This window comes from Amycolatopsis sp. NPDC114484, from assembly GCF_055633755.1.
On the sequence record NZ_JBVKDQ010000001.1, the window covers coordinates 55263 to 112118 of the forward strand.

The 56856-nt window shown below is 68.7% G+C and carries 51 protein-coding genes, 1 tRNA gene, 1 other RNA gene and 1 pseudogene (1 of these 54 cut by a window edge); 22 read left to right on the forward strand and 32 right to left on the reverse strand.

Annotated elements, in window-relative coordinates:
- A protein-coding gene (locus ACZ7SW_RS00285; RefSeq protein WP_470228268.1) for an EamA family transporter crosses the window boundary here: on the forward strand, nt 1–794 show its 3' portion. Its footprint begins 106 nt before the window's first position; only the last 794 of its 900 coding nucleotides appear in the window; its start codon lies beyond the left edge, outside the window; it ends in the stop codon at nt 792–794.
- An 18-nt stretch (nt 795–812) separates the two neighbouring features.
- On the opposite strand, the gene ACZ7SW_RS00290 is transcribed toward ACZ7SW_RS00285, so the two are convergent.
- The 4 genes from ACZ7SW_RS00290 to ACZ7SW_RS00305 all read right to left on the reverse strand — a co-directional run bounded on the left by ACZ7SW_RS00290 (nt 813) and on the right by ACZ7SW_RS00305 (nt 3944).
- A complete protein-coding gene (locus ACZ7SW_RS00290) occupies nt 813–1367 on the reverse strand; it encodes a hypothetical protein (RefSeq protein ID WP_470228269.1) in 555 nt (184 codons plus the stop codon).
- Between the two features lie 246 nt (nt 1368–1613).
- Nucleotides 1614–2264: a DedA family protein gene (locus ACZ7SW_RS00295; protein WP_470228270.1), complete on the reverse strand. Its 651-nt coding sequence runs from the start codon at nt 2262–2264 to the stop codon at nt 1614–1616.
- Between the two features lie 109 nt (nt 2265–2373).
- The gene (locus ACZ7SW_RS00300; RefSeq protein WP_470228271.1) at nt 2374–3567 is read right to left on the reverse strand and encodes an RNA polymerase sigma factor; all 1194 of its coding nucleotides are present in this window, start codon (nt 3565–3567) and stop codon (nt 2374–2376) included.
- The gene (locus ACZ7SW_RS00305) at nt 3564–3944 is read right to left on the reverse strand and encodes a YciI family protein (RefSeq protein ID WP_470228272.1); all 381 of its coding nucleotides are present in this window, start codon (nt 3942–3944) and stop codon (nt 3564–3566) included. Before ACZ7SW_RS00305 ends, ACZ7SW_RS00300 begins: the two co-directional genes overlap by 4 nt.
- Before the next feature lie 102 nt (nt 3945–4046).
- On the opposite strand from ACZ7SW_RS00305, the gene ACZ7SW_RS00310 reads away from it, so the two are divergent.
- A complete protein-coding gene (locus ACZ7SW_RS00310; RefSeq protein WP_470228273.1) occupies nt 4047–4469 on the forward strand; it encodes a YybH family protein in 423 nt (140 codons plus the stop codon).
- Between the two features lie 64 nt (nt 4470–4533).
- Here ACZ7SW_RS00310 and ACZ7SW_RS00315 read toward each other — a convergent pair whose 3' ends face one another.
- From ACZ7SW_RS00315 to ACZ7SW_RS00365, 11 genes are all read right to left on the reverse strand, one after another.
- Complete coding sequence (locus tag ACZ7SW_RS00315) at nt 4534–5646, reverse strand: ABC transporter ATP-binding protein (protein WP_470228274.1); 1113 nt, start codon at nt 5644–5646, stop codon at nt 4534–4536.
- The gene (locus tag ACZ7SW_RS00320; RefSeq protein WP_470228275.1) at nt 5643–6638 is read right to left on the reverse strand and encodes an ABC transporter ATP-binding protein; all 996 of its coding nucleotides are present in this window, start codon (nt 6636–6638) and stop codon (nt 5643–5645) included. The genes ACZ7SW_RS00315 and ACZ7SW_RS00320 overlap by 4 nt, the downstream gene beginning before the upstream one ends.
- 4 nt (nt 6639–6642) lie before the next feature.
- Nucleotides 6643–7578, reverse strand: coding sequence for an ABC transporter permease (locus ACZ7SW_RS00325; protein WP_470228276.1), 936 nt, complete (start codon nt 7576–7578; stop codon nt 6643–6645).
- Nucleotides 7575–8576, reverse strand: coding sequence for an ABC transporter permease (locus ACZ7SW_RS00330; protein ID WP_470228277.1), 1002 nt, complete (start codon nt 8574–8576; stop codon nt 7575–7577). Before ACZ7SW_RS00330 ends, ACZ7SW_RS00325 begins: the two co-directional genes overlap by 4 nt.
- A gap of 87 nt (nt 8577–8663) precedes the next feature.
- Nucleotides 8664–10355, reverse strand: a complete 1692-nt coding sequence (locus ACZ7SW_RS00335; RefSeq protein ID WP_470228278.1) for an ABC transporter substrate-binding protein — start codon at nt 10353–10355, stop codon at nt 8664–8666.
- Between the two features lie 428 nt (nt 10356–10783).
- The gene (locus tag ACZ7SW_RS00340) at nt 10784–11260 is read right to left on the reverse strand and encodes a uridine kinase family protein (RefSeq protein WP_470228279.1); all 477 of its coding nucleotides are present in this window, start codon (nt 11258–11260) and stop codon (nt 10784–10786) included.
- A gap of 44 nt (nt 11261–11304) precedes the next feature.
- The gene (locus ACZ7SW_RS00345; protein ID WP_470228280.1) at nt 11305–11742 is read right to left on the reverse strand and encodes a DUF2304 domain-containing protein; all 438 of its coding nucleotides are present in this window, start codon (nt 11740–11742) and stop codon (nt 11305–11307) included.
- A 9-nt stretch (nt 11743–11751) separates the two neighbouring features.
- Nucleotides 11752–12510 (reverse strand): glycosyltransferase family 2 protein, encoded by a 759-nt coding sequence (locus ACZ7SW_RS00350; RefSeq protein ID WP_470228281.1) that lies wholly within the window; start codon nt 12508–12510, stop codon nt 11752–11754.
- Between the two features lie 6 nt (nt 12511–12516).
- The gene (locus ACZ7SW_RS00355; RefSeq protein ID WP_470228282.1) at nt 12517–14463 is read right to left on the reverse strand and encodes a DUF6541 family protein; all 1947 of its coding nucleotides are present in this window, start codon (nt 14461–14463) and stop codon (nt 12517–12519) included.
- 83 nt (nt 14464–14546) lie between these two features.
- Nucleotides 14547–15851, reverse strand: coding sequence for a hypothetical protein (locus ACZ7SW_RS00360; RefSeq protein ID WP_470228283.1), 1305 nt, complete (start codon nt 15849–15851; stop codon nt 14547–14549).
- A complete protein-coding gene (locus ACZ7SW_RS00365) occupies nt 15848–16867 on the reverse strand; it encodes a glycosyltransferase family 2 protein (RefSeq protein ID WP_470228284.1) in 1020 nt (339 codons plus the stop codon). The genes ACZ7SW_RS00360 and ACZ7SW_RS00365 overlap by 4 nt, the downstream gene beginning before the upstream one ends.
- A gap of 111 nt (nt 16868–16978) precedes the next feature.
- On the opposite strand from ACZ7SW_RS00365, the gene ACZ7SW_RS00370 reads away from it, so the two are divergent.
- Entirely contained in the window at nt 16979–18076 is a 1098-nt protein-coding gene (locus ACZ7SW_RS00370) for a UDP-N-acetylglucosamine 2-epimerase (protein ID WP_470228285.1), read from the forward strand.
- 153 nt (nt 18077–18229) lie between these two features.
- On the opposite strand, the gene recR is transcribed toward ACZ7SW_RS00370, so the two are convergent.
- A complete protein-coding gene (gene recR, locus ACZ7SW_RS00375; protein WP_470228286.1) occupies nt 18230–18826 on the reverse strand; it encodes a recombination mediator RecR in 597 nt (198 codons plus the stop codon).
- A gap of 3 nt (nt 18827–18829) precedes the next feature.
- Nucleotides 18830–19186, reverse strand: coding sequence for a YbaB/EbfC family nucleoid-associated protein (locus ACZ7SW_RS00380; RefSeq protein WP_067577153.1), 357 nt, complete (start codon nt 19184–19186; stop codon nt 18830–18832).
- A gap of 139 nt (nt 19187–19325) precedes the next feature.
- Here ACZ7SW_RS00380 and ACZ7SW_RS00385 point away from each other — a divergent pair, with 139 nt between their 5' ends.
- Together ACZ7SW_RS00385 and ACZ7SW_RS00390 are read left to right on the forward strand one after the other, a co-directional pair.
- Nucleotides 19326–20147 carry an N-acetylmuramoyl-L-alanine amidase gene (locus ACZ7SW_RS00385; RefSeq protein WP_470229213.1) on the forward strand — a complete coding sequence of 274 codons (822 nt, stop codon included), beginning with the start codon at nt 19326–19328 and terminating at the stop codon, nt 20145–20147.
- A 105-nt stretch (nt 20148–20252) separates the two neighbouring features.
- Nucleotides 20253–23351, forward strand: a complete 3099-nt coding sequence (locus ACZ7SW_RS00390) for a TIM-barrel domain-containing protein (protein WP_470228287.1) — start codon at nt 20253–20255, stop codon at nt 23349–23351.
- Here the strand turns inward: ACZ7SW_RS00390 and ACZ7SW_RS00395 are convergent.
- Complete coding sequence (locus ACZ7SW_RS00395) at nt 23348–25429, reverse strand: DNA polymerase III subunit gamma and tau (RefSeq protein ID WP_470228288.1); 2082 nt, start codon at nt 25427–25429, stop codon at nt 23348–23350. The genes ACZ7SW_RS00390 and ACZ7SW_RS00395 overlap by 4 nt on opposite strands.
- Before the next feature lie 69 nt (nt 25430–25498).
- Here ACZ7SW_RS00395 and ACZ7SW_RS00400 point away from each other — a divergent pair, with 69 nt between their 5' ends.
- On the forward strand, nt 25499–26326 hold the full coding sequence (locus tag ACZ7SW_RS00400; RefSeq protein ID WP_470229214.1) for a spermidine synthase: 828 nt from the start codon (nt 25499–25501) through the stop codon (nt 26324–26326).
- Nucleotides 26327–26342: 16 nt separating this feature from the next.
- On the opposite strand, the gene ffs is transcribed toward ACZ7SW_RS00400, so the two are convergent.
- The 4 genes from ffs to ACZ7SW_RS00420 form a co-directional block, all read right to left on the reverse strand.
- An RNA gene (gene ffs, locus ACZ7SW_RS00405) (signal recognition particle sRNA small type) lies at nt 26343–26442 on the reverse strand.
- A 5-nt stretch (nt 26443–26447) separates the two neighbouring features.
- Nucleotides 26448–26942, reverse strand: coding sequence for a GTP-binding protein (locus ACZ7SW_RS00410; RefSeq protein WP_470228289.1), 495 nt, complete (start codon nt 26940–26942; stop codon nt 26448–26450).
- A 3-nt stretch (nt 26943–26945) separates the two neighbouring features.
- Complete coding sequence (locus ACZ7SW_RS00415; RefSeq protein ID WP_009084595.1) at nt 26946–27365, reverse strand: roadblock/LC7 domain-containing protein; 420 nt, start codon at nt 27363–27365, stop codon at nt 26946–26948.
- On the reverse strand, nt 27362–29728 hold the full coding sequence (locus tag ACZ7SW_RS00420; protein ID WP_470228290.1) for a sensor histidine kinase: 2367 nt from the start codon (nt 29726–29728) through the stop codon (nt 27362–27364). Before ACZ7SW_RS00420 ends, ACZ7SW_RS00415 begins: the two co-directional genes overlap by 4 nt.
- 261 nt (nt 29729–29989) lie before the next feature.
- Here ACZ7SW_RS00420 and ACZ7SW_RS00425 point away from each other — a divergent pair, with 261 nt between their 5' ends.
- On the forward strand, nt 29990–30895 hold the full coding sequence (locus ACZ7SW_RS00425) for a serine/threonine dehydratase (protein ID WP_470228291.1): 906 nt from the start codon (nt 29990–29992) through the stop codon (nt 30893–30895).
- Here the strand turns inward: ACZ7SW_RS00425 and ACZ7SW_RS00430 are convergent.
- From ACZ7SW_RS00430 to ACZ7SW_RS00440, 3 genes are read right to left on the reverse strand one after another with little or no spacing between them, the layout of a single operon-like run.
- Nucleotides 30882–32681: a glycosyltransferase family 39 protein gene (locus ACZ7SW_RS00430; RefSeq protein WP_470228292.1), complete on the reverse strand. Its 1800-nt coding sequence runs from the start codon at nt 32679–32681 to the stop codon at nt 30882–30884. The two genes, ACZ7SW_RS00425 and ACZ7SW_RS00430, sit on opposite strands and share 14 nt — an antisense overlap.
- A 45-nt stretch (nt 32682–32726) precedes the next feature.
- Nucleotides 32727–34214 carry a sensor histidine kinase gene (locus ACZ7SW_RS00435; protein ID WP_470228293.1) on the reverse strand — a complete coding sequence of 496 codons (1488 nt, stop codon included), beginning with the start codon at nt 34212–34214 and terminating at the stop codon, nt 32727–32729.
- Nucleotides 34189–34941, reverse strand: coding sequence for a response regulator transcription factor (locus ACZ7SW_RS00440; protein WP_043834561.1), 753 nt, complete (start codon nt 34939–34941; stop codon nt 34189–34191). The genes ACZ7SW_RS00435 and ACZ7SW_RS00440 overlap by 26 nt, the downstream gene beginning before the upstream one ends.
- Nucleotides 34942–35111: 170 nt before the next feature.
- On the opposite strand from ACZ7SW_RS00440, the gene ACZ7SW_RS00445 reads away from it, so the two are divergent.
- Together ACZ7SW_RS00445 and ACZ7SW_RS00450 are read left to right on the forward strand one after the other, a co-directional pair.
- A complete protein-coding gene (locus ACZ7SW_RS00445) occupies nt 35112–35678 on the forward strand; it encodes a hypothetical protein (RefSeq protein WP_470228294.1) in 567 nt (188 codons plus the stop codon).
- 69 nt (nt 35679–35747) lie between these two features.
- Nucleotides 35748–35942, forward strand: a complete 195-nt coding sequence (locus ACZ7SW_RS00450; RefSeq protein ID WP_344265998.1) for a hypothetical protein — start codon at nt 35748–35750, stop codon at nt 35940–35942.
- Between the two features lies 1 nt (nt 35943).
- On the opposite strand, the gene ACZ7SW_RS00455 is transcribed toward ACZ7SW_RS00450, so the two are convergent.
- The gene (locus ACZ7SW_RS00455; protein ID WP_470228295.1) at nt 35944–36390 is read right to left on the reverse strand and encodes a nitroreductase family deazaflavin-dependent oxidoreductase; all 447 of its coding nucleotides are present in this window, start codon (nt 36388–36390) and stop codon (nt 35944–35946) included.
- A 126-nt stretch (nt 36391–36516) separates the two neighbouring features.
- On the opposite strand from ACZ7SW_RS00455, the gene ACZ7SW_RS00460 reads away from it, so the two are divergent.
- The 3 genes and pseudogenes from ACZ7SW_RS00460 to ACZ7SW_RS00470 form a co-directional block, all read left to right on the forward strand.
- A complete protein-coding gene (locus ACZ7SW_RS00460; protein ID WP_470228296.1) occupies nt 36517–37197 on the forward strand; it encodes a TetR/AcrR family transcriptional regulator in 681 nt (226 codons plus the stop codon).
- A 46-nt stretch (nt 37198–37243) separates the two neighbouring features.
- A complete protein-coding gene (locus tag ACZ7SW_RS00465) occupies nt 37244–38761 on the forward strand; it encodes a 3-hydroxyacyl-CoA dehydrogenase (RefSeq protein WP_470228297.1) in 1518 nt (505 codons plus the stop codon).
- 132 nt (nt 38762–38893) lie between these two features.
- Nucleotides 38894–38998 (forward strand): annotated as a pseudogene (locus ACZ7SW_RS00470) (VOC family protein); the annotation flags it as partial.
- 260 nt (nt 38999–39258) lie between these two features.
- On the opposite strand, the gene ACZ7SW_RS00475 reads toward ACZ7SW_RS00470, so the two are convergent.
- Nucleotides 39259–42240 (reverse strand): PQQ-dependent sugar dehydrogenase, encoded by a 2982-nt coding sequence (locus ACZ7SW_RS00475; protein WP_470228298.1) that lies wholly within the window; start codon nt 42238–42240, stop codon nt 39259–39261.
- Nucleotides 42241–42334: 94 nt separating this feature from the next.
- Nucleotides 42335–42607, reverse strand: coding sequence for a L,D-transpeptidase family protein (locus ACZ7SW_RS00480; protein WP_470228299.1), 273 nt, complete (start codon nt 42605–42607; stop codon nt 42335–42337).
- Between the two features lie 37 nt (nt 42608–42644).
- Between ACZ7SW_RS00480 and ACZ7SW_RS00485 the strand changes: the two genes are divergently transcribed.
- Nucleotides 42645–43004, forward strand: coding sequence for a hypothetical protein (locus ACZ7SW_RS00485; protein ID WP_470228300.1), 360 nt, complete (start codon nt 42645–42647; stop codon nt 43002–43004).
- Nucleotides 43005–43226: 222 nt separating this feature from the next.
- Nucleotides 43227–43745, forward strand: a complete 519-nt coding sequence (locus tag ACZ7SW_RS00490) for a hypothetical protein (RefSeq protein ID WP_470228301.1) — start codon at nt 43227–43229, stop codon at nt 43743–43745.
- Here ACZ7SW_RS00490 and ACZ7SW_RS00495 read toward each other — a convergent pair.
- Together ACZ7SW_RS00495 and ACZ7SW_RS00500 are read right to left on the reverse strand one after the other, a co-directional pair.
- Nucleotides 43729–44622, reverse strand: a complete 894-nt coding sequence (locus tag ACZ7SW_RS00495; RefSeq protein WP_470228302.1) for a serine/threonine-protein kinase — start codon at nt 44620–44622, stop codon at nt 43729–43731. The genes ACZ7SW_RS00490 and ACZ7SW_RS00495 overlap by 17 nt on opposite strands.
- A gap of 17 nt (nt 44623–44639) precedes the next feature.
- Nucleotides 44640–46382: an HsdM family class I SAM-dependent methyltransferase gene (locus ACZ7SW_RS00500; protein WP_470228303.1), complete on the reverse strand. Its 1743-nt coding sequence runs from the start codon at nt 46380–46382 to the stop codon at nt 44640–44642.
- A 77-nt stretch (nt 46383–46459) separates the two neighbouring features.
- On the opposite strand from ACZ7SW_RS00500, the gene ACZ7SW_RS00505 reads away from it, so the two are divergent.
- Together ACZ7SW_RS00505 and ACZ7SW_RS00510 are read left to right on the forward strand one after the other, a co-directional pair.
- Nucleotides 46460–47209, forward strand: coding sequence for a PP2C family protein-serine/threonine phosphatase (locus tag ACZ7SW_RS00505; protein ID WP_470228304.1), 750 nt, complete (start codon nt 46460–46462; stop codon nt 47207–47209).
- A gap of 63 nt (nt 47210–47272) precedes the next feature.
- Nucleotides 47273–47357: transfer RNA gene (locus ACZ7SW_RS00510), tRNA-Ser, on the forward strand.
- A gap of 51 nt (nt 47358–47408) precedes the next feature.
- On the opposite strand, the gene ACZ7SW_RS00515 is transcribed toward ACZ7SW_RS00510, so the two are convergent.
- Nucleotides 47409–48851, reverse strand: a complete 1443-nt coding sequence (locus ACZ7SW_RS00515; protein WP_470228305.1) for an MFS transporter — start codon at nt 48849–48851, stop codon at nt 47409–47411.
- A 127-nt stretch (nt 48852–48978) separates the two neighbouring features.
- Here ACZ7SW_RS00515 and ACZ7SW_RS00520 point away from each other — a divergent pair, with 127 nt between their 5' ends.
- The 6 genes from ACZ7SW_RS00520 to ACZ7SW_RS00545 all read left to right on the forward strand — a co-directional run bounded on the left by ACZ7SW_RS00520 (nt 48979) and on the right by ACZ7SW_RS00545 (nt 54169).
- The gene (locus ACZ7SW_RS00520) at nt 48979–49737 is read left to right on the forward strand and encodes a TetR/AcrR family transcriptional regulator (protein ID WP_470228306.1); all 759 of its coding nucleotides are present in this window, start codon (nt 48979–48981) and stop codon (nt 49735–49737) included.
- Between the two features lie 42 nt (nt 49738–49779).
- Nucleotides 49780–50157: a nuclear transport factor 2 family protein gene (locus tag ACZ7SW_RS00525; protein WP_470228307.1), complete on the forward strand. Its 378-nt coding sequence runs from the start codon at nt 49780–49782 to the stop codon at nt 50155–50157.
- 371 nt (nt 50158–50528) lie between these two features.
- Nucleotides 50529–50789: a hypothetical protein gene (locus tag ACZ7SW_RS00530; protein WP_009084635.1), complete on the forward strand. Its 261-nt coding sequence runs from the start codon at nt 50529–50531 to the stop codon at nt 50787–50789.
- 5 nt (nt 50790–50794) lie between these two features.
- A complete protein-coding gene (locus tag ACZ7SW_RS00535; protein ID WP_470228308.1) occupies nt 50795–51043 on the forward strand; it encodes a hypothetical protein in 249 nt (82 codons plus the stop codon).
- Nucleotides 51044–51050: 7 nt separating this feature from the next.
- Nucleotides 51051–53801 (forward strand): FtsK/SpoIIIE domain-containing protein, encoded by a 2751-nt coding sequence (locus ACZ7SW_RS00540; RefSeq protein ID WP_470228309.1) that lies wholly within the window; start codon nt 51051–51053, stop codon nt 53799–53801.
- On the forward strand, nt 53798–54169 hold the full coding sequence (locus tag ACZ7SW_RS00545) for a hypothetical protein (RefSeq protein WP_470228310.1): 372 nt from the start codon (nt 53798–53800) through the stop codon (nt 54167–54169). Before ACZ7SW_RS00540 ends, ACZ7SW_RS00545 begins: the two co-directional genes overlap by 4 nt.
- Before the next feature lie 61 nt (nt 54170–54230).
- On the opposite strand, the gene ACZ7SW_RS00550 is transcribed toward ACZ7SW_RS00545, so the two are convergent.
- Nucleotides 54231–56642: an endonuclease/exonuclease/phosphatase family protein gene (locus ACZ7SW_RS00550; protein WP_470228311.1), complete on the reverse strand. Its 2412-nt coding sequence runs from the start codon at nt 56640–56642 to the stop codon at nt 54231–54233.
- Between the last annotated feature and the right edge of the window lie 214 nt (nt 56643–56856).

The following is a 56856-nucleotide window of genomic DNA, read 5'->3' on the forward strand; positions in this document are numbered from 1 at the left end:
GCGCGCTGCGGTTCCTGCTGATCGCCGTCCCGACGGTTTTCCTCGTGCCGTGGCCGCGGGTGAAGCTGCGGTACCTCCTCGGCTACGGGCTCGGGTTCGGCACCGGACAGTTCGCGTTCCTGTTCGTCGCGATGCACCTGGGCATGCCGACCGGGCTGGCGTCGCTGGTGCTGCAGGCGTCGGCGCCGTTCACCGTGCTGCTGGGCGCGGTGCTGCTGCGGGAACGCGTTTCCGGACGGCAGCTGGCCGGGATCCTGCTCGCGGTCGCGGGCATGACGGCGATCGCCTGGCAGCAGTCCGCCCACGCCGCGCTGGTGCCGGTGGTGCTGACCTTGCTGGCCGCGCTGAGCTGGGCGATCGGCAACCTGAGCATGCGCCGCGCGGAGCCGGACAACCCGCTGCACCTGACGCTGTGGATGTCGGTGGTTCCGCCGCTGCCGATGCTGGCGCTGTCGAGCATCTTCGAGGGCCCCGGAGCGGCGTGGCACTCGCTGGCGACGCTCGGCACCAAGACCGGCCTGATCGGCCTCGCGGGGCTGGCGTACGTGGTGATCTTCGGGACGGTCATCGGGTCCGGCATCTGGACCACCCTGATGCGCCGCAACCCGGCGGGCGTGGTCGCGCCGTTCTCACTGCTGGTGCCGGTGGTGGGGCTGACGGCGTCGTTCTTCATCCTCGGCGAGGTGCCGACGGTCCTGACCCTGGTCGCGGCGGCGGTGGTGATCGGCGGGGTTTTGCTGGGGTCGCTGCGGCGGAAGCCCTCGGTTACGCCGGAGGAATTGCTGCCGGTGTGAGGGTCACCGGCCGGGGCCTCAGCCGCCCGTCTCTTCCTGGCGGGCGCTATTTGTCGGGCCGTGTGGTCGCGACGCGAGTCGCCCCCGACGGGCCGCGCCTTTGGGCGTGAAGACGAACCTGTCGATGAACCTCGCCCCGCCATAGCGAGTCGCTAACAGCAGTGACTCCGGCTCGTCAGACGGCCAGGTGGCGTCTGCTCCTGGCTCGGTTCCGCTCCCGAGGTGGAAGAAGACAAGCGGGTCGTCGAGGTGCGCGGTGCCGTAAGCGAACGTCTTCGCGAAAACCGGGTCGGATCCGCCGAGGAGTACCGACGGTGGCCCGACCTCGGCGAGGACTTCGCTGTGGCTCCGGTCGTGGGCGCACCACGACCGCATCTGGTTTCGGATGCGGTCGTAGTCCACTCGGGACAGCGCATTGTCCAGGGTGAGCCAGCCGCGGCGGTGCGCGATCTCGGCGTAAACCGACGCCATGATGTGCGAGTCCCTCTCGCCCATGACGAGTTCGACCGCACCGCTCACCCCGGTGGAGACGAACGCTTCCCGCGCCCGGAGCTCGGTCAGGTCATCGGCCAAGAGCTGCTCACCTCCGTCGACGAACGCGACGGCATCGAGAAACAGAAGGAGCGCGCTTTCCCCGCCATACATGCCAGGCCGGCGAAGGGCGGAGTTCAACTGGTGAAGCAGATAGTCGCGGACATCGCCGATTGTGCGGCTCGTACCGTGGCCACTGGTCATCGTTCGCTCTCTGTTCGGTTGCCCGGGAACAGAAAACCCCCGGCGAGTCCGAAGACTCACCGGGGGATTTCAGGGGCGAAAACTTCAGGCCACCGCGTCGTTCTTCTCGTCCGACGACGAGGCCGACTCCGCGGCGTGGCGCGCCATGCGCTTCTTCAGCACCAGCGTCACCACCACGCCGATCACCAGCGCCGCTGCCAGGCCTGCCCACTGGAAGCCCTTCAGCCACTTGTCGGCGACCACGCCCAGGTAGTAGATGAGCGCCGTCGTGCCGCCCGCCCACACGATGCCGCCGAGGGCGTTCGCGATCAGGAAGCGCGGGTAGTGCATGTTGAGCGACCCCGCGAGCGGGCCGGCCAGGATGCGCAGCACCGCGACGAAGCGGCCGAAGAACACGGCCCACATACCGCGTTTGTGGAACATCCTTTCGGCACTCGCGATGTGATCGGGGCCGAAATGTTTGGGGAACTTCCGGCCCGCCCACGCGAACAGCCGTTTCCCGCCCTTGCGGCCGATCAGGTATCCGATGCTGTCGCCGATGATCGCGCCCGCGGTGGCCAGCGCGCCGATCCACACCGGGTTCAGCCCGCTGTGCGACGACGCCAGCAGCGCCGCGCTCACCAGCACGATCTCCCCCGGCAGCGGGATGCCCAGGCTTTCGACCATCACCACCAAGCCCACCAACAGGTAGACCGAGAGCGGAGGGATCGCCTCCAGCACGTGGTCGATGTTCACTGCCTACCCCCTTGTGATCCGTGCCTGGTCTCCGCAGGGTACCCAGCTCGCGGGGGTTCTCGCGTCCACCTGGAGTCGGGGGTGGGGTCCGTCTTCCGACAGGGGTTTTTCAGGATTTTTCCGACATAACACGCAAAGCGCGCGATTCGAAGTACTCCCGTTCCGGCAGGCTCAAGGTGCGTTGGGCGGCGCGGACGTAGCAATCGCGGGCGCCTCGCGGGTCGTCGGACAGCTCCAGAAGATGTGCACGGACCACGTCGGCGCGGTAGTGGTCTATCTCGGCGGCGTCCAGTTCGCTCAGCGCGAGCTCCGGGCCCTCGACGCGGGCGAGCGCGACCAGCCGGTTGAGGGTGACTATCGGGCCGGGGGCGATCTGCTGGAGAAGGTCGTACAGCACCAAGATCTGCGGCCAGTCGGTGGCGTCGGCGGTCGGGGCTTCGTCGTGCACGGCGGCGATCGCGGCCTGCAGTTGGTACGGGCCGACCGGGGTGGTCGCCAGCGCGTGTTCGATGAGCGCGCTGCCTTCGGCGATCGCGGACGCGTCCCAGAGCGAGCGGTCTTGTTCGGCCAGCGGCACCGGGATTCCGTCCCGGCCAGTGCGGGCCGGACGGCGGGCGTCGGTGAGCAGCATGAGGGCGAGCAGTCCGGCGACCTCGCCGTCGACAGGCAGCAGTGCGTGCAGTTGCCGGGTGAGCCGGATGGCCTCGGCGGTCAGTTCGACACGGTTCACCTCGCTGCCGGAGCTGGCGGTGTGGCCTTCGGTGAACACCAGATACAGCACTTGCAAAACCGCGGCGACGCGCTCCGGCAGTTCGTCCCGCGGCGGTAGGGCGAACTCCGCACCGCGCAGTTTGTGTTTCGCCCGGCTGATCCGCTGGCCGATCGTCGGCTCCGGGACGAGGTAGGCCCGCGCGATCTCCGCAGTGGTCAAGCCGCCGACGGCGCGCAAGGTGAGAGCCACTTGCGACGGGCGGGTCAACGCGGGATGGCAGCAGAGCAACAACAGGGTGAGAGTGTCGTCCTGCTGCTGCACGAGTTCGAAGGACGGCGGTTCCAGCGCGGCCACCGTTTCCTCACGACGGATGCGGGCGGCTTCGTTGCGCCACATCTCGATCCGCCGGCGCGAGGCAGTAGTGATGAGCCAGGCCTTCGGATTGTCCGGAACACCGTCCTTCGGCCACTGCACGGCGGCGGCGAGCAGGGCCTCCTGCACGGCGTCCTCGCATTTGCCGAAATCGCCGTAGCGGCGCACGAGCGCGGTCAGCACCTGCGGAATGGCCTCGCGCAGGACGCGGTCGATCACAGCTCGAAGTCCACGTCGCCGGTCAGCCCCATCACCGGCCGCACCTCGATCGTCGCGTACGGGGCCTCCGGGATCCGCGCGGCGATCTCCAGCGCGCGGGCCTCCGAATCGCATTCCAGCAGGTAGAACCCGGCGAGCTGTTCCTTGATCTCGGCGAACGGGCCGTCGGTGGTGCTCACGCCGCCGGTGCGGACGTGGACCTGCTTCGTCAGCTCCGGCGCGGCCAGCCGTTCGGACACGATCCGCTCGCCGGTTCCGGCCAGCTCCTCGTGGAACCGCTGGTAGGCACGCAGCCCCTCGGCCTTCTGCTCGTCGGACATCCCCGCCCAGGCCGCGCGCGACGCCGGGTTGCCGTAGATCAGGACCAGATACTTCATCGGAAGCCTCCTCGAAAAAGTTTTCTACCCCTGATGTCGAAGCCGCGCGGACGGCTTCGACGTCCCGGACGTAACAACCATCCGGGAAAAGGAGAACACAAAATGTCCGAGAACGAGATCCGCGACCTGCTGGCCGAGCGCACCGCCGCGATGCACGCCAAGGACGCGCAACGGGTCGTCGCGAGCTACGCCGAGAAGGCGGTCAAGTTCGATCTCGCCCCGCCGCTGCGCACGACCGGTGCTTCCGCGGAGTACGTCACGCAGTGGTTCAGCACCTTCGACGGGCCGATTTCCTACACCTACCACGACGAGGAGATCACCGTGTCCGGCGAGCTGGCGGTGGTGACGGCGCTGGCGAAGCTGACCGCGACGCCGCGGGGCCAGAGCGAATCGTTCACCCTCTGGTTCCGCGCCACGCTTGCCTTGCAGCGCAAGGAAAACAGCTGGCTGATCACGCACGAGCACGTTTCGACGCCGTTCCACATGGACGGTTCGTTCCGCGCCGCCGTCGATCTCCAGCCCTGAAAGCCGTGAGGGGAACCCCTGAGGGAATCTGATTCCCTCAGGGTTCCCCTCACGGACGGACGGTTCAGAGGATCTCGGCGGCCGAACCGACGTCCGGCGGGCCGAGGTCCGGGTTCAGCGCCCCGGCGTCGACCAGTTCCGCCTCGACCTTGTGCGGCTGGATCCGCCCGTCGCGGATGTCCTCCGCGTAGTGGCAGGCCACCCGGTGCCCGGCGCCGATCTCGCGCAGCTGCGGTCGATCGGTGGTGCAGAGGCTTTCCTGCTTCCACGGGCACCGCGTGTGGAACCGGCAGCCCGACGGCGGATTGGCCGGCGAGGGAAGGTCGCCGGCGAGCAGGATCTGCTCGCGGCTGTCCTCCACCACCGGGTCCGGCACCGGGATCGCCGACAGCAGCGCGCGCGTGTAGGGATGCAGCGGGTTCTGGTACAGCTCCTCCGACGTCGTTTCCTCGACCAGCGCGCCGAGGTACATCACGCCGATCCGGTCGGAGATGTGCCGGACCACGGCGAGGTCGTGCGCGATCACCACGTAGGTGAGACCGAGCTCTTCCTGCAGATCCTCCAGCAGGTTCACCACCTGCGCCTGCACCGAAACGTCCAGGGCGGACACCGGTTCGTCGGCGACGATCAGGTCCGGCTCCACCGACAGCGCCCGCGCGATGCCGATGCGCTGGCGCTGACCGCCGGAGAACTCGTGCGGGTACTTCCGCAGCGAGGTCTCCGGAAGGCCGACCGCGTTCAGCAGCTCGCGCAGCCGTTTCGCGGTGGACTCCTTGTCCTTGTCGAGCCCGTGCGCGCGCATGCCCTCGACGAGGATCGACTCGACCGACTGGCGCGGGTCCAGGCTCGACATCGGGTCCTGGAACACCATCTGCATCCGCCGCCGCGCCTTGCGCAGCTGCTCGCCCTTGAGCTGGGCGACGTCGGTGCCGTCGAAGACGACCTTGCCGTCGGTCGGCTCGTTGAGCCGCAGGATCGCGCGGCCGAGCGTCGACTTGCCGCAGCCGGATTCGCCGACCAGGCCGTAGGTTTCGCCGCGGCGGATCGACAGGTCGACCCCGTCCACCGCGAACACGTGGCCCACCGTGCGGTCCACGACGATGCCGCGCTTGATCGGGAAGTGCACCTTGAGGCCGGTGACCTCGAGCAGCACCTCGTCGGTGTTCGCCACCGTCATCGGGTTCCTCCTCCCGCCGCCACGGCGGGTTGCACCGGGTTGTGGCAGCGCAGCAAGCCGTTCCGGTCGGGAACGAGCTCCGGCGAATTCTCCAGGCAGGCCGCGACCGCGTTCGGGCAGCGCGGCGCGAACGCGCAACCGCCGTCCCACGGGATGTTGTCCGAGACCGAACCGCGGATCGGCACCAGCTTCTCGCCGCGGCCCTCGTCGAGCCGCGGGATCGAGGCCAGCAGGCCGTGCGTGTACGGGTGCCGCGGCTGCGCGAACAGCGAATGCCGTTCCTGGCGCTCCACGATCCGGCCGCCGTACAGCACGTTGACCTCGTCGCAGAGCCCGGCGACGACGCCGAGGTCGTGCGTGATCATCACCAGCGCGGTTCCGGTGTCCTGCACCAGTTCCCGCAGCAGGGCGAGGATCTGCGCCTGGATCGTCACGTCGAGCGCGGTGGTCGGCTCGTCCGCGATGAGCAGCCGCGGACGGCACGCCAGCGCGATCGCGATCAGCGCGCGCTGCCGCATCCCGCCGGAAAGCTGGTGCGGGTACTCGGAAAGCCGGCGCGTCGGGTCGGGAATGCCGACCTTGTCGAGCAGTTCCGCCGCTTCGATCCGCGCCTTCTTGCGCGGCATGTCGCGGTGGCGCTCCAGCACCTCGGTGATCTGCAGCCCGATCGGGATGACCGGGTTCAGCGAGGACAGCGGATCCTGGAACACCATGCCGAGATCGCGGCCGCGCCGGTCGCGCATTTCGCGGTCGGACAGGGTCAGCAGATCGGTGCCCTCGAAGCGCACCGAACCGCTGACGGTGTTGCCGCGCTTGGCCAGCAGCCGCATGATCGCGAGCGAGGTCACCGACTTGCCGCAGCCGGACTCGCCAACCAGCCCGACCGTCTGGCCGGGTTCGACGTCGAAACTCACGCCGTCGACCGCGGTGAACGGACGCTCGCCGCGCCGGGAGAACACGACCTTCAGGTCGCGGACTTCGAGAAGTGCCACGGGGTCACCGCCGGTTCTTCGGGTCGAGGGATTCGCGGAGGGACTCGCCGAGCAGGGTGAACCCGAGCGCCACGATGATGATCGCGATGGCCGGGTAGTACGCCAGCTCTGGCCGGATGTCGAGGTAGTGCTGGGACGCGCTGCCCAGCATCAAACCCCACTCCGCGCGGGTCGGGTCCGGATCGCCGAGACCGAGGAACGACAGCGCCGCGGCTTCCAGGATCGCGGTCGCCAGGGTCAGCGTCGCCTGCACGATCACCGGGCCGAGCGAGTTCGGCAGCATGTGCCGGAACACGATCGTCGTGCGCTTCACGCCGAGCGACGTCGCCGCCAGCACGTGGTCCGCCTCGCGCTGGGCGAGCATCGAACCGCGCAGCAGCCGGGCGAAAATCGGCACGCCGATGATCGACACCGCGATGATCACCGTCCACTGGCTCGGCTTCGCGAACAGCGCCGCGATCGAAATCGCCAGCAGCAGCGAGGGAAACGCCAGCAGCACGTCGACCAGTCGCATGAGGACAGTGTCGACCCAGCCGCCGAACGCGCCCGCGAGCCCGCCGATAAGCGCGCCGATGAGCACGCCGATCACCGTGGCGAGCACGCCGACCAGCAGCGTCTGCTGTGCGCCGATGAGCAGCCGGGACAGGAAGTCGCGGCCGAAATCGTCCACGCCGAGCGGAAAACCGGGCTGTGCGCCCGGGATGATGCCCCGGCCGAGGATGACCTTGTCCTGCAGATACCGGACCTGCGGGTCCTTCGGCGCGAGCAGCGGCGCGAAAATCGCCAGCAGCAGGAACAGCACGGTGATCACGCCGCCGACGATCGCCACCGGGCTGCGCAGCATCCGGCGCAGCGCTTCGGCGCCGAGGCTGCGCCCGCCCGCCGAAGCCGCGGCGAGCTTGTCGATCGGCTCTTTCTTCTTGTTCAGCAGAGTGTTCACCGCACACGCACCCTCGGGTCGATGAGCCCGTAGGAAATATCCACGAGCATGTTCACGAGCACGTAGACCAGTGCCCCGAGAAGCAGCAGCGCCTGCAGCCGCGGGTAGTCCCGCTTGTCGATCCCTTCGGCCAGAAGGAATCCGAGGCCGCGGAAGTTGAACACTCGCTCGGTCAGCACGGCGCCGCCGAGCAGCGCGCCGGTCTGCAGGCCGATCGTGGTGATCACCGGCAGCAGTGCGTTGCGCAGCACGTGCCGCTGGCGGACCACGGGCTGGGTGAGGCCCTTCGAGTTCGCAGTGCGGATGAAGTCCTCGTTGAACACGTCGAGCACCGACGCGCGGGTGATCCGGGTGATCACCGCGAGCGGAATGGTGGCGAGCGCGAGCGCGGGAAGAATGAGGTGCTTGATCGCGTCCCAGACCGCGTCCCATTCGCCGGTCATCATTCCGTCGAGAATGGCGAAATGCGTGACGACGGTGGCGTCGATGCCGGGAGCCTGCCTGCCTTGCGACGGCAGTCCGAGCGGCGTGGAAAGCAGGTCCTGCATCATGTAGCCGAGGAAGAAGATCGGCACCGCGACGCCGACCAGGGTCAGCACGATGATGACGTTGTCGACGATCTGGCCGCGGAACCGGGCGGCGAGGTAGCCGAACGAAATACCGGCCGCCACGGCGATGAGCATCGCCGTGATGCCCAGTTCAATGGTGGCCGGGAGGAACGTGCCGATCTCCGACATCACCGGCCGGGACGACACGAGCGAATTGCCGAAATCCCCGGTGATCGCGCGGCCGAGGAATTTGAAGTACTGCACGAAAATCGGCTGGTCTAGACCGAGGACGTGGTTGAGGTTCGCCAGTTTCTCCGGGGTCGCCTTGTCCCCGAGCAGAGCGGACGCGGGCCCGCCGGGGAGTGAGCGCAACCAGGCGAACACCAGGATGGACAGGATGAGCAGCGTCGGGATCGCTTGTAGCAGCCGACGCACGAGAAAACGGAGCACGAGTAGTCCTTTGTGTACAGCCCGGGAACGAGGCCAAGGGCAGGCGCGGTAGCACCTGCCCTTGGCCTGGCTGCTCAGTGGAGCACGTCAGCCGATCGTGACGGTGTCGAAGCGTTCGTCGGTGAGCGGGCTGGCCACCACGCCCTTGATCTTCGGGCCGACCACGATCGCCGGCGTCGGGTAGGCGATCGGGATGGCGGGCAGGTATTCCATGATCTTCTTGTTCGCGTCCTGGTACGCCTTGGTGTGCGCGTCGCCCGCGGCCGCGGCGTCCGCGTCGGCGAGCGCCTTGAAGATGCCCTGGTTGTTCTGGTCGGACAGGCCGAACTCCGGCTTCGGGCGACCGAAGAAGGTGCCGACGAAGTTGCCCGCGTCGTTGTAGTCACCGGTCCAGCCGAGCAGGTGGATGTCCTGCTTGCCGTTCTGCTGCACGTCGTCCTTGTACCCGCCGTTCCACGACTCGGCGACCGGCTGCACGTTGATGCCGATGGCCTTCAGGTCCTCGGAGATCGCGGTGTAGGTGTCGGCCGGGTTCGGCATGTAGGGCCGGGTGACCTCGGTCGGGTAGTAGAACTTCAGGGTCATGCCCTCGGCGCCGGCTTCCTTGAGAAGCTGCTTGGCGCGTTCCTTGTCGTACGGGTACTTGGTCACGTCGTCGGTGTAGCCGGAGATCGCCTTCGGCACGAACTCGGTCGCGACCTCGGAACCCTCGGCCAGCTTGGAGCGCACGAACTGCTCGCGGTTGATGCCGTAGGCCAGCGCCTGGCGGACCTTGGGGTTCTGCAGCTTCGCGCCGTTGGGGCCGGCCTGGTTGATGCCCAGGTAGAGCACGTTGAACGACGGGCGGATCAGCACCTTCTCGCCGTCGTTGCGCAGCAGCCCGTAGTCGGCGGGGGCCGGGAAGTCGTACCCGTTGATGTCGCCGGCCTTGAGCGCCTGCTTGCGGGCGTTCTCGTCCGGGATCACCTTGAACACGAGCTTGTCCAGCTTCGCCGGCTGCGGCATCGTGCTGGCGTCGTTGCGCACCAAGGTGATCTGGCCGTTGCCCTGGTCCCAGCTGTCGAACTTGAACGGGCCGGTGCCGGTCGGGTGCTTGTAGCCGTACTCCGGATACGTGATCGACGTGCCGGAGCCGGTGACCTTGTCCGCGTTGTACTTCTGCAGCGCGGTGGGGCTCTGGATCGCGAACGACGGCAGCGTGAACGCGGCGGGGAAGGCGCCCTTCGCGCGGTTCAGGTTCAGAACCGCGGTGTGGTCGTCCTTCGCCTCGCAGCTCTTGTAGATCGGCTGGCCCTTGGTGGTGCCCTCGTTGTTCGCGAAGCCCTCGAAGACGTCGCCGTAGTAGATCATCTGGCTCTGGGCGGTGGCGCCCTTCATGTTGTACCAGCGATCGAAGTTGAAGCAGACGGCCTTCGCGTCGAACGCGGTGCCGTCGCTGAACTTCACGCCCTGCTTGAGGTCGAACGTCCAGGTCTTGCCGTCGTTGCTCGGCGTCCACTTCGTGGCGAGCGACGGGGCCAGGTCAGCGGTGCCCGGCTTGTTCTGGATCAGCGTGTCCAGCATCTGCCGGGTGATCCGGAACGTCTCGCCCTCGTCGTTGAAGATCGGGTCGAACATCTTCGGGTTGCCGGTGTTGCCGAAGACCATGGTGCCCCCGGAACCACCGCCTCCGGACTCGTCGCGCTTCGATTCCGCGCACGCGGACAGCGAGACCGCGAGCGCGCCCGCGAGTCCGATCAGAGCTGCCCGGCGTGTTCGGGTCAGCCGCAATTGCTGCATCTGGCACCCCTTGGGAATGTTCGGTGTATCGAAATTCACCGTCGGCGGTCAGTTCGGGAAGACCAGTGCGATCGGTGTGTTCGGTGACACTAGCGGGAACTCGGCCCCCGCTTAAGCACGTGAGGTTACGATCGCGCTACGTAAGCCCCAAATTGACCGCAACGTGTCGGCAATTGTGCGCTCTGCGTAGCGAAAACCGCCGGTTTGGTACGTTGAGTGGCGGTTTGCTCACCCGGTTGGCCTAGCGAGACGGGTTGTCCGTTCCGGGTGCCGTGGATGTTCCGGAACCCTTGCGACGGGCCCGCGCAGTTGCCCGCGAAGCACGCTGAAACGGCCCAGTTTGTACTCGAGTTTCCAGCGCTCGCGCATTCCGCGCAATAGCCGTTTTCGCTGCCCGCAAACCGATGTCGAGCAGGCATTCCGGTTGTTCAGACCAGCTGGTCCGCCGCCTCGCGAGTGCCGTCGACAGCGAACCAGCCGCGTTCGAACGACTGCCAGCGCCGCAGCTCGCCGCGGGCCGCCTCGCCGTCCCGGGCGACTGCCCTGGACAACCGTTCGGCCTCGGTGCCGCCCTCGATCCAGCACAGCCGCGACAGCCGGGGCCGGAGCGCCCGGCGTCCGCTCGACACGCCTTCCAGCACCAGCACCTCGGGCACCTCGACGCGCACCAGCTCACCGGGCCGCGGCGCGCCGGAGGTCCAGTCCACCCGGCGGTACTCGCCGGGCCGACCCTGCGCCAGCGGCGTCAGCACGCCGTCTTCCAGCTGCGGCCACCACGCGACGGGATCGTCCCAGGTGGCGAAGGCGTCCGTGCTGACCAGCGCGGCACGCGAGCCGAGAGCGTCGACCGTCTCAGCGGCGAGAGTGGACTTCCCGGCCCCGGACGGACCGTCGATGGCCAGCACGCGGACGCCGCCGAGCCGGGGCGGAGCGGCGAGCAGCGCGGAGATCAGCGAACGCGTGCCGGGCTCGCTTCGGGCAGGCCGTCCACATTGTCGGGGGCGGACGTGCGCTTCTCCAGCTCCGCGATACGGGCTTCGAGAGCGCGCTGGGTGTCTTCGAGTTCGCAACGCAGCAACGCGGTCTCCTCGACCGCGGTCCGCACCTCTTCCTCCAGGTGCCCGACCTCGGTCGAAAGCTGCAACGACACCAGTGCGAGAACCACTCCGGCCAGGAAAAACACGAAGTTCGACGGGGTGGCGACCCCGGTGAGGTGCGCCAGGAACTCCGCGACCGGCGGGACCACCGCGAGCACCACTACGCCGAGCGCCACCACGAGCCAGATGCCGGCGTACTTCTCGCGCAGCTTGCGCCGCCGCATCATCTCGACGACGACGAGCAGCACCAGAGCCGCGATGACGATGCTCAGTACCTGCCAGCCTGCCATGAAGCCTCCCTACGCCGCGGCGGACGAGTCGACGGACGGACGACGACGCACGAGCGCGAGCAGCAGGGCGAGCCCCGCGCGGCCCAGGTACACCGCGGACTTCACCGGCGAATGGCTCGGCTTGCCGCCCGCCCGTTCGCGCATGACCACCGGAGTCTCCCGAATGGACAGTTTCGCCCGGATCGCCATCACCAGCGCCTCGACCGTGTCGCCGAGGTACTCGGCCGGGTAGTAGCCGGCGAACAGGCGGATCGCGCGCGGGCCCATCGCCTTGAACCCGGAGGTGACGTCGGTGAGCTTGCCGCCGGACAGCCGGCTGAACACCAGCGACAGCGCGACCATCGCGTACTTGCGCGGCCCGACCGCGCGGTAGGCGCCCTTGCCTGCGAACCGGGAGCCGATCGCGATGTCGGCGCCCTCGTCGAGGAGCCGCAACAAGGCGTCGACCTCGTCCGGGTCGTGCTGGCCGTCGGCGTCGACCTGGACGACGGCGTCGTAGCCGCGCGCGGCGGCGTAACGGAAACCGGTGCGCATCGCGCCGCCCACGCCGAGGTTCACCGACAGCCGGGCCACCCGGACGCCGCAGGCGCGGGCGAGTTCGGCGGTGCGGTCGGTCGAACCGTCGTCGACCACCAGCACGTCCGCGGCCGGCAGCGACTGCTTGACCTGAGCGAGCACCGAAACAACGCTGTCTTGCTCATTGAGCGCGGGCATCACGATGAGCACGCGTCGAGTGCTCACGGATGTGCTGGACACGGCAGCCACCATAACCGCTTACTGACCGTTCGCTGTGGTAGGGCCGGTCACGCCGGACTGTCCGGCGATTTCGTAGATCGTCGCGCCCTCGTTGCGGAACACCACGCGGAACTGCGGGCCGGGCCGGACCCGCGCCACGCCGACGGACTCGACCGCGTTTTCCGCGGCCTTCCCCTTGCCTTGGATCAGATAGCGCACCCGCAGGTCGGTGAGGTCCGCGCGGACCTGCTGGTACTTGTCGATGTCGTTGACCCACGCGCTCAAGTACGCGGCCTTGGTGTTCGCCTCGGCACCGTAGAAGGTCCACTCGACCGGCTGAACTCCGGCCAGCGCGTACATCCACGCGGAACCGTCGGACCGGTTGTTCATCACCCGCTCGCCCGGCACGGTGTGCTGGCCCAGCCAGGCGAAGGCGGCTTCCTCCGGCTTGGACACGGTCGGCCCGTCCTGGTAGGTGACGGCCAGCCGGCTCGCGTTGCGGCCGGCGTAACCGCCCTTGCTCAGGCCGCCGCACACCACCAGCAGCAGGACGACCCCGACCCCGCCGAGCGCGGCGGGTGCGAGCTTGACCCGCGGCTGTGCCTTCCGCGCGAACCAGGCGGCTCCGGTGTGCGCGAACTCTCCGAACGCGACCGCGCCCGCCAACGGCACCAGCGCGGCGATCCGCCAGTGGTCGTTGTAGAAGAGGCTGGTCAGCTTCTGCATGATCGGCGAGTTGACGGACACCGTCAGCATGAAGAGGCCGCCGAACACGACGTACGCGGCGACCAGCCACAGCATCCGCCGATGCCGCACGAGCAGGACGAGCCCGACGAACGCGGGCACGCCGACCCACCACTGCGGGAAGTCCGACATCGGAGAGAAAGTGATCGTCTGGCCCAAGCCGCCGGCGAGCGTGGTCTCCGGCGCCCAGTACGCGCTCGTGACCCCGCCGGCGTTGTACAGCGAGGGCAGCACCAGCGGCACGCCGAGCACGATCGCCAGCCCGCCGGTCGCGATCAGCGAGGGCAGACTGCGCCGCCATTCGATCTTCTCGAAACGGCAGAGAACGGCGACGAGAATAAGCAGGAAATAAACAACGACCACGAACACGACACTGGTGTGCAGACCGCACAACCCGGCCACGCCGACACCGATCGCGACCGGACCGGCGATGCCGTTCGGCTTCAGCAAATAGCGGCCGAGCGCCAGCATCGCCGGAATCAACGCGACCCCGGCGACGTAGGGCCACAACGGACCGCGCCACAACGAGTCGTACGGGAAGGCGCTGAACCACGTGCTGACCGCGGCGGCCGCGGCGGTGCCGAGCGCGGGCATGCCCCAGACCCGGCACAGTGCGGCGACCCCGAACGGCACGGTGAAAATCACCGCCAGCGCGGCCAGGTTCAGCGTGGGCATCATGGTCAGTCCGCCCTTGCCGAAAACCAGCGCGAGCAACGCGTGATACGTGTCGGGGTAGAAGTAGTTGCCCTGATTCGGCAGGTTCGCGATAGTGCCCACGGTGGACGGCCGGGCGTCGCCGTGTTCGGCGATCCAGCGGATCAAGTTCCCGTGGAAAGGCGCGTCCCAGCCCTGCTGAACGGTGTCGATCCCATTGGTGCCGCGCAAGAAGGTGACCGTGCCCACGCCCAGTGCGACGACGACGCCCGCCGCCATCACGAGGTGGTCGCGCAGCGGCAGCTTCTCCAGCTCCTCGCCTGCCCAGTCCGGGTGCCTGCGGGCACGCAGCCGCTGCGCCGCGAACGCCAACCCGAAGCCGACGACAGCGAGCACCAGTGTCCACAGGACGACGTTGAGCAGCGACCAGCGGATGCCAAGGCCGCCCAGCACCGGGACGCCGAGCGCGATGACCCCGAACGTCAGCAGCGGCGCCGCGGCGGCGAGTGTCCACCCGCGCAACCGGATGGCCGCTCCGAAGACGAGCCCAGGCACCCAGAATGCAAGCAGCACCAGAAGAACGTTCATCGAATTCGAATCCAAACCTGATCGGCTTTCGCCATCCGACGCGCGCCGGGAACCGACGGCTCGGAACTCACACTACTGCGACGCTAAGAACACGCTTCACCCGTGTCAGACGTTCCTTCCGCGGACGAATTAGCGAGTACGAATACCAACACGACGACGAGCCCGGCCATCGGCGCGACAGCGAGCGAAACAACGGCGCGCAGCACGGTGTCTCCCGGGACGGCGAGAAGCAACGCCGACGCGGTGACCGCAACCACTGCCCAGGTGATCAACACGCGGTTGGCCTGGGCGCGCGCCACCAGCACGGCGGTGAGCAACTGCATCGGCACCAGCAGCACCGAGGACCACACGAGCCCGGCGACCGCCCAGCCGTCCACCTGGTAGGCGGCTCCGTAGACGAGCTCGACCGCCCACGGGCCGATCAGCATGCCGACCAGCGCGCCGAGCGCGGCCAGCGCGAGCGCGGCGAAGGTGCCCAGCAGCAACACCCGGCGCAGCCGGCTCCGACCGTCCTCGGTGGCGGAGAGCCGCACCACGAACGGCACGGCGAGCGACTGCACCGGCGCGACCAGCGTCAGCGGCAGCCGTGCGATGACCAGCGCGGCGAACACCGCGCCGAGCCGGTCCCGGTCGCCGCCGGGGACGAGCAGGCCGACCAGCGCGGGGTAACCGGTGATGACAGTGGCGGTGAGAGCCGCTCCGAGCAGCAGCATGAGCATCCGGCGACTGGTGACCGCCCAGCCGTCGCCGTCCGCACGGACGTCCAGCAGCCGCCATGCCTTGCGGATGAACAGCAGCCAGGCGAACGATCCGGCCGCGACCGCCAGTGCCAGCGGCACCAGCCGGTACGCGGTGGCGATCACCAGCAGGCCCAGCACCAGCGCACGGACCGCGGGTTCGGCGACGATCAATCCGGCGAAGTGCTTGACCTGGTGCTGGCCGATCAGCAGGCCTCGCACGCCGAACTGGCAGGCGAACGCGACCCCGCCGGCCACCACCACCAGAGCGAGTTCCCCAGTGCCGTGGAACAGCCGGTCGTTGATCGGCGGGATGAGCAGCGCCAGCCCGAACGCCCCCGCGGCCGCCGCTGAGACGACCACCGCGCGCAGCGCTCCGCGGCCGGCGACGCCACCGGTCAGCGCCGCCGTCGCGGACTGTCGGGAGAGCTCCTGCTCCAGCGGGGACAACGCGCTGCCGAGGCCCATCAGGAGGCCCCAGAACGTGAGGAAGGTGGCGTACTGGTCCGGCGGCAGCAGCCGCGCGCAGGCGACGGTGAGGACGTAGCCGAGGATGATCGCCGCGATCAGCGACCCGCCGAGCTTGCCCGCGGTGCGATGGGTGTCCCGGACGACCCCGCTGGCCGCCGCGCCGGTGTCCGCCACGCTCATCGGCGCCGCAGCCGGGCGCGCGAGGCGAGGTACAAACCGCGGAACACGCCCGAACCGAACCCGGCCGCGAACACCGGCAGCAGGGTGCCGACCGCGCGCGCCTCTGCGGTGGTGGCCCCGCACTTCTTGACCGCGGCGGCCGCCGCCGCCGACCCGGCGATCCCGAGCGCGGCAGTCGTTTTCGGCTTCTTCACGGCCAGCCCGGCTCCGACCGCGCCGACCGCGAGCGCGCCGAACAGCGCGGTGCGCGCCGGACCGGGCGAACCGAGGTAGGAATCCACGTACGTGGTGCCCCGGAAGAATGACTGCGCCCAGAACTTCTTGAGCGAATCGCGGCCGTGGTAGGTCCCGGCGAACCGCGGGGCCAGGTGAATGCGCGCGCGTTCGGCGATCCAGCGCAGCATGCGGGTGTCGTCGCTGGCCAGCCGGACGTCGTCGAACAGCGATTCGAAAGCGGCGGCGGAGCCCTCGAGCAGATCGCGGCGGGCGCAGAAAAATCCGGTGCCCTTCGGGTACAGGTCGAATTCCTCGATGCCGAACGACGTCAGCTTCGGATCCGCGAAGTACTTGCGCCACGAGAATGCGACCAGCCCGGCCATGAAACCGGCGTAAGGATTGTGTTCGGACGCGACGTTGATGTGGCCGTTCCAGGCCGTGCGTTCGGGGTGGCCGGTCAGCTGGTCGCGCAGAAAACCGAGGCTGCCGGCGTCCACGATCACGCGACTGTCCAGCAGCAGCAGCCATTCGCCGGACGCCTTCGCCATTCCGGCCCGGCGGGCCTCGAACCGGCCGCTGTTGGACTGGCTCAGCACGGTGATGCCGTACTGGTCGCGCAACCGGGCGAGCCGGGCGGGCGTGCCATCGGTGCTCCCGTCGTCCACGACAAGGATTTCCACCGGCCACCGCGCCGCCTCGGCCGAGGCGATCAGCGCGCCGACGCTGCGGTCGATCCAGTCTTGTTCGTTGTAGACCGGAATCACGACGCTGAGCGACGGGAGGGGCGGATTCGCACTCACCCCGGCGAGGCTACCCTGTACCGGGCGGGACGGAGCGCACAGCATCCTGGCCCGCGGCGTTGACCTGCTGTTCACCCGGCTGTGGCCGGCCCGGAGATTGGGTAATCCACGGTGATTTCCTTCATTGTCGGCACCACCGCGGAACTGATCAAGATCGCGCCGGTCTTCCACCGGATCGCCGATCGCGGCGTGACTCCGAAGCTCTGGTTCACCGCGCAGCACGTGGACGAGGTCGCCGACGTCCTGTCCGATCTGCGGCTGCCGGAACCGGATCTGTGGTTCGTGCCGCGTCCGCAGGCGCGCAACCTCGAATCCCCGGCGCAGGTACCGGGCTGGGCGGCGCAGGTCATGCGCACCGCGTGGAGCCGCCGCGCCGAACTCCGCGCCCAGCTGACCTCGGACGGTCGCCCGCCGCTCGTTCTGGTGCACGGGGACACGTTCACCACGCCGTACGGGGCGTTGATCGGCAAGAAAGTGCTGAAGGCGCGCGTCGGCCACATCGAGGCGGGCACGCGGTCGGGCAGCATTCTGTCGCCGCTGCCGGAAGAACTGAACCGCAAAATCGCCGGGAAGCTCGTGGACATCCACTTCTCGCCGAGCGAGCGCGAGGTGCACAACCTGCGCAACGCCCGCGGCGTCGTGGTGAACACCGAAGCGAACACGGCGATCGACTCGATGCGCCAGGTCGTCGACCAGCCGCTGGACGTGCCGAACCTGCCGGAAAAGTTCGGCCTGGCGACGCTGCACCGATTCGAACTGGTGTCGCGCGCGGACAAGTACCGCGAGGTCTTGGGAATCCTGCGCGCGCAGAGCCGCGAGATGCCGATCCTGTACATGGCCGGCGCCCCGGAGCGCGAGAAGATCCGCGCGCTGGGCTTGGACAATCTGTTCGACGACAAGTTCATCGCACAGCCGAAGATGCGCTACCTGAAGTTCCTGCCCCTGGTCGCGCGCGCCGAGTACGTCGTCACCGACTCCGGCGGCCTGCAAGAAGAATGCGGCTACCTAGGCCTCCCCTGCGCAGTCCACCGCGCCCGCACCGAACGGCACGTAGGGATCGGCGAAAACGTCATCCTGACCGAAATGCGCGGGGACCGGCTGCAGGAATTCCTTGACACGTACCAGAACCGGCGCGGGGAGTCCTGGATGGACAAATACCACCCGTCGGACATAGTAGTGAACTCGTTGGCACAGCTAGGTTACTGCTGAATCTTTGGCGTCGGCTCCGCCGCCGCGTGCGGGATCGCCTTTAAGTCGGTGTCTGACGGGGCTGCGTACCCGGCCTGGGGCCGTGCACGCAGCCCCGTCAGACACCGACGCGATCCCGCGTTTGGGTCGCGTTGGCATTCAGGGGCAAAGAATCTACAACGCTCGCCGTCCAGACAAGGCGCGTCCCAGAGTCAACTCGTCCGCGAACTCCAGATCCCCGCCCATCGGCAACCCGGACGCCAGCCGCGTCACCGACAGCCCGGGGAAATCGCGCAGCATCCGCACCAGATACGTTGCCGTGGCCTCGCCCTCGGTGTTCGGGTCCGTCGCGATGATGATCTCCCGGACGTCCGCCTCGCCGATGCGTTTGAGCAACTCCCGCATCCGCAGCTGCTCCGGCCCGATCCCGGACAACGGGTCCAGCGCGCCGCCCAGTACGTGGTAGCGGCCCTTGAACTCGCGGGTCCGCTCGACCGCCAGTACGTCCTTCGGCTCCTCGACCACGCAGATCACCGTGAGGTCGCGGCGCTCGTCGCGGCAGATCCGGCACGTTTCCCGTTCGGAGACGTTGCCGCAGATCTCGCAGAACTGCACGCCTTCCTTGACCTTGCCCAGCACGTCCTGCAGCCGCGCGATGTCCGCCGGGTCGGCGGCCAGCAGGTGGAACGCGATGCGCTGGGCACTCTTCGGACCGACGCCGGGCAACCGGCCCAGTTCGTCGATCAGGTCCTGGACGACACCCTCGTACAAGTGTCAGCCGCCGAAGCCGAGGCTGCCGAGGTCCGGCATGCCGCCGCCGAGGCCGCCGGCCAGCGGGCCCAGTTTCTGCTCGGTGAGCTTCTGCGCGCTCGCCGACGCGTCGCGCACCGCGGCGACCACCAGGTCGGCCAGGGTTTCGACGTCGTCCGGGTCGACCACCTTCGGGTCGATGACGAGGCTCTTCAGCTGGCTGTCGCCGGACACCGTCGCGGTGACCAGACCGCCGCCCGCGGTGCCGGTGACCTCGGTGTTGGCGAGTTCCTCCTGGGCCTCCACCAGCTTCTGCTGCATCTGCTGGGCCTGCTGCATGATCTGCGACAGGTCGAAGCCGCCGCCGCCGGGTTGCACCATGATCGCACTCGGTCCTTCCGCGTTTGGGTGTTCTGCCCCAGCGTAGCCGCGCGCCCGGCGAGTCCGTCCTGGCGGCACGCGTGTGCTGTGGCACCGTGGTCGCGTGCGAGCGAAGACACTCCCGCTGCTGACCGGCCTGATGCTGCTCACAGCGTGTTCCGGCGGCGGCGAGACGCCTGCGTCCCCGGCCGCCGCGCCGACGTCCTCGGCCGGTTCGACGACCCCGACCCCGAGCCCGTCGTCGAGCGCGCCGCCGGTGTCGTCGTCTTCGAGCCCGCCCTCGACGTCCGCGGTGCCGCCGGTCGGCTCGGGGAAGGTCGTGGTCCTCGATCCCGGCCACAACGGCGGCAACGCCTCGCACCCCGGCGAGATCAACCGGAAGGTGCCCGCCGGGCGCGGGCAGACGAAGCCGTGCAACACCACCGGCACGTCGACCAACGCCGGGTACCCGGAGCACGCGTTCACCTTCGCCGTCGCGCAGGAGGTCGGGAACGCGTTGGCGGCCAAGGGAATCAAGGTCGTCTACACGCGCCAGAACGACTCCGGCGTCGGCCCGTGCGTCGACGAGCGCGCGCAGATCGGCAACGACGCGAACGCCGACGCGGTGGTCTCGATCCACGCCGACGGCTCCACTTCGCCGACCGCGCACGGCTTCCACGTCGCATACTCGGCGCCGCCGTTGAACGCGGCGCAGGGCGAACCGTCGCTGAAGCTGGCGCGCACCATGCGCGACGGAATCCGCGACGACGGCTTCGCCACGTCCACTTACATCGGTTCGGCTGGCCTTTCGCCACGAAACGATCTGAGCGGGCTCAACCTGTCGACCCGCCCGGCCGTGCTCGTGGAGTGCGGCAACATGCGCAACGCCGACGAGGCCGGGCAGATGTCGTCGGCGGCGGGCCGGGCGCACTACGCGCAGGCCATCGCTAAGGCGATCGAGGCGTACCTGGCCGGCTCCTGACGCAGGGAGCCGAAAGGGCTACTGAGCGGACAGAACACCGGACACCGTCTTCTCCCTTGATCGGTCCCGACTTACCGTCGCTGGGGACCTTTCGAGGAGGCGCCGGTGGCAACATCACTCCGAGGACGTCTGGTGCGGCTGCTGGCCGTGACAGCGATGGCGGGCACTCTCGTGTCGACGGGAGTCGCCGAGGCCGCTCCACAAGCGGTGACCGCCGGGCAAGCACGGTTCGAAGTCCTGTCGCCGACGCTCATCCGGACCGAGTACGCGGGTGACGCCAAGTTCGTCGACGCGGGCACGTTCAACGCGATCGGCCGCGGCAGCTTCCCCAAAACTCCTTATACCGCAACAAAACGCGACGGCTGGCTGACCATCCGGACCAGCGCCGTCCAGCTGCGCTACAAGCTCGACTCGGGCGCGTTCTCCGACGACAACCTCACCGTCCAGCTGCGGACCGGCGGCCAGGACGTCACCGCACGGCCCTGGACGGGCAAGCCGACCTGCACCTTCGGCACCCTCTGCGAAGCCGAACAACTGCAGCTCAACGGAGTGGGCACGGCTAGCGACCATCGTGGCTACACCGGCGACGGTTTTGCGGCGGGCTTCACCAATCCCGGCGACAGCCTGTCCTTCCGCGTCACCGCTCCCGGCGAGCACCAGCTGGATCTGCGCTACGCAAACGGAACCGGCGGCGACGGACAGCACACGACCCGCACGCTCACCGTCCTCGTAGACGGCACCGACGCGCACGCCATCACACTGCCGACCACCGCTGACTGGGACACCTGGGCTCTCGCGACGGTGCCGCTCACCCTGCCCGCAGGAGAGCATCAGGTGATCGTCAAACGCGGCACCGCCGACTCGGGCAACATCAACATCGACAGCCTCGCCGTGGTCAACGCCGGTGCCGCGTACCCACAGCCCGTACCGCCCGCGCCGACGCCGTGCGCCTTCGGCGTTCTCTGCGAAGCCGAGCAAGGCGTGCTGTCCGGCGGCGCGCGTCCGGCAAGCGACCACGACGGTCACTCCGGCAAAGCCTTCCTGGCAGGCATGGAACGAGCCGGCGCGTCCGACGCGCTGACGATAACCGGCGTTCCCGCCGACGGTTCCTACGATCTGCAACTCCGCTACGCCGACGCGACCGCCGCTTCCGGCCAAACCCAGCCGACCTCGTTGACGCTCCAAGCCTCTGCTGTCTCGACCGACCTGACCCTGCCGTCGACCAGCAGCTGGAATTCGTGGCGCACCAACGTAATCCCGGTGAACCTCAAGGCCGGCACCAACACCGTCACGCTCTCCTGCCCGGACCAAAACTGCCACGTCAACCTCGACACCGTCGCCGTCACCGCCCCGCATTCGGTGTTGCTAGCCCCGCACGCGCCGCTCGGCGGCTATCGACGCGGCCTCGACGGCGTGGACGGCAGCGCGGTCTCCGCACCCGGGATCCTGTACCAGGACGGCTGGTCTCTCCTCGACGACACCGCATCGGCGCTGTACGACCCGCGCACCAAAGTCGTCACCCAACGGCCCAGCAGCGAGACCTACCAGGACGGATACGTCTTCGCCTACGGCCAGAACTACGGCCGCGCGCTGCAGGAACTGGCCCAGCTGACCGGACCGTCGCTGCTGCTTCCCCGCTGGGCCTACGGCGTCTGGTACTCCGAGTATTACGACCGCACGGCCGCCGACTTCCAGCAGACGATCGTGCCCAAGTTCCGCGAACAGCACGTGCCGCTCGACATGCTCGTCGTCGACACCGACTTCAAATCGCCGGACCGCTGGAACGGCTGGGAAATCGAGCCGACCCGCTTCCCCGATCCGAAGGCGTTCTTCCAGTGGGCGCACGACCAGGGCCTGCACACGTCGCTGAACATCCACCCCAGCATCCGCGGCGACGACCCGCAGTTCCCGGCAGCGCAGGCGACCGCGAAGGGCAAACTCCAGCCTGGTTGCGGAAAAGACTGCTACGTCTTCGATTTCGGCGACCCCGACCAGCTGCGGGCCTACTTCGACCTGCACCGGACGATGGAACAGCAGGGCAACGACGTCTGGTGGCTCGATTGGTGTTGTGACAGCTCGAAATCCAGCCTCGCCGGAGTCACTCCGGACGCGTGGATCAATCAGCAGTACGCACAGCACGGCGGCTTCGCGTTCTCCCGCGCCTACGGCTCGCTGCAAGCCGGTGGATACAGCTCGCCGACAGCCGTGCCGACCGGGCCGTGGGCCGACAAGCGCACCACGCTGCACTTCACCGGCGACACCATCTCCGACTGGGCGACGCTGGCCTTCGAGGTCGGTTACACGCCCGGCGAATCCGCGGCCACCGGCCTGGCTTCGGTGAGCCACGACATCGGCGGCCACACCGGCGGTTTGCAACAGCCGGGCACAGAACCGGGCAGCACGAAGCTGCCGGACGATCTGTACGCGCGCTGGGTGCAGCTCGGCACGTTCCAGCCGATCGACCGGCTGCACTCCAACCACAGCGACCGGTTGCCCTGGCAGTACGGAGCGGCCGCGGATGCGTCAGCGACGAAGTTCCTTAACCTGCGCGAAAATCTGGTGCCGTATACCTACACGCTCGCCCAGCAGGCCACCGCGACCGGAATGCCGATCGTGCGGCCGCTGTACCTGCAATACCCGGAGCAGCAAGAGGCTTACGCTCAAGCTGGCGGGGAGTACCTGTACGGCCCGGATGTCCTAGTGGCTCCCGCGACTAGCCCAGGCACTACGGCGACCACGAACGTTTGGTTCCCACCGGGCAGCGACTGGACGGACTACTTCACCGGCAAGACCTACCGAGGCGGCACCACCGCGCAGATCACCACCGGTTTGGACACGATGCCGGTGTTCGTGCGCTCGGGCGGAATCATGGTCACCCGCAGCGGAAACGTCGCGGGCGACGCACATGATCCGCTCACCGCGGCGACAGCCACGGTGGCTGGCGGCCGCAACGGCGCGTTCACGCTCTACGAGGAGGGCACTACGACTTCCTTGCGCTACACCGAAAACGCCCACTCATCGATGCTCTCGATCGGTGCCACGCAGCGAGCGTGGACCGTCCGGTTCACCAACGCGACCGCGCCGTCCGCGGTGTACGTGGACGGTCGTCGCAGCGGAGCCTGGACCTGGGACGCGGCGACCCGGACGGTAACCGTGCAGGCACCGCCGACGTCGCGTCCGCTCACGGTCCGGCTGGTCCGCTAGTCCAGCGGACGCGCGCCGAGGTGGTCCGACAGCAGTTTGCGCGCGATCTGCTCCGGGTCCTCCTCCGCGGGCGGCGGAGGAGGCGGCGGGACCGGGCTGGAGTCCTCGGAGTAGATGTCGTCGTCCTCGTCCGAGGGTTCGGGCGGGAGCGGGATGTCCGGCTCGCTCGTCGCGACGCGAGGGCGGCTCGGCGCTTCCGCCGCGGGCTTCGGCGGGGCCGGAGGCGCGACAGCGGCCGCCGGTGCCTGCGCGGCCGCGGACGGACGCGTGAACGACCGCTCCGGAGCCGGTGCCGCCGCTTGCTGCCGGGGAGCCTGTCGCGCCGGAGCGGCGGCCGGGGCCGCGCCGTGCACGCAGCGGACCTGCCATTCGCCGCCGAGCACCTCGCTCAGCCCGGCCGCGATCTTGCTCGCGTTGCCCTGGTCGCTCAGCCGCCGGGCGAGCGGTTCGGATTTGTGCGTCAGCGTGACCGCCGAACCGTCGACTTCGGCGACCGCGGCCTGCGTGAGCATGGCTTCGAGCGCGCGACCGCCGGTGAACTTCCGCAGCGACGCCAGCAGTTGCGGCCATTTCTCGCGCACCTTGGCCGCGTCGATCCCACCCGCCGCCGCCGGGGCTTCTTCCGGGGCAGCCGGAGCGGGAGCCTCGGGAGCGGGAGCAGGCGCAGCAGCCGCCGGAGCAGGCGGTTCAGCGGGAGCCGGACGGCTGACCTCCGGGCGCGCCGGACGCGCCGGTTCTTCGGCGACCGGACGAGCCGGAGCCTCCGCCGCCGGAGCTTCCTGCGCCGGACGCTGCGAAGGCCGCTGGAACCGCGAGGGAGCATCCGCCGTGCCAGCGGAAGCCGCCGGAGCGGACGCGGCGACCGGAGCAGGAGCAGGCACGGGAGCAGGACCAGGAGCAACGGTCGGAGCGGGCGCACCGGCCGGACGCCGCTCGAGCCGTTCGATCCGCGCCAGCAAGGCTTTCTCCGCCTCGGTGACCGACGGCAGCAACATCCGCGCGCAGAGCAGTTCGAGCACGAGCCGCGGCGACGTCGCGCCGCGCATCTCGAGAAGTCCACTGTGGACAATGTCGGCGTAGCGGGACAGTGTGGCCGGGCCGAGCTTCTCGGACTGCTCGGTCATCCGCTTCAGCTCGTCGTCCGGTGCGGCGACCAGGCCGCGTTCGGCCGCTTCCGGGACCGCGCGCATCAGCAGCAGGTCGCGCAGCCGGTCGAGCAGGTCGGTGGCGAAGCGGCGCGGATCGTGTCCGGCGTCGGCGAGTTTCTCGACGGTGCCGAACACTTCGGAGGGGTTGTCGTTCGCGAGCCCGTCGACCACCGCGTCGATCAGCGCGGTGTCCGTGACGCCCAGCAGCGACACCGCCCGCGGGTACGTGACGCCTTCCGGACCGGCCCCGGCGAGCAGCTGGTCCAGCACCGACTGCGTGTCGCGCGCGGAACCGCCGCCAGCACGGATCACCAGCGGGTACACCGCAGGTTCGACCGTCGCGCCCTCAGCGGCGACGTTGCGCTCCAGCAGTTCCCGCATCGAACTCGGCGGGATCAGCCGGAACGGGTAGTGGTGCGTCCGCGAGCGGATGGTGGTGAGCACCTTGTCCGGCTCGGTGGTGGCGAAGATGAAGATGAGGTGCTCTGGCGGTTCCTCGACGATCTTCAGCAGGGCGTTGAAGCCCTGCGTGGTGACCATGTGCGCCTCGTCGATGATGAACACGCGGTAGCGCGATTCGGCGGGCGCGTAGAACGCCTTGTCCCGCAGTTCGCGGGCGTCGTCCACGCCGCCGTGGCTGGCCGCGTCGAGTTCGGTGACGTCGACGCTGCCGGGGCCTTCCGGCGCGAGCGCGCGGCACGAGTTGCACTCGCCGCACGGATCCGGGGTCGGGCCTTTGGCGCAGTTGAGCGAGCGCGCCATGATCCGCGCGCTCGACGTCTTGCCGCAGCCGCGCGGCCCGGAGAACAGGTACGCGTGGTTGATGCGCCCGGCGGCCAGCGCCGTGCGCAGCGGTTCGGTCACATGCTCCTGGCCGACGACCTCGGCGAAGGTCGCCGGACGGTACTTCCGGTACAGCGCGAGAGCCACGTGCCCGAGACTACAGTGAGCACAGTGAGCCCCTCCCGTTCCGGTCGCGGCCGTGCGCCGAGCGGCCCGCTGCCGGGCAGTTATCCGGTGCGGTTCGGGACCGCCGAGCTGCTGCGCGACGCCGATCGGCCCAACGGCTGGCTGCTTTCGGTGGGCGGGGTGGCGCAGTCCTACGTCGATCTGGACGACCCGACGAACCTGGAGTTCGACTACGTGCGCCGGCTGGGCGATCTGGTCGACTTCCTTCCTCCCGGACCGCTCGACGCGCTGCACGTCGGCGGCGCGGGCTGTTCCCTGCCGCGCTACGTCGCCGCGACGCGACCGGGTTCGCGGCAGCTGGTGTTCGACGCCGACGAGCCGCTGATCAACCTGGTCCGCGAACAGCTCGACCTGCGCAGCGTCCCGAAGCTGCGGGTCCGGATCGAGGACGGCCGCGCGGGCGTGCGCAGCAGGCATGACGCCACCGCGGACTTGATCGTGCTCGACGCCTTCGAACGCGCGACGCTGGCCGGCGGCTTGGCGACCGTCGAGTTCGTGACGGACGTGGCCCGCGTGCTGCGACCGGGCGCGACGATGCTGGCGAATATCTCCGACGGGCCGGGGTTGCCGTTCGCGCGCCGGTTCCTCGCGACGCTGGCCGAGGTGTTCCCGCACGTCGTCCTGCTCGCGGAGCCCAGCGTGCTGCGCGGCCGCCGGTTCGGCAATCTCGTGCTGGCCGCCTCGCGGCTCGAACTGCCGACCGCGGAGCTGACCCGGCGCGCGGCGTCCTCGCCGTATCCGGCGCGGGTGGTGCACGGCGATGAGCTGCGGCAGCTTCGGGGGAAGGCCGCACCGGTCTCCGACGCGGAAGAGCTGCCTTCGCCGACACCGCCGGACGACGTGCTCGGCCTGTTCTGAAGCCAGCAGGGTATAAAAAAAGCGGGTTCCCCCCGTACCCGCCAGAGCCCGCTTATCCTTGCTGCCTTCCGGCCCTGGGGAAGTTCACAGGGTGGACGCCACGGGGGGTCCCCGCAGACGACTATAGCGGACTCGGTTGCCGCGGCTGCGCCCCCTGCGCCACTCCCGCTTCGACGAGGTCAAGCACCTCCCGCACCGACGCCGGGTCGCGGGCGTCGAACGGATGCACCGGGATGCCGTCGCGCACGGTCAGCGCCCAGCGCACGTCGTGCAGCGGCCGGGTGAGCAGGCCGTCGAAGCAGTTCACCCCGACCACGAACGGCAGCCGCAGCCCTTCGACCGCGTCGAGCACCGGGTAGGCGTCCGGGATCCGCCGCGGGTCGACCACCACGAGCGCGGCGTCCGCGCCCCGCACGAGGTCCGGCCAGCGGAACCAGAACCGGGCCTGTCCCGGAGCGCCGAACAGGTACCGCCGGCGCTCGCCCTCGCCGAGCCTGCCGAAGTCGAGCGCGGCGGTGGTCGCGCCCGCATCGGTGCGCACGGGCGCGATCTCCGAAACGGCGTGCACCGCCGTCGTCTTCCCGGCTCCGGCCGGGCCAAGCACGAGAATCTTCACGGGTCAGGCGAACGCGGTGTTCTTCAACTCCTCGACCAGCGCGGGGGTAAGGACTTCGGACGCGCGGTTGGCGAACATCGCCATCTCGTAGGCGATCGTGCCGAGGCTGGCCTGTTTGTTGGCCAGCACGCCGAGCGAGCAGCCGATGCTGATGGTGCAGACCACCAGGTAGCCGCGTTCCAGTTCGACCACCACCTTGTCCGGATCGCCGAGCGGATGGCTTTCGGACACGCTCTGGGCCAGCGCGAGCATCGCCGAGCAGGTCGCCGCGAGCCGGTCGGCGTCCGCGCGGTCGAGATCCTGGGACGCGGCGATCAACAGCCCGTCCGCGGACACCGCGAGCGCGGCGATCGCGCCTGCGGTGTGCAGCGCGAAGCGGTTGACCAGCCAGTTGAAGTTCTGCGCGGCGGCGGGAACGGTCATGATCCTCCTTGATCGGCCTGCTGAGCGGTCACTTGCTGTGCTTTGGCGACGCCGTCGGAAAACGAGTCGAAGGTGGCCCGCTCGGCGGCCGGATCGCGCAATTCGCGACGCGGCAACGGAGTGCGGACGATCTGCGGCAGTTTGAGTCCGGGAGCCAGCTGGGCGCCGGGGACGCGACGGTACACGCCGTCGCGGGCTTCCGGTGGCACCACGGTGAATTGGTGCGTCGGGGACGGGTCCGTGACGTCCTGCCCGTCCTGAGTGTCCGCCGTGTCCTTTGTGGACGCTTCGGACTCTTCGGACTCTTCGGGCTCTTCCGGTTCGTCGGGGAGTTCCAGCGTTCCGGTGCGGGAGGCGAATTCCGGTTCCGCCTCCGGCCATTCCGGCTCCGGCCCCGGTTCGTCGGCTTCGAGTTCCGGCGGGTCGATGAACCACCGGAACCCGGCCGGAGTCGGCGCGGACAGCGCGGCGATCGCGGGCGCGGGCAGCAGCACCGGCCGAGGGTCCGGCACCTGTCCTGGCTCGAAAAGCCCTGGCCCACGCCGGAAATCGACGTCCCGGGTGAACAGCGCCTGCGGCACCGAGACCCGGGCCGTCACGCCACCGTCCGGAGTGGACTCCAGCTCGACGCGCAGCGAATGCCGCTGGGCGAGCCGCCCGACCACGGCCAGGCCGAGCTGCTGCCCGGACGCCGCGTCGACCGGTTCGGCGAGCCGCCGGTTCTCGTGCGCCAGCCGGTCGGCGGGCAGCCCGATGCCGTGATCGGCGATGCTGACGAGCAGATCGCCGGAGGGCTGGAACTCCGTCGAAATCTCGACCGCGGATTCCGGCGGCGAGAACGCGGCGGCGTTTTCCAGCAGTTCGGCGAACAGCAGCACCAGGTCGATCCCCAGCGACGGCGCGAGCAGCGCCTCCGCCGGTTCGCCAAGCCGGATCCGGGATTCGTCGTCGATTTCCGCGGCGGCCGAGCGCAACGCGGTAGCCAGTTCGATCGGTCCGCCGACCCGGGTTTCGTCGCGGTTTCCGGTCACCACAAGCAAATCGTCGGCGGTGCGGCGCAGCCGGAGCGCGGCGTGCTCCACGCGGTGCAGCCCGGCGAGCAACACCGGATCGTCGGCACCGCGCGCCAGTTCCTCGACCACCGTGCGCTGGCCAGCGACCAGGTTCTGCGTGCGCTTGGCCGCTCCGACGAGCAGCTGGACACCGGCGCGGCGCGCGTTCGCCTGCTCGGTCACCGCGTCCGCCGCGGAACTGCGGAGCCGGTTGAACGCGGTGGCCAGCTCGGCCAATTCGCCGCCGGTTCCGGCATCGAGAGCGGGCAGCGACAGTTGCGGCGGACCCGATCCCGGCTCGGCGACCTGAACCAATTCAGCGGCGGCGAGGTCGGCGGTCGAGCGGGCCTGACCGCTCAGCCGGCGCAGCGGCCGGGCGACGGATCGGGCGGCCAGCACGGACAAAGCGGCAACCAGTCCGAAAAGGACAATCGCGGCGCCGCCGACGAGGAACGCCGTCCGGGTCGCGCTGGACGCTTTCGCGGAGGCGGCGTCGGCGATCGCACCGGAAAGCCGGGCTTCCACCGAGCCGCGCTGATCGGCGAGCTGAGTACCGGCAGTGACCACATCGGACACGAACTGCCGATCCTGCCTCGGCGCGGCGGCCAGCCGGTCGAACTGCTGGGCCATCGCCCCCGTCTCGACCGCGGCGAGCTGTACCGCGTCCTGGTTCCCGGCCAGCCGGGCGAACTGTTCTGCGTAGACGGCGGCGCGCTGACCTGCGCGATCAACGCCGGCGGACGCGATCAGCGCGGTCGCCCGGGCCGCTCGCTGCTCGTCCGCGCGAAGCAATGCGTCGAGGGCGTTGAGCTGCCGGGCGCCAGTACCGTCCGAAGTGGCCAGTCCCAGCGCGTCGATCACATCGACGGACATGGAATCGTAGCCAGAAGACACATCAGCTACGGAAATCTGACGATTGAGCGCGTTCTGCCGCAGTTTCGACAGGGCTCCGCCAGGGCTGACCAGGCTGTCCGCGACGCCGTGCGCAGCGCTGTCCACCGCCTGCCGCTGCCGGACGAGCGCCGTGTCGGTGGCCGACGGATCAGCGACGAAAGCGGCCGTGAGCAGGCCTTCCCGCTGCAACTGTGCAACCAGGCCGCCCACCCGCTGGGCCCGGGCCGCGCTGTCCGAAGTGGTCGCGGCCGTCGACGCGGCGGTGACCTGGGCGAGGACGAGCGGAACCGCCGCCGCTACGACCAGGATCAGCGGGGCCACGACCAACACAGTCACTCGCGCTTGCACAGTGCGGATTCCGAGGCGGTCGAGCAGCCGCGCAGCGGATTCATGCGACCGGGCCGAGCCGTCGCGCATCCACGTCACCTTCCGTTCCCGAGGAGTCCCGACGAGACCGAGGCGTGGAGTGCACCGAACGGGGACACCCGCAGGACGCTACTACTCTCAGTAGCACTCGTCGCGGTACGCACATGGTCGGACACCCCACGTCTGCGCAGAGCTTAGCGAGGCTTGCAAGATCTAGACAATGCCCTCTTGTGCCGTGTCGCGCCCTGACACGCTGGGGTTTTCCCGGCGAGCGGCACGCACCGGACGACGCGGGAGAGCAGAATGGCCGTTATGCGCACCGCACCTGCCGCCGCCGACGTCGCCGCTGCCCATCTCCGGCTCCGACCACACGTCCGGTGGACGCCGCTGTTACGCACCGAAATCGACGGTCGTCCGCTCGTCCTCAAACTGGAGCACCTGCAGCGGTCCGGTTCGTTCAAGCTCCGCGGCGCGGTAAACGCCCTGCTCACCGGGCCTAAGCCGAAGCGAGTGGTCACGGCGTCGGGCGGCAATCACGGCCTCGGCGTCGCCACCGCCGCGCAGGCGTTAGGCATTCCCGCGGTCGTCTACGTGCCGCAGTCCGTGCCGGAAGCGAAGGCCGCGGGCATCGAGGCGGCGGGCGCAAAGCTCATCCGGCATGGCACGGCCTACGCCGAAGCCGCCGCAGCCGCGCTGGCGGTCGCCGAGGAACCCGGCACCCGCTACCTGCACGCGTACGACGACGCCGACGTGATCGCCGGGCAAGGAACCGCGACGGCGGAGATCGTGGCCGACGCACCGGACGTCGATGCCATCGCCGTCGCAGTGGGAGGCGGCGGACTGGCGTCCGGCGCGACGCTGGCGGCGGACGGCCGTCAGGTGTTCGCAGTGGAACCGGAGCACTGCCAGGCCCTGCACGCCGCGCTCGCCGCGGGCGAGCCGGTGGACGTCACCATCGACTCCGTCGCCGCCTCCGCGCTCGGCGCGACGCGCGTTGGCGAACTGGCGTTCGGCATCCTCAACTCGCCGTCCGTCACGTCCGTGCTGGTTTCCGACGCCGAAATCCTCGCCGCGCGCGATCTGTTGTGGCGCGACTTCCGGATCGTGGTCGAACCCGCCGCCGCGGCTCCGCTGGCCGCCTGGCTGGCCGGGCACATCCCGGCCGAGTTGCCGTGTTTTGTCCTGTGCGGAGCCAATACCTCGGTCACTTTTGAGTGAGGTCGTACACCGTCGCGCCGCCGACCGTGGTGGCGTGGAAGTGCTGCTGGACCCAGGTCGTGATCTTGCCCGAGGTGCCGCGGCTGCCGCCCGGGCCGCCCCGGCCGTTGCGCGCGCCGACGACGAAGTAGTGGATGTCGCCGCTCGCCACGTACTGCTGGAATTGCGCGAGCGTCGGCGCGGGGTCGCTGCCGCTGAACCCGCCGACCGCGAGCACCGGTTTGCCGCTGTTCAACGCCAGCCCGGCGGCCTGCATCGCACCGGTTTCCGCGGCAGCCCACTTCGTCGTCGTGGTCTCCAGCAACCGGTTCAATTCCACATTGGACTGTTGCGGTCCGCCGAAACTGACGCGGCCCTTGTGCTGGCTTTGCGGTCCAGACGCCGGACTTCCGCCAGTGTGCGCCGTCGACGCGGTAGCGACCGTGAACGACGCCATCCCCAGCAGGGCAGCCACGAGCGCCAGTACCGCGACAGCCCGGCGTGCGGTCCCGATCAGCAGCGCGACCACGCCTAGGACGCCGAGCACCAGCACGGTGTACCGCACCCACGGCTGCCAGTTCGGCGTCCGGTGCAGCAACACGAAACTCCAGGCGACGGTCGCCGCCAGCATCACCGCGAGCACCACTCGCGGCGCGAGATAAGCGCGACCGCGCCACAGTTCAGTGGCGGAAATCGCGACGGTGGCAGCGATTCCCGGCGCGAGCGCGACTGTGTAGTACGGGTGGATGATTCCGCTCATGTAGCTGAACACGAGGGCGCTGATCACCGTCCAGGCACCCCACAGCAGCAGCGCCGCCCGCGTGCGATCAGTGCGCGGCGCTCGGCGGGTGAACCACAATCCGGCCACGAGTCCGATCAACGCCGCGGGCAACAGCCAGGAAGCCTCGCCGCCGAATTGCTCGGTGAACAAACGAGTCAAGCCCGCCTGGCCGCCGAATCCTTTCCCGGTACCAGAAAACTCCGGCAGTTTCGGTCGCGCGTCCCCGCCGTGCGATTGACCGAAGATCCGGCCGAGCCCGTTGTACCCGAAGGCCAACTCCAGCACGCTGTTGTTCGTCGACCCGCTGATGTACGGCCGATCGGCCACCGGCCACAACGCCACCGCGAGCACCCACCAGCCCGCGGAAACGACCACCGCCCCAGCCGCGGCGAGCAGTTGCCACACCCGCCGTCCCAGCGAAGTCGGCGCAGCCACCGCGTACGCGAGCACGAAGGCAGGCAACACCAGGAACGCCTGCAGCATCTTGTCGAGGAACCCGAAGCCGATCGCGACCCCCGCCAGCAGCAACCACTTCGTGCTCGCGTATTCCAGTGCCCGCACCAGGAAATACCCGCCAGCGACAAGGAGCAGCACCAGGAACGCGTCCGGGTTGTTGAACCGGAACATCAACGCGGCGACCGGGGTGAGCGCGAGCAACGACCCCGCCAGGAGTCCGGCCACCGGTCCGGAAAGCCGCCGCACCGCCAGATACAGCAGCCCGACCGAGCCCACGCCCGCCAGCGCGTCCGGAACCAGCGTGCTCCAACTGGAGAAGCCGAAGACCCGCCCGGACAATCCCATCACCCACAGGGAAAGCGGCGGTTTGTCGACCGTGACCACGTTGCCCGGATCAAGCGAACCGAAGAACCACGCTTTCCAGTCCCACGTGCCCGCTTGCACGGCCATCGCGTAGAAGTCGTTGCCCCAGCCGGAGATCGCGACATTGGTGAGATACAACGCGGCGGTGCCCAGCAGCAGCACCGCGACCGCGGGGCGCACCCAGCGTGGCGCGTCGACAGTCGTCATGGCTGTCATTCTCACGGCCCGGGCTGTGCGCGGGCTGTGAATCACTCACGAAGGAGTGTTGCCACCGTCACGCAATTGCGGAAACGAGGCCACGAATTCAGTCCGGCCCGGCCCGCTGGCGACCATCACCCGCCCGGAATGCGCGGCTACCACCGCCGCGACAATCGCCAACCCCAGCCCGGTGCTCCCCGCGGCACGCGAGCGCGAATTGTCGCCGCGGGCGAATCGCTCGAATACCTCGGGCAGGATTTCCGGCGGAATTCCCGGCCCATCGTCCACAACGGACAAAGTGACCCATCCGTCCCGGGTGGACAGTGCGGTCGTGACCGTGGTGCCCGCGGGCGTGTGCGCGCGGGCGTTGCCAAGGAGATTCAGCACCACCTGGTGCAGTTGCCCGGAATCGCCCAGCACCGCGATCGGCTCGCCGGGAAGCTCCAGCAGCCACTTGTGTTCCGGGCCGGCGACGTGCGAATCGGCGACCGCGTCCGCGACCAGCCGGGACAGATCGACCGGTTCGTGCACCACCGGGCGCCCGGAGTCGAGCCGGGCGAGCAGCAGCAGATCTTCCACGAGCGTCGTCATCCGCGCCGATTCGGATTCCACCCGGCTCATCGCGAACGCGATGTCCGGCGGCACCTGTTCGCCGCTGCGCCGGGTCAGTTCCGCATACCCGCGAATCGCGGCGAGCGGCGTGCGCAATTCGTGGCTCGCGTCCGCGACGAACTGCCGCACCCGGCTTTCGCTGGCCTGGCGGGCGGCGAGCGCCTCGGCGATGTGGCCCAGCATCCGGTTGATCGCCGAACCGACCTTGCCGACCTCGGTTCGCGGATCAGTGTCCACTTCGGGCACTCGCTCGGACAGCGCGACCTCGCCGCGGTCCAGCGGAAGTTCGGAGACCCGGGAAGCGGTAGCGGCGAGCCGGTCCAGTGGGGCCATCGTGCGCCGGATCGTGACCGCACCGGCGAACCCGGCGACGAGAATGCCGCCGAGCGCGACGCCGCCGAAGATGAATCCTAGCCGCAGCAACGTTTCCGTGACCCGGGTCATCGGCAACCCGATCACGGTGAACTCGCCGCGCGGCGAATACGTCGCGACCACCCGGTATTTCCCGAGGTTCCCCGGCAGCTCGACCGTGCGGCGCTGGCCGTTCGGCGCGAGCACGAGCAGGACCCGGTCCTGTTCCGCGGTCAACGGGACCAGGCCGAGCGGACCGATCACCTGCCCGTTGAGCTTTCCGTCGTGGACGACCAGGCTGAGCGTCCCCTCGGGCTGGCCGAGCACGCGCAGCGGGTCCGGCGGCAATTTGCCGGGAGTGCCGATGGGCGGCCGCGGCACGCCGTGCCGGAACCCGCGATCGCTCGCCGCCGCCAGCTGCTGGTCGAGCTGCCCGACGAGGAAGCTGTTCAACGCGAGTTCGGTGACCACGCCGACCACGAGGCAGACCAGCGCGAGCAGCGCCGCCAGCTGCATGATCAGCCGACGGCGCAAGGACCACGGACGGCGGCGCTCAGCCCGCGGCGGGTTTGAGGACATATCCGGCGCCGCGCATGGTGTGGATCATCGGTTCCCGATCGGCGTCGATTTTCTTGCGGAGGTAGGAAATGTACAGCTCGACGATATTGGCCTGGCCGCCGAAATCGTAGCTCCACACGCGGTCGAGGATCTGCGCCTTCGACAGCACCCGGCGCGGATTGCGCATCAGGTAGCGCAGCAATTCGAACTCGGTCGCGGTGAGCGGCACCAGATCGCCGCCGCGGTGCACCTCGCGGCTGTCCTCGTCCAGCGTCAGATCGCCGACCACGAGCTGCGACCCGGTCGACCCGGAAACACCGCCCGCCCGGCGCAGCAGCGCGCGCAGCCGCAACGCCACCTCTTCCAAGCTGAACGGCTTGGTCACGTAATCGTCGCCGCCCGCGGTGAGCCCGGCGATCCGGTCCTCCACCGCGTCTTTCGCGGTGAGGAAAAGAACCGGCAGATACGGCGTTTCGGCACGCATCCGGCGCAGCACCTCGAGCCCGTCGAAATCGGGCAGCATCACGTCGAGCACCACGGCGTCCGGCCGGAAATCGCGGCCGACGCGCACCGCCTCGGCTCCGGTGCCCGCACTGCGCACCTCCCAGCCCTCCATTCGCAGGGCCATCGACACGAGTTCGGCCAGCGTCGACTCGTCGTCGACGACCAGCACCCGGACCGGGCTGCCGTCCGCGCGGCGCAGTTCGGCCTTACCCCGGCCGGCAGATGCGGCGTTCACACTGCTCATGGTGCCATCTTCGGGGCCGGCCTTCAGGTCGAGCTGTGCCCCGGCTGTGCGTTTCCTGTGCGGTGTTTCCCCGGATGGGCGCACAGGTGTCCCCCACTTCCGGCACAGCTTCCGCACAGCGGCCGCCCCGACGCTCGGGAGAACAAGCTCGAACGTTTCCGGAGGAGACCATGACGACCGATCCAGCACAGGGCGCGACCTGGGGAGAGCAGCCTGCTCCCGCACCCGGCGGCAGCGGCCCGGGGAAGACGTGGTCGGGCCGGAAGACCGCGATCGCGGCGGGCGTCGCGGTGGTGATCGCGGTGGGCGGCGGACTGGCGATCTGGGCCGGGACCAGCGGCAACAACGCGAACGCGCAGCAGGGTCAGGGTCCAGGCGGTTTCGGCGGACCCGGCGGACAGGGCGGTTTCGCCGGCCGCGGAGGCATGGGCGGGATGGCTGCGTTGCGGGATGCGCTGCACGGCGACTTCGTGGTGGCCGACCCCGCTGGCGGATACGTGACCGAACGCCTGCAAACCGGGACGATCACCGAACTCAGCGCCACCTCGGTGACCTTGACGAGCAAGGACGGCTACAAGCAGAGCTACACGCTGGATTCGTCGACTAACAAGACCGGTTCGCCCAAGTCCGGCGACAACGTCACCGTGCTCGCGAAGGTCCAGGGCACCACCGCCACCGCGACGTCTCTTGGCGAAGCGCAGCAGTTCGGCAACGGACAACCTCGCCGCCGCGGGTAGTCCGTGAAGGGAACCCTGAGAGACTCTGATTCCCTCAGGGTTCCCCTCACAGCGAGCGAGGAGATAGTCGTGAAGCGGTGGATCACGCTGGCGTGCGGTGTGGTGCTGGTGCTCGTCGGCGCGGTGTGGGTGCTGCAGGGCGTCGGAGTGCTGACCGGCAGCTTCATGACCGGCCAGAAACTGTGGTTCCTGATCGGGCTGGTCGCGTTCCTGGTCGGGGTGGTCCTCGTCGCGGCCACCGCGTTCCGGAAACGCACGCACTGACTCACCGAGCGAAGATCTCGAACACCGGGTAGCCCGGCGCGATCTCCAGCAGCTTCTCCTCCGGTGCCTTCGCGTCCACGCCCTCGAAGAACACCCCGACCTCGAACGCCCAGCGCTTGAGGTACGAGCGCAGGATGGCGGGCTTCTCCTCGTTGGACAGCTCGCGGTAGGTGAACGTTTCGGTGCGGCGTCCGACAGTCAGCTGGCCCTCGCCCGCGGCGCGGAGGTTCCGCGCCCACTGGGTTTCGCCGCGCGCGGCGACCAGGTACTGCTTGCCCTCGAACGGCAGCAGGTTCACCGGAACCTCGCGCAGTTCGCCGGACTTGCGGCCGCGGATCCCCAGCACCCGGCTGCCCCACACGCTGACGCCGTGCTTGGTGAGCCAGCGGACGAGGCCGTTGAACGCCGCGGTCGCCTTGCCCGGTTCGACGTAACGAGTGCTGGTCATGGGGCCCTCCTCGGTTTGCGAGAGCAGTGCTCTCTATTGTGAATAGTGAACACCGCTGGGTCGCCGCGTGTCAAGAGCAGTGCTCTCGGTTTTGCGCAGCGCTCTCAATCAAGGCACACTGATCGCATGACTGCCGCACCCCGGACCGCCCGCGAACGGGTCCGCGCCGAGCTGACCCGCGAGATCAAGGACGAGGCCCGCCGCCAGCTGGCCGAGGTCGGCGCGCTCGGACTTTCCCTGCGCGCGGTCGCCCGTGAACTCGGGATGGTCTCGTCGGCGCTGTACCGGTACTTCCCGAGCCGCGATCACCTGCTCACCGCGCTGATCGTCGACGCGTACAACGCCGTCGGAGAAGCTGCCGAGCAGGCCGACCCGCACACCGGCGACCCGCGCACGCGCTGGCGAGCCATCTGGCGCGCGACCCGCGAGTGGGCCCGCGCGAACCCGCACGAGTACGCGCTCATCTACGGCTCGCCGATCCCCGGCTACCAAGCTCCGCAAGACACCGTCGGACCCGCCGGACGAGTGGCGTTCGCACTGGTCGCAGTGCTGCGCGACGCGCATCCGCACGAGCCGGCGGTCACCGCGCCGATGTCGGAGGAGCTGCGCGCGCAGGCCGATCAGCTCACCAAGATCCTGGATATCGACGCGCCGGCCGAGGTCGTCATGCGTGCCATCGGCGCCTGGACGCAGCTGTTCGGCGCGCTCAACTTCGAGCTGTTCGGCCAGTACGTCGGCAGCGTCGACCCCGCCGACGCGTACTTCGAGCACCTCATCGGGCAGATGGCGGACTTCGTCGGTCTGTAGTCCGGGGTAAGTTCGCCGTGGCGCAAGAACGAAAGGCGGGTTCGACGTGACGGGATGGGCCGGACGGGTCGGCAGGATCCGGGTGATCGGCACCGGGGTGATGGGACGAGGGATCGTCCAGCTCGCCGCGACCGGCGGAGCCACCGTGGAACTCGCGGACGTACAACCGGACGCGGTCAACGCGGCGATCGAGCACGTCAGCGCGATGGTCGACCGGCTGGTCGCCAAGGGCAAACTCGCCGAGGAAGCCGGCCGCGCGGCGAAGGAACGCCTGGTTCCCGTCGACGGACCGCTCGCCCCCGCCGAGGGCGTGGATTTGGTGATCGAAGCCGTCCGCGAAGACCTGGAAACGAAGCAAACCCTCTTCGCCGGTCTCGAAAAGATCTGTGGCCCAGACGCCGTCTTCGCGACCAACACCAGCTCGCTGTCCGTCACCGAGATCGCCGCCGGGATCACCGACCCCACGCGGATGATCGGCCTGCACTTCTTCAACCCAGTCCCGCTGATGCGCCTGGTCGAGGTCATCCCCGGCGCACGCACCGCGGACTGGCTGCCCAGCGAAGCGCTCGAACTCGTCCGCGGCTGGGGCCACGAACCCGTGCTGGCGAAGGACGCCCCCGGCTTCCTCGTCAACCACGCGGGCCGCGGCCTGAACACCGAGGCCCTGCAGATCCTCTCCGAATCCCTCGCCGCACCAGCCGAAATCGACCGCATCGCGCGCGACGTACTCGGTCTCAAACTCGGCCCGTTCGAACTGCTGGACCTCACCGGCCTGGACGTTTCGCACGCGGTACTGGAAAGCATCTGGAGCGGCTTCCACGCCGAACCACGCCTGCGCCCGTCGTGGCTGACCCGCCCGCGCGTCGCCGCCGGACTCTTCGGCCGCAAAACCGGCGAAGGCTTCTACCGCTATGTCGACGGAAAACAAGAACTTCCTCCCGAGGTTCCGGCCCCGCCCGCTCCCACCATGCCGGTCTACGCCGCCGACGAACGCCTGGGCCGCCTCCTGTCCGCGGCGGGTGTCGACGTCGTCCCCGACGCCTACCCGGACACGGTGCTGTTGGTGACCCTGCGCGGAGAGTCCACTGTGGAGGCTGCGCGGCAACTGGAGCTGCCCGCCTCGCGCGTCTGCGGAATCGACGCCCTCGGCTACGAATCGCGCTTCACGATGTCTGTCCACCCTGGACTGGACCCGCACTACGGCCGCGCCGCCTGGGGCGCCCTGGCCGCGACCGGTACCCCCGTGACGGTCGTCCGGGACGGTGCCGCCCCCATCGCGCAACGCCTTCTGGCTTCGATCGTCAACACGGCCTGCTACATCGCCGACCAGGGTCTAGCCGCCCCCGCGGACATCGACACCGCCGTACGCCTAGGCCTGGGCTACCCGCGCGGCCCGCTGGAATGGGGCGACCTGGTCGGACCGGAAAAGGTCCTCCGAATCCTGAACGGGCTGCTCCGCGCCACCGGTGACCCGCGCTACCGCCCCAGCGGCTGGCTGACGGAACGGGTGGCGCTGGGCCTGCCGCTCGCCTCCACCGGCACCCGCCCCGCTGATCTGGCTTGAGTTTCTTGTCGGTGGTGGGCAATAGCGTTTCGGCGTGGCTGGCACATCGACTTGACCTTGGACTGCGCTGTTCGACCTGCCCGAGGATGAGTCGGCGCAGGATGGTGCCTGACTGTGCCATTCCGACGGGACCGGGCCGAGGCTGAACGTCTTGTCGCAGCGGGCGGGACAGTCCTGGTGGAGCACGACGGACATCATGTGGTGATGGCAGATCCGGAGGGGAACGAGTTCTGCGTCGCCGCCGCTTCGGCGTGGTTCTCCCGCCAGTCCGGGACAGCTCGCTCGCGTGGCACCAGGTCTGTGAAGGTTCCCTTCACGGCCCCCACCCACGCACCCAACCAACCCAGCGCAGCCACACCCCCGCACCCCGATACGAAGCCAAAAACACGCGCGGAGGGGGCTTGCCTAGGCATCTTTCCCGCCTTGACAAGCCCCCTCCGCGCGTAGTCACAATCAGCTTCGGGGTGCCCCCACGCAACACTCACCCCAAGCGAAAATCACCACCGATAATCCACCGCAGCCCCATTCCGATAAACAACATACCCACCCTGGAAATCACTACGAGCACCCCCGCCAACCGGATACTCATCCGAGGTCGGCAACCTCAAATACCCATTCTCCCACCCAAGCGCAGCCCACCGCTTGCGAATCTCCCCCTGCACCATATGCGCCCCAGTCCCCGCACTCCAGTAAACCGACCCGCCGCCAGTAAAGTGGTTGTACCGCGCGACCCCATTAGGAGTACCGGTTTCATCGGTAGTCGGGTACCCCATCCCCCGCTCCCACCCCAACGAGGCCCACTTATCCCGAATAGGCCCGCCAATCTGATGCGCCCCGGTAGAAGGCGTCCAGTAAACCGAACCACCAAGAGTGAAGTGGTTGTACCGCCCCACTCCGTCCGGCGTCCGAGACTCATCAGTGGTCGGGTACCCAAGCCCCCGCTCCCACCCCAGCGAAGCCCACTTGTCCCGGATCGCCCCGCCAATCTGATGCGCACCACCGGTAGGCGTCCAGTAAACCGACCCGCCAGTGAAGTGGTTAAACCGCCCGACCCCATCGGGAGTCCCGGACTCGTCGGTGGTCGGATACCCCACCCCACGCTCCCACCCGAGCGCGGCCCACTTAACCCGAATCTGCCCCTGCACCGAATGCGCACCATTAGCCGCGGTCCAGTAAATCGAAGCAGCCTGACTTCCAGGCGTACCCATCAAATGGTTGTACCGCCCGACCCCATCCGGTGTCCGAGTCTCATCGGTAACCGGCGGCCCGTAAACCTGATGCCCGCCAATCGCGAGGTACCGGGCCAGAATCTGCCCGCCGATCTCCCGCACCCCGGTAGCCGCCGACCAATACAACCGCCCATTCGCGTAAACCCGGTACCGCACCGGCCCGTCAACGACCTCAGGCCCGCTCGCCGCACCGAGCAAACTCCGCAACCCAGGCTCAGCCGCGTACCGCTGGTCAATCGCCGTCACATAGTTGGCAGTCAGCGTCATATCGCCGGCCCCCACGGTGATCGACCACGAAGACGCAGCCGGACCCCCTTGCCAGCCAGTGAACTTCGACGCCCCATCGGTGCCGACCAACGCCGCAGTCACATCAAACGTCGCACCCTCAGTGACCATCGCACTGCTGACGCCGCCCTCGCTCGGAATGCTCAGCGCGGCCGGCTGCGTCCCCACCAACGTCAACCGATGCTGGCGCGGGTAAGCGACATACGTCTTACTAGCCTGCACGCCCGCGCTATCGGTGACAGTCGCAGTGAACTCCATCCGAGAGTCAGTGTGGTCAGTGAACGGCACAGTCAACGTAGGCCCAGTCGCACCATCACCTGGATGCACATGACAAGCCCCAAGATCCGGACAGTGCCGAATAAACGACGTCCACGTTACCGGAAGCGTCCCGTCCTCAACATCAGTAGCCGTGGCGGACAACGAAACCGGCTCACCGACCGCAAAGTCCTTATCCGGCGCGGACAAAGTCAACACCGGCGAGTGATTACCCGGCGCGACAGCAACCTTCGCCGTCCCGACACCGCCAAGCGGATCCGAGACAGTCAACGTCGCGGTGAACGAAGCACCGTCCCCGTATTGATGGCTGGCTTGAACCCCAGCACCGGTACTGCCGTCGCCAAAGTCCCAGGCATAGGTGAGCGAATCACCGTCAGCGTCAGTAGAACCACTGGCATCAAAGGAAACCGTGCGAGTATCCGGATCCGTCGAAGACGTGGCCTTAGCCACCGGCGGAGCGTTGTTCGTCGAGTAGCTCAACCGCCGAAGCACCCCCGCGTTGAGATCACTGAAGACGATATCCCCGTTAGGCGCGGCGGAAATCCGGGTAACCCCACCCACATTCTGGAACGGCGGCGGACTCGCAGGCGCTTGCGTGAGCTTGCCCTGAGCGTCATACCGCAGCGTCCAGATCTTCTGCCCCGCGTAGTCGCCGAAGAAGTACGCGCCCTGGTAAGCGGCAGGATAAGTAGTGCCCCCATACACAATCCCGCCAGTGACGCTGTTGCCCTGCGAAGGATCCGTCCCGTGCTGGTAGTCCCACAACGGCGGGGTGTTCACCACGGAAGCACAACGCGCGTCGGTCGAATAACCCGGCGTGAGGTGGTTCCCCTCATAGCAAGGCCAAGCGAGATTCGCGCCAGGCTGCACGACATCCAGCTCTTCCCAGGTGTACCAGCCGACGTCGCCGACCACCGGCAGACCGCTCTTCGGGTCGAGGCTGAACCGGAACGGATTGCGGAAACCGCTCGCGAACACCTTGCTGCGAGTGGAATCGGGCGCGGAAGCATTGTAGTACGGGTTGCTCGGCACGCCCTTGCCGTCCGCGGTGAGGTGCAGGATCTTGCCGAACGGCGAATCGAGGTCCTGCGCGGCGAAAGCGATCGGGTTGGTCTTGCCCGCGTCGCCGTTGTCGCCGACGGAGTACCAGAGCGTGCCGTCCGGCGCGGGGTAAACCGTGTCGAGGCCGTGGATGTAGTACGGGCTGCCGGGCAGGTCGAAAATCACCTGCTCGCCGGTCAGCCCGGACGGATGCCCCGCGCCGTCGAGCCGCACGGTGAACTTGGCGGCGCGCAGCGTGTATTGGCCGTTGCCGAGCGACACCGAGCGGTTCAGGTAGACCTGGTGCGAGGTGGCGTAGTCCGGCGCGAGCGCGATGCTCGTGAGCCCCATGTCGCCCTGCGTCTCGACCGGGAAGGTCGCGATCCGCGCCGGCGCGCCGCCGCCCGCGGCCGGGACCCAGTTGACGACGCCGGACTTGCCGAGCGCCAGCACGCTGTCGTCGGGCAGCCAGGCGAAGTCGGTGAACTCGTACTGCCCGAGCCCGGTGGGCAGGTCCCGCAAGACGAAACCCGGCGGCAGCGCAGGGGTGTCGGCTGCTGCCGCCGGGGCGACCGCGGTGACCACAACAGGGACAGCAACGACCGCGAGTGCGGCCACGAGCAGGGAACGGAGCTTGCGCCAGGCCATCCAAGGCCCCCTTTCTGAGCGATTCAGTAATCGCTCAGAAGGGGGATGAAGTTGCCTCTAACGGGTGATATTTATTCGACCGTGACACTGTGGGTCAGGGCACGACCTGGACCACGTCGCCGACGTGCAGGGTGTTGAAGAAGCGCAGCGACGACGCCCCCGACAGGTGGATGCAGCCGTGCGAGTACACCTTCAGGCTGCCGGTGTGGAACGCGTCGCCCGGGTAGAAGAAGACCGAGTTCGCCATCGGCGCGTTGTCGAACTCCTTGCTCAGGTGCATCTTCTCCTTGGACAGCACGTGGAACGTCCCGGTCGGGGTCGCGTGCCCCTTGCGCCCGGGCAGCATCGAGACGGGACCGTAAATCACCTTGCCGTCCTGCAGCAGCCAGGCTTGGTGCCCGGAAATGTCGACGCAGGCGCTGGTGCCGGAAGCGGCGGCGGCCGCCGCGCACGGGACGTCGGCGGTGCTCGGCTCCGGGTCGGCCTTCGGCTTGGGCGCGGGCTTCGGAGTCGGCTTAGGCGTCGGAGTCGCGCTGGTGCTGGCCGGACTGCTGCTGGTCGCCGGGACAGAACTGCTGGTCGGCGCGCTGGAAGACGAGCTGGGCACGCTCGCCGCCACAGGAACCGCCCCGCCGCCGGAAGCCGACCCGGCCGTGCCTCCGGAGCACGCCACGAGCCCGAAAGCCGCGGCCAGCGCCGCCATCCCCACCAGAACCCTTTTCACGATCCGGTACCCCCGCATTCGGTCGGGTCACATTCGGTAGGACCCGTATCACCCGAATAGACGACCATCACCCCCACGTGGTTGCTCGGCAATGGTCACGATCCGGCGTCTCCACCCCCGGGTTGAGCCGCGGATCCACCCGGTACCAGCCCGGACGCCGACGAAAACCGCACTGATCCGAGCGAGGCTGGAAGCACGCCGGGCAGCCTCCCGGCACCCGTCGCCGGCCGGGCGAAGCCGACCACCTCCACGAAGGAGCACCGTGAACCTCGGCCCGCTCACCATCGTTCTCTATGTCGCGATCGCGGCGCTCGTCCTCTACCGGGTCGTCTACCGGCAGTGGCGCGGCACGCTGCTCAGCCGCAAGCGTTTGCTGACGCTCCCGTTCATCTTGACCGCGATCGGCGTGTTCTCCGCCGCCACCGCGTTGCAAAGCGCGACCACGATGGAATACACGCTGCTGGCTGGCGACGTCGTGGTCCTTGGCCTGCTGGGCGTCCTGCGTAGCTCCACTTCGGTCCTCAGTGCCCGCGAAGGCACGACGTTCTTGAAGGGCACTCCGCTCACTCTGATCCTGTGGCTCGCCACCATCGGCGTACGCGTCGGCTTCTCTTTCATCGGAGCCGCGCTCGGTGTCAGCAACACCGTGACGTCTTCGACGATCATGCTCACCATCGGCGTCAGCATCGGCGTACAGAACGCTTACACCTACCACCGCATCCAGAAACTCGGCCTGCCGCTCTCGGAGCAGACGCCGACAAGCATCAACGCTGGCCGCTAAGCCCCACCATGCGCGCGTACATCCGCGAAGGGCTCAACACCGTTGCCGGGTGCAGGAATCCCGGCAACGGTGGCAGGTCCCGCGCGAAAGGCACGAGATGCGCGTACAGCACTTCCGCCCCAGACGGTCGCACCGAAGGATCCTTCGCGAGCGTCGCAGCGAGAAGCGCGTTCAACTCCCGCGGTACGCCGGGAACGACCGGTGCTGGTTCCTTCACTTGCTTATCGAAGACCGCGTACGCCGTGGGCCCGGTGAAGACCGGACGGCCGGTGAGCATCTCGTGCAGTACGCAACCGAGCGCGTACAGGTCGCTTCGCGGCTCCGCTTGCCCACGCTGGATCTGCTCCGGAGCCATGTACGACGGCGTACCCAGCAGCTGTCCCGCGCGCGTGAAGCGAGCAGTGTCGGCTTCGCGCAACACAGCGAGCCCGAAGTCCATCACCTTCACGCTGCCGTCCGGACAGAGCATCAGGTTGGCTGGCTTCAGGTCACGGTGACAGACCGCGCGCGCGTGCGCCGCCGACAGCACCGCGGCCGCCTGTGCCGCGATCGCCGCCGCCCACGGCACCGGAAGCGGACCGTGTTCGGCGAGCAGATCGTCCAGCGTGACGCCTTCGACGAACTGCATGACCTGGAACAGCCGGTCGTCATGGGTGCCGAAGTCGTACAGCGTGGGCGCGCCGGGATGGTCGAGCGTGGCGAGGATCCGCGCTTCGCGGGCGAAGCGTTCTTCCAGCTCTTCGTCGCCGCCGGGCAGCCGCAGCAGCTTGATCGCGACGTGCCGGCCCAGCCGCCGGTCGAGCCCGCGGTGCACCGAACCCATGCCGCCCCGCCCGAGCGGCAGATCGTCGACCTCGTAGCGGTCCGCGATCAGCATGGGCCCCCTCACAGCGCTCACCCGCCACCGGGCTTCAGCCGTCCTTCGGCGAGTGCGGCAAAGCCTAGCCGCACCAGGTCGCGGCCGATTTCCGCGGTTTGCCGCAGTGCCCGGTCGAAGTCCGCGAGCGCGCGGAACGCGACGCCGTACGCACGCTGGGTTTCGAGCGGATGCCGCGGCACCTTCAGCCGGCGCGCGTCGATCCGGGTCGACGCGCTGTGCACCGGGAAGTCCGCGGCGCGCAGGCACCCGGCGAGGAACTGCGCGTCGAGCAGCTCCGGATCCACGCGATAACGGGAAAGCGCGGGCCCGAGCCGCACCGGCGCTCCGCTGTGGACGATCACCGCGCCGGTGACCGACGCGACCACATCGCCTTCGTCGGCGAAAACCGCAGCCGGATCGGGCGCGGCATGCCCGGTCGGCGGTCCGCCGAGGAGGACGTCGTCGGTGGTCAGCACGGGTTCGTCGCCGTCGGCGGTGCGCGGCGGCGCATGCGTGATCCGCAGCGCACCCGCCTTCACCAGCTCGCCGACGGTTGTGTACGCCGGTTCGCCGGAAGCCGGTTCCAGCTTCGGCAGCTCGATCCCGATCTGCCCGAAAAGCCGTTGCGCTGCAAGGAAAGCCTCACCCGAGTCACTTTCGCCAGGGCGGCCTGAGGGCGTGAGGTCGACGTCGTCGTCGAGCACGTCGATGATGCGTTCGCCGGTGTCCGGATCGGCCAGAAAGGCCTGCCACACCTGCTCGACGTCGTCCGCGGTGGTGTCGGCGATCAGCACGGTCACCGGCGCGCGCTGCTCCGGCTCCGGTCGCGTGAGCAGCCAAAGATCGGTGCCTGGCGCGAGCGTGCACACCGCGCGCAACGCGCCGGCGCGAAGGAGATTCGCCCGGATGCGTTTCCCGCTCCGCCGTCCAGCGGCCGCCCCCGGCATCAGGACCGCCACCGCGCCACCGGGCTTCACGTGCGCCAGGCAGTGCTGCACCCACGCCAATTCCGATTCACCGCGCGGCGGCAAGCCGTACTCCCAGCGCGCGTCGCCGACGAGTTCCTCGTGCCCCCAGCCGCGCTCGTTGAACGGCGGATCGCACAGCACGACGTCGGCCAGCCGGTCGGCGAAAGCGTCCGCGCGCAACGCGTCCGAGGCGTGCACCTCGGTGTCCGCGCCGTGCAGCCGCAGCCGGATGCCAGCGATCCGCGCGGTGTCCGGGTCGACGTCCTGCCCCCGCGCCCGGGTCGCCGCGGCGGCCAGCAACAACGACCCGAACCCGCACGCCGGGTCGAGCACAGTGGCTCCCTTCGCGCCGGTCAGCCGCACCATCAGGTCGGCGTACGCGGTCGGCGTAGTGGAGAGCCGGCGGGCATGTGCCTCGAAGAAGCGGTCGCAGAGCTGCTCGAACGTCTCCACCGCGCCTTCGCTCGAGGCGAGCTGGGAGATCAGCGCCAGCAACTCCGGATCGTCCGGCCCCTCGGCGTCGTCCGCGAGATACTCGCCGACCGCCGCCAGCCGCGCACCAAGGTCGAGGTCGTCGCCAAGGGCACGCAGCCGTTGCCACGCCTCGTCAATCGGCGAAAGCTCGAACGGACGGCCGCGCCCGCGCAGCCACGCCTGGACCTCCGGCAGCGAAAACAGCGGGCTGGACGCCGTGCCGCCTACCGGTTTGGGAAAATCGTCGTGGCGCCGCCGCCAGTTGCTCACCGCCGCCCGGCGCACGCCCGCCAGGCGCGCGATGTCGGCCGCACTCACCGCCGCGTCGTCTGCCATGACGAGCACGATAGCCGACGACAGCGGTTTCCATCGTTTTGCTTGTTAACTCAGTCAACCAATGGTTTTATGGGGACATGGCCACCGAGCAGACCCGGTTCACCCTGCGCTACTCCGCGGGCTCTGACCAAGGGCTACGACGCACCAACAACGAGGACTCCGTGTACGCCAGCGGGCGGATGCTCGTGGTGGCCGACGGTATCGGCGGCCAGCCGCACGGCGAAGTGGCCAGCTCGACCGCGGTCAGCGTGCTGGCCTCTCTCGACGCGGAACTACGCACGCTTGACCTCACCGCGCACAACCTGTCGAACCTGCTCTCCGACGGCGTCCACCGGATCGCCGGACAGCTCGCGCGAGTGGCCGAGGAAACCCCCGCCACCCACGGCATGGGCACCACCCTCACCACGCTGCTGTTCGACGGCACCCACTTCGCCGCGGCACACGTCGGCGACTCCCGCGGCTACCTGCTGCGCGACGGCGAACTGCAGCGCATCACGCGCGACCACACCCTGGCACAGGCCCTGGTCGAAGACGGCACCATCAGCGCCGCCGACGCCGACCACCACCCGCGCGGCTCGATGCTGATGAAGGCCCTCCTGAGCACCGGCTCGGCCGAACCGGACGTCTGGGAGTTCACCCCGCAAGCCGGCGACCGCTACCTGCTCTGCTCCGACGGCCTCACCGCGGGCGCCAGCGAACCGGCCATCCTGGACGTGCTCTCCGACGGCACCCCGGAGGAAATCGTCCCCCGCCTCATCGCTTTGGCCAACGAGGGCGGCGGCCCCGACAACATCACCATCGTGGTCGCCGACGTCGTCCCGGCCTGAACCGGTTCGCGCAGGTCGGACCACCTGCGGAAGGCCGGAGGGCCATCCGGTATTCTTCCCCACGGAGGATTGGCCGAGCGGCCTAAGGCGCACGCTTGGAAAGCGTGTTGGGTTCACGCCCTCGCAGGTTCGAATCCTGTATCCTCCGCTGCAACACCACGAAGGTCCCGACCGCACTGCGGCCGGGACCTTCGTCGTTTCACCGAGTGCGAACGATCACCACCGCCGCGCCGAGAGTCAGCGCCGCGCATACCGCCGCCGCTACTCGGGTTTCCGTGCTGAACGCCGCGAAAGCCGCCTCGCGCAGTGCATCTCCGGGCGGGAGCTTCGCCGCGGACTCCAAGGTTTTCCCGGCATCGGACGGCATCGCCGAGCGGTACACGGCCGCGCCGATGCTTCCCAGCAGCGCGATTCCCATCGCACCGCCGAACTCCGCTGACGTCTCCGCCATCGCCGACGCCATCCCGGCTCGCTCCGGCGGCGCGGCGGACAGGATCACGTCCGTCACCACCGCCGCGACTCCGGCGATGCCGAGCGACACGACCGTGAGCGCTGCGATGAAATACCCGACCCCGGGCGGCGGCAAAGTCAGCAGCCCGAAGCCCGCCGCGGCCACGAGCAGGCCGATCGCCAGCACCCGCGGCTTGCCGATCCGGGCGGCCAGAGTGGCGGCGATCGCGATCCCGACCGGCATCACCGCGAACGTCGGCAGCGACCACAGCGCCGACTCCAGCGGGCTCATCCCCAGCACGACCTGCAGGTACTGCCAGGTGAACAGGTTGAACCCGACCAGCGCGAACGTCGCCAGCAGGTCGATCAGCAACGGCACCGCGAACGCGCGCGACCGCACCAGCGCGAGGTCGATCAACGGGCGCGCGGCGGTGTGCTGACGGCGCACGAAAGCCACGCCGACCGCGAGACCCGCGACGCAGCTCGCGACCGCCAGCCAGCCGAATCCGTGCGCGGCGATCTGCTTGATGCCGTAAACGATTCCCAGCACGGACACGATCGACAGCACCGCGCCGAGCAGGTCGAACCGTCCCGTCGAGGGCGTCCGGTGTTCCGGCAGCACCAGTGGGCCGAGCGCCAGCAGGACAACCATCACCGGCACGTTGATCAGGAACACCGAGCCCCAGCTGAAGTGCTGGAGCAGCAGGCCGCCGATGATCGGGCCCAGGACGGCGCCGCCCGCGAACCCCGCCGTCCACAGGCCGACCGCGGTCGCGCGCTGACGGGCGTCGTGGAACATGTTGCGGATCAAGGCGAGTGTGGACGGCGCGAGCGTCGCACCGGCGATGCCAAGCAGCATCCGGGCGACGATGAGCATGACCGGCGTGGCGGCGAAAGCGGCGAGGATCGACGCGCCGCCGAACGCCGCCGCTCCGGTGAGCAACAACCGGCGACGGCCGATCCGATCGCCGAGCGTGCCCATGGTGATGAGCAGGCCGGCCAGCAGGAAACCGTACGAGTCCATGATCCACAGCAGCTGCGAACCGCTCGGCTCCAGATCGGCGGTCAACGACGGCATGGCAACGAACATCACCGACATGTCCATCGACGCCAGCACGCACGGCAGCAGCAGGACGGCCAGCCCGATCCACTCCCGTGGACCGGCTTTCGCGGGGGTTGTTTCTTCAAGCATGCGTACAAAGTACGCACACCTGGCGCAACCCTCAAAGTCTTTTATCCAGCATGTTTGTCCTGCAACTTTCCGCCGGGCTAGACTTTCCGCACGGCCTGTCGAAGTGTGACGAAAAGGGGTGCCTCGAGTGAAGTGCGGGTCCTGCGGAAAGCCGCTCGCCGCACCGGATCGGGGCCGGCCGCGGCAGTACTGCTCAAGGGCTTGCCAGGCGAAGGCGTACCGGGCGCGCAAGGCGGAGTCCGATGAGGACCGCGGCCACCTGACCGTCGACCGGGTCGTGCAGGCGGGGATCGCGGTCGCGGACGCCGAGGGGCTCGAAGCGTTGTCCATGCGCCGGGTGGCCGCCGAACTCGGTGCCGGAACCATGGCGCTTTACCGACATGTCGCGTCCAAAGACGATCTGGTGGCGTTGATGGTCGAAGCGGCGCTCACCGAGATCCCGCTGCCGGAAACCCCGCCGCGCGACTGGCGCGACGGGCTCGAACGCGCCGCCTACCGAGACTGGGACCTCTACCACCGGCACCCGTGGATCCTGGCGAAAGTGCTGGTGACGACCCGAACCCACGACAGCCCCGCCCTTTCGGCGGACAGCGAGCACGCCTTCGCCTCCTTCGACGGTCTCGACCTCGACCCGGCGGACGCGTTCCGGTACATGTTCCTGTTCGCCTCATACGTGCAAGGCGTGGCGCTCACCTATGTCAGCGATGTGGAAGCCGAACGCCGCGGCGCACCGACGCACAACCCGAGCTTCGCCGCCTACCCGCGACTCGGCGGCGCGATGCGGGCCATGGCCGATCCGTGGCATCTCGACGAGCTGTTCGCGTCCGGGCTTTCCGGTGTCCTGGACGGGATCGCGGCCGATCTGGCACGCCGGGGAGCGATCTGACGGCGCACAATCCCACCCCTCGGACGCTGGCAGAATTCGCACATGAACCACAGCGCAGCTCAAGAGTTCGCCGACCGCTGGGCAAAGGCTTGGAACGCCCACGATCTCGACGCACTGCTGGCCCACTTCTCCGACGACGTGACCTTCCGGTCCCCGGTCGCGATCCAGGTAATCGGCGGCGACGGCGTGCTCCGCGGCAAGGCGGCGCTGCGCGCGTACTGGGCCGAAGGGCTGCGCCGGATTCCCGATCTCCGCTTCGAGGTCCTCGGTGTCTACGTCGGGCTCGACGCGCTGGTCATCAACTACCGCAACCAGAAGGGCGGACTGGTCAACGAGGTCCTGGTCTTCGACGGTCCGCTCGTCGTCGAGGGCTACGGCACCTATCTCGGGGACGACCCGAATCCGGCCGGGACTCGCTGAACCGGGCGGCGGGCCGTCGCTGTCCGCAACCGGGGCAGGGGCTGGGATCGGCCGAACGGTCCTACCCGCTAGGCTTCCCCGCAGACTTCATCGCAGCCGTCCGGAGAGGTTTCCCGGTGTCACGAATACCGTTTTGACCTGGGCGTTGGCCGCCGCACGCACCCCGAGAACCCGCAGGTCAGAAGGCTGAGACGCGGGTTTCGGGCCCCGCGCGCGCACAAGAGAAGCCGACGCCCGACAGGCCCCGGACCGCTGACCGCGTCCGGGGCTTTGTCGATTCTCCCGTTCACACTTACTTACCGAAGACACCTGATCACGCTAAGTTTGTATGTGGTCGTTCCAGCCCCTGACGTACCGAGGAGCCCGCCCCCATGGCCGGAGTGGAAGAGATCCGCGCTGGTATCGCGCTCGCGAACGAGAAGGCGTCCGCGAGCATCGCCGCGCTGCAGCAGGCAGCGCAGGCACTCGAAGAAGCACAGCTGTCGCTGTCCCAAGCCACCCAGGGCAGCAGCCAGCACGAGGTGAACCAGGCGCACGGCCTGCTCGCCGAAGCGCTGCAAGGGATCACCGGCATGCAGAGCACCATCCAGGCCGGCATCTCGTCGGCCGATTCCTACTCGGCGCGGCTTTAACGCCGATGTCGGGGCTCGCCGAAATCCACCAGTTGCTCACCGCCGCGCGAGCGGGGGTCGGCGACGGACGGGCGCACGCCGAGCGGGCGAGGACTCTGCTCGGCGACGCCCGGCGCGCACTCGTCGACGCGCAGGCCAAGGCAGATCCGTGGCTGCCGGGCCAATTGGCGCAGGCCGAGGAGGCGCTCGAACACCTCCTCACCCGTTTAGCCGCCGCCGACGATTTAGTGGGCGGATACCAGTCACGCCTGTAGGGATGAGATGGCCAGCAAGGCAGCCGAGCAACGCAACCGTGTGCAAACCGCTCTCGACCGGGTCCGGCACCAGATCGGGCTCGTGCTCGGGGCCGCGGCGGGCGCGCGCGAAATGGCCGAGGCCGAGGTGGCGCGGCTGACGCTGGAACAGGAGATCGTGCGGGTCGGCATGGACCACGCCGATCCGGCCCAGCAGACGGAGTGGGCGCGGCATCCGGCCGCGCACGAGGTGTTCGCCGCGCTCGGCGGCACCCGCACCGCCTTCTACACCGACTGGAGCGCCGGTCCCGGCGAGTTGCGCGACCTAGTCGCCGCGAACGCGCCGGGCCCGGCCGGACGGCCGCCGAGCGAATGGCTCGGCCGCGTCGGCACGAATCCCGGCGTCGTCGCGCCGGGGTTGTGGCGGGTCGGTTCGGCCACCTCGGCCGGACGCGACATCTCGCGCACGTTCGACGTCGCCGTGCCGCTGCTGGACGAATCGCATCTGGCCATCACGTCCGCGCCGAAAACCCGGCCGGCGGTGGACGGGATCGTGCAGGGCCTGCTGATGCGCGTGCTGTCGGCGTTCGAGCCCGGCGCGGTGAAAATCCACCTGTGGGACGTCGGCCAGCTCACCGCGATCCTGCCGGACCTGTACCCGCTCAGCCGCACCAGCGCGCTGTCGCTGTACGACCCGACGCGGCTGGAGGATCTGCTCGACGAGCTCGCCGGGCACATCCGCCGGATCCACGCCACCGGCATGCAGGCGGGCCACACCTCGTTGCGGGAGCTGCGAAAAGCCACCAACCAGCGCTTGGAGCCGTACCGGATCGCGGTGCTGTACGGCAACGGCGAAACCCTTGACGCGGAACGAGCGCGCGACCTCAAACGCGTGGCCAGCGGCGCACTCGCGGCCGGGATCTGCCTGATCCTCGTGGACGTGCCCACCGCGGTGAGCGCGTCGATCGAAACGCTCAGCCTGCTGGACGAACGCCGCGCGGTGAGCAGCATGACCGGCAGCGACCTGGTCGTGGACCTGGATCCGCCGATGCCGTCCGGGCAGGTCATCCGCGCGGCGAACCGCATCGCCGAGGCACTGATCTCGAAACAGGGCGGTCCGCGTTCGTTCGCCGACCTGATGCCGGCCGAGATCGGACAGGAAAGTTCCGCGCGGGAACTGCGCGCGCCGATCGGGTTCCACGAGGGCGAAGCCGTGGAAGTGGTCATCGGCGACGCGAGCCCGCACGCACTCATCGGCGGGCCGAGCGGTTCGGGGAAAACGAACTTCCTGTACGCGCTGCTGGGAAGTCTCGCCGCGCGCTACACGCCCGACGAGCTGGCGTTGTACCTGCTGGACTTCAAGGAAGGCGTCTCGTTCGCCGGTCTCGCACCCGGTCGCAAGGACTCCAGCTGGCTGCCGCACGCGAAACTGGTCGGCGTCAACGTCAACACCGACCGTGAATTCGGGTTGGCGCTGCTGCGTTTCCTCGCCGACGAATTGCGCCGCCGCTCCGCCGCGGCGAAGGAGCACGAGGTCACGAACCTGGCTGACCTGCGCGAACAGGATCCGAGCGGGCACTGGCCGCGGATCGTCGCGGTGATCGACGAATTCCAGTACCTCTTCGCCGGACGGGACCAGGTCACCGCGCAGGCCACCCAGTTGCTCGAAGACATCGCGCGCCGTGGTCGTTCGCAGGGTATCCATCTGGTCCTGGCCAGCCAAGACGTCGCGGGCATCGAAGCTTTCTGGGGCAAGCCCGCGGTGTTTGAACAGTGCACGCTGCGCATCGCGATGCCGAAGGCGCGCCGGGTGCTCGCGGAGACGAACAACGCGGCGGTGTCCGCACCCAAGTGGCACGCGGTGATCAATCATGATTCCGGTGTCGCGCACGGGAACCAGCTCGCGCATGTGCCGGATGCGAGCACTCGCAACGTCTTCGTGAACCTGCAGCAAAAACTGTGGGAACTCTACGCTGGCCGATTCTCCCGGCCACGCCTGTTCGACGGTGCGCATTCGCCGGTGCTGGAACAGTTCCCAGCTTTCCTGGAGCTCAAGCCGAGCCCGCAGCCGCGGGCGATCCTGGGTCAGTCGATCGACGTCACCGAGGCCGCGTGCGGCGTCGAGCTGCCCCGGGTACCCGGCCGAAACATCGCGGTGCTCGGCGGCGCGACCGCGGAGGCTCTGTCCATTATGGACTCCGCCGCGCGATCGCTTTCCCGGCAACTGGAATTCGGGCAGGTCGAATTCCTGCTCCACTGCCCGATCGTGGCCAGCTCGCCAGCGGTGCTGGACTTGAAGATCCGCCTGGAAGCCGAGGGGCATCTCGCGACGCTCACCGAAGACCTTTCCGCTGAGCTGGAATCGATCGTCGAATCGCTTTCCACGACGAAGCCGCGCATCCTGCTGCTGTACGGGGTGGACGCTGCGTTGCCGTCACTGGAAGCAAAGGCCGTCGGACAGCCGAAGAGCGGCCTCGACCATCTGCGTACGTTGCTGAAAAACGGCCCCGCGCACGGTGTGCACACCATCGGCTGGTGGCGCAGCATCGCGCGACTCAAGGACACCCTCGGCTTCGGCGGCACGGACGACATCGGCACCTGGGCCGCGCTGGACGTCCAGGGCAATGAATTGTCACCGTTCGCCGCAGGTCAGGTCGTGCACTGGTCGCCGCGACCGGGCCGGGCCTTGTTCTTCGACCGCACCACGCACGGGGCGCCGGAAGTCATTATTCCGTTCCAGCGCCCAGAAACCGAGCCGACCGCGGGAGGTACGCCGTGACCGAGGGAGCCACCAGCCCTGCCATGCGGTACAAAGAAATCGTCGGACTGGCCCGGGGTTCGGCGGACAGCCTGCGCGCGTGGGAGCTAGCGCGAGCGGACGAGATCGAACGTCAACTGGCGGATGCGCAGGCCGCGGTTGCTGCCGCGCAGGACCAGGAAGAGAAGACCCGCGAACGCGCGAGCCGGTGGTGGAAGATGGCGCTGCACAACGTTTCGCGGCTGAACTTCGTGGAGACACTGGACGATCCGCAGCCGGTTACTACCGCTCGGCCGCAGTATTTGGACCGGTATTTGGAAGAGGTCAAGCCGAGCTATCAGGAACTGGTCCAGGCGGTGCTGGGGCTCGGCTGGCGGGCGAAACGTTAAAGCCGTGAAGGGAACCCTGAGGGAATCAGAGTCCCTCAGGGTTCCCCTCACGGACAGCTGACTACGCCGTCCGGTGCAGGAATCGGTCCAGCTGGTCGAGCACATCATTCGCGAAGTCCGCGAACGGATTCCCCGCCGAAGGACGGAATCGCACCACCTGCGGGTCGTGGTCACTCGCCTGGTCAGCGAACTCGGCGTTGACATGCACCACGTCATAGTCCACGCCACGCGGAGCAGCCGACGCCAGGATGTGGTCCAGCACCTGCGACTGCCCCTCGAACACGTAGCTATACCGCTCAGCCGCCGGCAGCGTCGCGATCAGGTCCTTCAACAACCCGCCCGACGTCAGCTTCGCCAGCGCGGGCGAGAACGGGTAGTCGTTCAGGTCACCGGCCACCACGACGTTCGCTCGCGGGTCCGCGCCCAGCAACTGCGCCACAAACCCCTGCAGCACGGTCGCCTGCTTCTGCCGTTGCACCTCCGAACTGCGCGTCGGCGGCTGGTAGCGGCCGTGCGTCGGCTGGTCGCCGCCCTTTGAGTTGAAGTGGTTGGCCAGCACGAAAACCGTGCGCCCGCGGAACACGAACTCGCCTGCCAGCGGCTTGCGGCTGTCCTCCCACGCCTCGTTGCCCGGGTCGACCCGGCCCGGCGACTGCGTCAGACGTGTCTTGCCGTGGTCGGAAACCACGCCCACCGAAGAAGTCGGGCTGCCACCAGGACGATCCACAAAGGACACTCGCGACGGGTTGAACAGGAAGCCGACGCGGATGTTGCCGCCCGGTTGTCCGCCGTCCTCGTCGTTCACCGGGTTGATCTGCCGCCACTGGTACTGCGGGCCGCCGGCGGCGGCGATCGCGTCGGTGAACTTCTTCAGCGCCTCGTCGGCATCGACCGTGCCGTCGTCGGTCGCACCACTGTTGTCCTGGATTTCTTCCAGCGTAACGATGTCCGGCGTCGCGAGGTTGTCGACGATGCCGTGCGCGAGCTGCGCGTACTTAGTGTCCGAATCGGACAGTGCGAGGTTCTCGACGTTGTATGTCGCCACCGAAAGCTCGCCCGGACGCTGCTTGCGCGTGGTTTCCCGCTGCAGCTTGTTGTCCTTCGCCGCACCCAGCTTCGACGCGAACAGCGTGTACCCGCCGAAGTTGCTGTACTCCACCGGACCGGAGGTGACGCCGGTGAGCACGTCACCGGTGTTGGCCTTCGGAGCCGCCTGCTGCGAGGACGGAATGATCGACTGGACCTTCAGCACCCCGGTGTTGATCTTGTCGTACCCGAGGTAAACCGTCCCGCCACGCGACGTCGGGTTTTGCTGCGGCTTCGTGGTCACGTACAGCTCGCCGTACTTGTTGCTCGGGCCGACCACGCGCGCGTCGGAAACCTGGACGATCTCGCTTTCGTGCGATTCCCAGAAGTCCAGCGCGTACTTCGACGGCTCGAGCGGCAGCGGTTCGATGTTGCCGCCCGCGTTGGGAGCCAGCACATCCGGCACCTGGTCCGGCGTCAGCACGGTCGGAGCGGGCAGCGGATTGCCCGAAGAGTCGACCGTCCACTGTGCACTGGCCAGCTCAGTGAGCGACTGGTAGTTCGAGGTCGCGGGCGCGTCCGGGTAGTACTCCTTGACCTTGCCCTGCGCGGTGATCGCGTCGCCGACCGCCACCGCCGGGGTGGTCGATCCGGTGAATACGAACAGGCCCTCGCTGGTGCGCGGGTCGCTGTCCGGACGCGGGTCGGTGATCCAGAACCCGCGTGCCGAGCCGAAGCTCCGCACCGCGGTGACGATGCCGGTGACGTCCTCGACCTGCTTGTCCTTGAAAGGCGAAATCCGCGTGGTGCCCTGGATGTCGTGGATCTTCGCCGGAACACCCGGCTCGCCCGGCTGAGTGCCGGTGGTCTCGCCCTTGGTGTTGGTCGGCGTCGGGTCGCCGACGGCGAAGTCCGCGCTGTTGTTGTCGGTGTCGGCGAGCGTCGCCGCGCGCGCGACCGAGGTCGTGTTGGACGGCGCGGCGGCCGGATCTCCTTCGCGGACAACGGCATCGCCGAAACCGACGAGATCCTTGACCCGACTGTCGGCCGCGCAGTCGGCAGCGGTCTTGCAGGTCAGCGGCGCACTGTCGGACACCAGCGCGACCGTCCCCGCGGTCGCGGACATCGCGATGGCCCCGGTCGCGTCCGGCGTCGGCAGCGCGACAGTGCCGCCGTTCCCCTTCCCCTCCGCGACGAGGTAACGGCCCTTCGGCGCAACGGACCCGGTAAGCGGCGTGACCTGCCATTTGCTCGACGCGCTCGCCGAAGCGGGCAGGTACTGGACGCTGTAACCGTCGAGTGCGACCGGCGCGCCGCCGTGGTTGGCCAGTTCGATGAAGTCGTTGGTGAGCGTGGCACCGGAATTGCCGCCACCGCCGTAGACCTCGGCGATCAGGGCGTCCGGGCTGGGTGCGGCCGAAGCGGGCGCGGCCAGTCCGCCAAGCACGAGAGCAGCGGCGGAGACGGCAACCGCGCCTCTGGTCAGTCTTGCCCCACCGGCGCTGCGGCCCCCGGCGGGACGACGGGATATGGTCACCCTGAGTCCCCTCTGCATATCAACGGTCGAGGCATCGTCCCCCGAACAAGCGAAGCGGAGGAAGACGAAAGGGCAACGATTCGTAACGAGCTGGAGGGATTTCCTCCTTTGGACGGGTTGACGC

Excerpts from the sequence above, each read along its gene's own strand:
- ACZ7SW_RS00460 (WP_470228296.1), top strand. The coding sequence starts at position 36,517 with ATGACTGCCGCACCCCGGACCGCCCGCGAACGGGTCCGCGCCGAGCTG.
- ACZ7SW_RS00420 (WP_470228290.1), bottom strand. The coding sequence starts at position 29,728 with ATGCGCGACGGCTCGGCCCGGTCGCATGAATCCGCTGCGCGGCTGCTC.
- ACZ7SW_RS00385 (WP_470229213.1), top strand. The coding sequence starts at position 19,326 with ATGCTGCTCACAGCGTGTTCCGGCGGCGGCGAGACGCCTGCGTCCCCG.
- ACZ7SW_RS00530 (WP_009084635.1), top strand. The coding sequence starts at position 50,529 with ATGGCCGGAGTGGAAGAGATCCGCGCTGGTATCGCGCTCGCGAACGAG.
- ACZ7SW_RS00315 (WP_470228274.1), bottom strand. The coding sequence starts at position 5,646 with ATGACGGTGGCGAACACCGACGAGGTGCTGCTCGAGGTCACCGGCCTC.
- ACZ7SW_RS00335 (WP_470228278.1), bottom strand. The coding sequence starts at position 10,355 with ATGCAGCAATTGCGGCTGACCCGAACACGCCGGGCAGCTCTGATCGGA.
- ACZ7SW_RS00345 (WP_470228280.1), bottom strand. The coding sequence starts at position 11,742 with ATGGCAGGCTGGCAGGTACTGAGCATCGTCATCGCGGCTCTGGTGCTG.
- ACZ7SW_RS00515 (WP_470228305.1), bottom strand. The coding sequence starts at position 48,851 with ATGCTTGAAGAAACAACCCCCGCGAAAGCCGGTCCACGGGAGTGGATC.
- ACZ7SW_RS00445 (WP_470228294.1), top strand. The coding sequence starts at position 35,112 with ATGACGACCGATCCAGCACAGGGCGCGACCTGGGGAGAGCAGCCTGCT.
- ACZ7SW_RS00440 (WP_043834561.1), bottom strand. The coding sequence starts at position 34,941 with ATGAGCAGTGTGAACGCCGCATCTGCCGGCCGGGGTAAGGCCGAACTG.
- ACZ7SW_RS00355 (WP_470228282.1), bottom strand. The coding sequence starts at position 14,463 with ATGAACGTTCTTCTGGTGCTGCTTGCATTCTGGGTGCCTGGGCTCGTC.
- ACZ7SW_RS00455 (WP_470228295.1), bottom strand. The coding sequence starts at position 36,390 with ATGACCAGCACTCGTTACGTCGAACCGGGCAAGGCGACCGCGGCGTTC.
- ACZ7SW_RS00525 (WP_470228307.1), top strand. The coding sequence starts at position 49,780 with ATGAACCACAGCGCAGCTCAAGAGTTCGCCGACCGCTGGGCAAAGGCT.
- ACZ7SW_RS00500 (WP_470228303.1), bottom strand. The coding sequence starts at position 46,382 with ATGGCAGACGACGCGGCGGTGAGTGCGGCCGACATCGCGCGCCTGGCG.
- ACZ7SW_RS00535 (WP_470228308.1), top strand. The coding sequence starts at position 50,795 with ATGTCGGGGCTCGCCGAAATCCACCAGTTGCTCACCGCCGCGCGAGCG.
- ACZ7SW_RS00475 (WP_470228298.1), bottom strand. The coding sequence starts at position 42,240 with ATGGCCTGGCGCAAGCTCCGTTCCCTGCTCGTGGCCGCACTCGCGGTC.
- ACZ7SW_RS00380 (WP_067577153.1), bottom strand. The coding sequence starts at position 19,186 with ATGGTGCAACCCGGCGGCGGCGGCTTCGACCTGTCGCAGATCATGCAG.
- ACZ7SW_RS00305 (WP_470228272.1), bottom strand. The coding sequence starts at position 3,944 with ATGAAGTATCTGGTCCTGATCTACGGCAACCCGGCGTCGCGCGCGGCC.
- ACZ7SW_RS00495 (WP_470228302.1), bottom strand. The coding sequence starts at position 44,622 with ATGCTGATCGCGGACCGCTACGAGGTCGACGATCTGCCGCTCGGGCGG.
- ACZ7SW_RS00425 (WP_470228291.1), top strand. The coding sequence starts at position 29,990 with ATGCGCACCGCACCTGCCGCCGCCGACGTCGCCGCTGCCCATCTCCGG.
- ACZ7SW_RS00350 (WP_470228281.1), bottom strand. The coding sequence starts at position 12,510 with ATGGTGGCTGCCGTGTCCAGCACATCCGTGAGCACTCGACGCGTGCTC.
- ACZ7SW_RS00360 (WP_470228283.1), bottom strand. The coding sequence starts at position 15,851 with ATGAGCGTGGCGGACACCGGCGCGGCGGCCAGCGGGGTCGTCCGGGAC.
- ACZ7SW_RS00540 (WP_470228309.1), top strand. The coding sequence starts at position 51,051 with ATGGCCAGCAAGGCAGCCGAGCAACGCAACCGTGTGCAAACCGCTCTC.
- ACZ7SW_RS00430 (WP_470228292.1), bottom strand. The coding sequence starts at position 32,681 with ATGACGACTGTCGACGCGCCACGCTGGGTGCGCCCCGCGGTCGCGGTG.
- ACZ7SW_RS00310 (WP_470228273.1), top strand. The coding sequence starts at position 4,047 with ATGTCCGAGAACGAGATCCGCGACCTGCTGGCCGAGCGCACCGCCGCG.
- ACZ7SW_RS00505 (WP_470228304.1), top strand. The coding sequence starts at position 46,460 with ATGGCCACCGAGCAGACCCGGTTCACCCTGCGCTACTCCGCGGGCTCT.
- ACZ7SW_RS00415 (WP_009084595.1), bottom strand. The coding sequence starts at position 27,365 with ATGACCGTTCCCGCCGCCGCGCAGAACTTCAACTGGCTGGTCAACCGC.
- ACZ7SW_RS00435 (WP_470228293.1), bottom strand. The coding sequence starts at position 34,214 with ATGTCCTCAAACCCGCCGCGGGCTGAGCGCCGCCGTCCGTGGTCCTTG.
- ACZ7SW_RS00485 (WP_470228300.1), top strand. The coding sequence starts at position 42,645 with ATGTCGACGCAGGCGCTGGTGCCGGAAGCGGCGGCGGCCGCCGCGCAC.